Below are 56,585 nucleotides of genomic sequence, written 5' to 3'. Positions count from 1 at the left end.
GCGGGATCATCGCCAGCACGGCGGCCGCCGCGGTCAGCACGATCGGGCGGAAGCGCCGCACCGCCGACTCGACCACCGCGTCCCAGGCCGGCACGCCGCGGGCCCGGTCGGACTCGATCTGGTCGATCAGGATGACCGAGTTGCGCATGATCATGCCCATCAGCGCGATCACGCCCAGCAGCGCGACGAAGCCGAACGGCCGACCCAGCAGCAGCAACGCACCGGCCACGCCGGCAATGCCCATCGGGCCGGTCAGGAAGACCAGCAGCGACCGGGAGAAGCTCTGCAACTGCAGCATCAGCAGCGTGAAGATGATGAACAGCATGATCGGCACGCCGGTGGCGATCGAGCCCTGGCCCTTGCTGCTCTCCTCGGCCGCGCCGGCCAGCTGGATGCCATAGCCGTTGGGCATCTGCGCCTTGAGCTTCATCAGCTCCGGCCAGAGCCGGCCCGACACGGTGGGCCCCTGCACGCCCTCGCTGACGTCGCCCTGCACGGTGATGGCGTACTGGCGGCCTTCGCGCCAGATCACGCCCGGTTCCCAGGCCGGCTGCAGCCGCGCGACCTGGGTCAGCGGCACGGCCCGCCCGCTGGCGGTCGGGACATACGCGGCGTCGAGGTCGGACAGCGCGTCGCGCTCGGCCTGCGGCTGGCGCATCACCACGTCGATCAGCTTGTCGCCTTCGCGGTACTGGCCCACCGTCATGCCGCTCAGCAGCATGCGGGTGGCCTGGGCGATCGACTGGCTGGAAACGCCCAGCGCGCGGGCCTTGTCCTGGTCGATCTCCAGCCGCACGGTCTTGATCGACTCGTTCCAGTTGTCGTTCACGCCGCGCATGTCCGGATCGGCGCGCAGCACGGCCTTGGCCTGGTCGGCCCAGTGGCGGAGCTGGGCGATGTCCGGACCGGTGACCCGGAACTGCACCGGATAAGGCACCGGCGGCCCGTTGGGCAGCAGCTTGACGCGCCCGCGCGCCTCGGGGAACTCGGTGGCCAGGATGGCCGGCAGGCGCTGGCGCAGGGCCTCGCGTTCGGCCAGGTCCTTGGGCAGCACGATGGCCTGGCTCACGTTGGTCTGCGGAAAGACCTGGTCCAGTGGCAGGTAGAAGCGCGGCACGCCGCTGCCGATCCAGGTCGACACGCTGGTGACGCCGGCCTCCTGCACCATGCGGGCCTCGAAGCGGCGCGCCAGCGCGTCGCTCTCCTGGAGGGTCGAGCCCTCGGGCAGCCACAGGTCGACCAGGATCTCCGGCCGGCTCGAATCGGGGAAGAACTGCTGCTGCACCCGTCCCATGCCGGCCAGGCCGGCGACGAAGACCGCGATCGTCAGGCCGATCGTGATCCAGCGGTGCTGCACGCACCAGTTCACCGTGGCACGGAAGCGCGCGTAGAACGGCGTGTCGAACAGCTCGTGCGGCTGGTCCGGGTTCGCATGCGGCTTGACCTTGAGCAGCCGCGCGCCCAGGTAGGGCACGAAGTAGACCGACACCACCCACGAGATCAGCAGCGCCGCCGAGGTGACCGCGAAGATCGCGAAGGTGTATTCGCCCACCGTCGACTGGGCCAGCCCGATCGGCAGGAAGCCGGCGGCCGTGATCAGCGTGCCCGTGAGCATCGGCTTGGCGGTCGCGTCGTAGGCGTAGGTCGCGGCATAGACGCGGTCGTAGCCCTCCTCCAGCTTGCGCACCATCATCTCGACCGCAATGATCGCGTCGTCGACCAGCAGGCCCAAGGCGATGATCAGCGAGCCCAGCGAGATCTTGTGCAGCCCCACGCCCCAGTAGTACATGGTGACGAAGGTGATGGCCAGCACCACCGGAATCGTGATGCCCACGACCATGCCCGGCCAGATGTCGATGCGCAGCGGCCGCGTGTGCAGGCCCAGGCTGATGAAGCTCACCGCCAGCACCACCACGACCGCCTCGATCAGCACCTTCACGAACTCGCCGACCGAACGCTGCACCGCGTCCGGCTGGTTCTGGATCTGCGACAGCTCGATGCCGGCCGGCAGGGCCTGCCGGATCTCGGCCGCCTTGGCCTGGAGCGCCTTGCCCAGCGCGATGATGTCGCCGCCCTTGCCCATCGACACGCCAACCGCGATGACCTCACGGCCCTGGTGGCGCACCTTCACCGCCGGCGGGTCGCTGGTGGCGCGGCGGATGGCCGCGACGTCGCCGAGCTTGAGCGTGCTGGCCACGCCGGTGGCCGGGTTGACCGCCCGGATCGCCAGCCGCGACAGCTCCTCGACCGAGTTGAACTGGCCGCCCACGCGCAGCTGCACGTTCTGGCTGCCGGCATCGAGCACGCCGGCGCCCTCGACCGCGTTCTGCGCGCCGATCTGGGCGATGACCTGGTTCAGGTCCAGGCCGAGCTGGGCCAGCCGGCGCCCCGACAGCTCGACGTAGAGCTTCTCCGGCTGAACGCCGAACAGCTCGACCTTGGCCACCGACGGCACCCGCAGCAGGTCCTCGCGGACGCGGTCGGCGAACTCGCGCATTTCCTCCGGCGAGAAGCCATCGGCCGACAGCGCGAAGATCGTGCCGTAGACATCGCCGAAGTCGTCGTTGAAGACCGGCCCGATCACGCCCGCCGGCAGCGAGGCGCGCATGTCGCCGATGCGCTTGCGGACCTGGTACCAGACCTGCGGCACCTCCGACGGCGCGGAGTTGTCCTTGATCTGCACGATCGTCAGCGACTCGCCCGGCTTGGTGTAGCTGCGGATGATGTCGGGGTAAGGCGCTTCCTGCAGCGACTTCTCGATCTTGTCGGTGACCTGCTCGGCCATCTGCTGGGCGGTCGCGCCGGGCCAGAAGGCCTGCACGACCATGGCGCGGAAGGTGAACGGCGGGTCCTCGTCCTGGCCGAGCAGGAAGTAGGCATTGAAGCCCAGCACCGTCAGCACGATCAGCAGGTAGCGCGTCAGCGCCGGGTGTTCCAGCGCCCAGCGCGAGATGTTGAAGCCGCCGCGGCCCTCGCCGGCATCGGCGGTCGGCGGGGCGAGGTCGGCTCGGTGGCCGGGATGGGGCGTGTGCATGGGGTCGTCGCTCCGGATCGGTGGGTCGGGCTCAGCGGGCGGCGGAGCTGGCCTGGGACACGGGCATCACCCCGCCGGCGGTCGGTGCACCGGGCCGTTTCGGGTCGACGTAGCGCACCACCTTCTGGCCCGGTGTCAGCACATGCAGGCCAGCGGTGACGATCTCCTGGCCAGGCTGCAGGCCCTCGGTCACGACGACCTGGTTGCCGTCCGGCGCACCGGTGACGACCGGCACCGGCTGCACCGACATCGCCGCCGCGTCCAGCACCCAGACCACGCTGCGCCCGCCGGACTCGGCGACCGCGCTGAGCGGCAGGCGACGCACGTCCTGCCGCACCGGCCGGGCCAGGCTGACCGTGGCGGTCTGGCCAAGCCGGACCTCGCCCGCGTCCAGGCCCAGGCTGGCCTTGACCAGGAAGGTCCGGCCGACCGGATCGGCCGCCGCCGCGACCTCGCGCAGCGTCGCCGCCAGCGGCTGACCCTGCGCGCCCCAGAGCGTGACGCGCAGCGCGCTGGCCTTGCCGAGCAGGCTGCGCAAGCCGCCGACCTGGTCCTCGGGCACCTGGAAGACGATGTCGCGCGGCCCGTCCTGCGCCACCCGCACCACCGGCGTGCCGGCGCCCAGCACCGCGCCCGGCTCGGCCTCGACGGCGGTCACCACGCCGGACACATCGGCCAGCAGCTTGCTGTAGCGGGCCTGGTTGCCCTGCACCGAGGCCTGCGCGCGGGCCTGTTCCAGCGTCGCCTGGGCGGCCCGCTGCGCGTTCTGGCGCCGCTCCAGGTCGGCCGCGCTGATGAAGCCCTGCGCATGCAGGTCCTCGAAGCGCTTGAAGTCCGACGCGGCCTGCTCGGCATTGACCTGGGCGGCACGCAGCGCCGCCTGCGCGGCCTCGGCACCGAGGCCCAGGTCGGCCACGTCCAGCTCGGCCAGCAGCTGGCCCTTGCGGACCGCCTGCCCCAGCTCGACCGGCCGGCTGGTCAGCTTGCCGGCGACCCGGAAGCCCAGCCGCGACTCGGTGCGCGCCCGCACCTCGGCGGCGTAGAGCGCCTCGCCCGCCGCCGCGTCCCGCCCGACCACCATCGTGCGCACCGCCCGCAAGGGCTCCGGCGCCGGCTCCGGCTTTGAACAGGCGGCCAGCCAGAGCGCGCCGCCTAGGGCCGCCAGCAGGGGCAGGAATCGGGGAGAAGACTGGACGGGACGTGCGCGCATCGGAACCTCGAACTCGTTACTGACTGACCGGTCAGTAATGTACGAGTCCGCTTCGGTTTGTGTCAAACCACACGACCGTGTCGGGAACCGAGTCGCGGATGGCGCAACAGCCGGCCGCAAGACGCGACGGGGCAGCGAGGCCGCATCGGGATAATCCGCGCCGCCATGAGCCAGCCCACCCCCGTGCCGACCCGCGTCGAGCACTACGAGAACTTCCCCGTCGCCTCGGTGCTCTGCCCGCCGGCGCTGCGTCCGCCGATCGTGGCGATCTACCACGTCGCCCGCACCGCCGATGACCTGGCCGACGAGGGCGACGCGCCCGCCGCACAGCGCCTGGCCGACCTGGCCGCCTTCCGCGCCGAACTGCGCGCCACCTACACCAGCGGCCGAGCACCTGACGGCAGTCGCTGGGCCGGCCTCTGGACCGCGCTGGCCGTGCAGATCCGCCGCCATGCGCTGCCGCAGCCCTTGCTGGAAGCCCTGCTCGATGCCTTCGAGCACGACGTGCGCGAGCCGCGCCACGCCAACCGCGCCTCGTTGCTGGCCTATTGCGCGAACTCCGCCAACCCGATCGGCCGGCTGCTGCTGCACCTGCACGGCGTGCAGGACGAGGCCGCGCTGCGCCAGTCCGACGCGGTCTGCAGTGCGCTGCAACTGATCAACTTCTGGCAGGACCTGCGCACCGACCTGCCGCGTGGCCGGCGCTACCTGCCGCTGGACGAATGCCGCGCCCACGGCTTCGACCCGGACGCCGACCCAGCACGCTGGCGCGACGCCGGGACGCAGGCGCGCTTTGCCGCCCTGCTGTCGGAACTGACCCGCTGGACCCGCGCCCTGATGCGCGACGGCGCGCCGCTGGTGCACCACCTGCCCGGCCGGGTCGGCTGGGAGCTGCGGCTGGTGGTCCAGGGTGGCCTGTGCGTGCTGGACCAGGTCGAGGCCCTCGGGCCACGCGTGCTGTGGACCCGGCCGCGCCTGCGGCCCTGGCATGGGCCGGGCCTGCTGTGGCGCGCTGCCCGCATGTGAGCGCCGACCGCACCCGGCCAGCCGGAAACCCGCACCGCCACGACGACAATCCCGCCCCATGACGCCCGAACAGTACGTGCAGGAGAAGGCCGCCGCGAGCGGCTCGAGCTTCTACTACGCCTTCCTCTTCCTGCCGCCGCCGCGCCGTGCGGCCATCACCGCCTTCTACGCCTTCTGCCGTGAGGTCGACGACGTCGTCGACGAGGTCCACGACCTGGGCGTCGCGGCCCAGAAGCTGGCCTGGTGGCGCCAGGAGGTCGCGCAGTCCTTCGCCGGCCAGCCGCACCACCCGGCGATGAAGGCGCTGATGCCGCACGTGGCTGCGCACGACATCCGCGCCGAGCACCTGCTGGCCGTGATCGAGGGCTGCGAGATGGACCTGCAGCAGTCGCGCTACCTGGACTACGCCGGCCTGCAGCGCTACTGCCACCTGGTGGCTGGCGTGGTCGGCGAGGTCGCCTCGGGCATCTTCGGCCGGACCCGTCCGGAGACCATCGCCTATGCCCACCAGCTCGGGCGGGCCTTCCAGCTCACCAACATCATCCGCGACGTCGGCGACGATGCCCGGCGCGGCCGCATCTACCTGCCGGTGTCCGAACTCCAGCAGTTCGACGTCAAGGCCCACGAGGTGCTCAACCGGGTCTACAGCGACCGCTTCACCGCGCTGATGCGCTTCCAGGCCGAGCGCGCGCAACGCTGCTACGACGAGGCCCTGGCGCTGCTGCCCGAGGTCGACCGGCGCAGCCAGAAGGCCGGCCTGATGATGGCCAACATCTACCGCACGCTGCTCACCGAGATCGAGGCCGGCGGCTACCAGGTGTTGCACCAGCGCATCTCGCTGACGCCGGTGCGCAAGCTCTGGATCGCGATGCGGACCAACTGGCGTGGCCGCTGAGGCCGCTGAGGTCGCGCCTGCGCCGGGCCGCATCGCCGTCGTCGGCGCGGGCTGGGCCGGCCTGGCCGCCGCCGTCGAGGCGACCGGGCGCGGCCACGCCGTCACGCTGATCGAGCTGGCCCCTCAGCCGGGCGGCCGGGCCCGCAGCCTGCCGGCCGAGCCGGGCCAGGCGCCACTGGACAACGGCCAGCACATCCTGATCGGTGCCTATGTCGCCACGCTCGCGCTGATGCGCCGGGTCGGCATCGACCCGGACGCGGTGCTGCTGCGCCTGCCGCTGACGCTGGTCGATGCCGACGGGCGCGGCCTGCGGCTCGGCCGCGGCCCGGTCCTGTGGGCCTTCACCCGGGCGGTCTGGGCCATGCACCACTGGCGCTGGCGCGAGCGCCTGGCGTTGTCGAACGCGGCGCTGGCCTGGCTGCTCAAGGGCTTCCGATGCGATCCGGGCTGGACCGTCGCGCGACTGACGCAAGGCCTGCCCGAACGCGTGCGGCGCGAGTTCGTCGACCCGCTGTGCGTGGCCGCGCTGAACACGCCGGCCGCGTCCGCCAGCGCGACGGTCTTCCTGCGCGTGCTGCACGACGCGCTGTTTGCCGGCCCAGGCGCCAGTGACCTGCTGGTGCCTCGCCGGCCACTGGCCGACCTGCTGCCCGAACCGGCGATCGCCTGGCTGCGCCGGCAAGGCGCGATCGTCCACCTGGGCCGACGGGCTCATCAGTTGAGCCCACGCGCCGACGGCCGGCCCGGCTGGGCGCTCGACGGCGAGCCCTTCGACGCCATCGTGCTGGCCTGCAGCGCCCGCGAGGCCGCACGGCTGACCGCGACGATCGCGCCGGACTGGTCGCAGCGCGCGGCTGCGTTCTCCTACGAACCGATCGTCACCGCCTACGTCCAGGCCGACGGCGCCCGGCTGGCCGCACCGATGGTCGCCTTGCCGGAAAGCCCGTCCGGCGACGCCGCGCCGGCGCAGTTCGCCTTCGACCACGGTGCGCTTGGCGCATCGCCCGGCCGCTTTGCCTATGTCGTCAGCGGCGCCGCGCCCTGGGTCGCCCGCGGCCTGGAAGAAACCGGCGAGGCCGTGCTGGCCCAGGCCCGCGCGACGCTGCGCGGCATCGCGCCCGGGCGGATCCGCCTGATCCGGGTCGTGGCCGACAAACGCGCCACCTTCCTGTGTCTTCCTGGCCTCGAACGCCCGCCGACCCGCATCGCCAACGCCCTCGTCGCCGCCGGGGACCATGTCGACGGCCCCTACCCCGCCACGCTGGAAGGCGCGGTGCGATCGGGCTTGGCGGCGGTCGAGGCGCTTGCCGCCGCGCCCTGAGCGTCGACATCGTCGGCCTGGCGGAAACGACGAAGCCGGCACGAGGCCGGCTTCGAGGCTGAACCTGACAGGGTGCTGCGCACCCGATCGGCACGGTCGATCAGGCGAAGTTGGCTTCGGCGAAGGACCAGTTGACGAGGTTGTTCAGGAAGCTCTCGACGAACTTCGGGCGCGCGTTGCGGTAGTCGATGTAGTAGGCGTGTTCCCACACGTCAATGGTCAGCAGGGCCGTGTCACCGGTCGTCAGCGGGGTGCCGGCGGCGCCCATGTTGACGATGTCGACGCTGCCGTCGGCCTTCTTGACCAGCCAGGTCCAGCCCGAACCGAAGTTGCCCACCGCGCTCTTGGTGAAGGCTTCCTTGAAGGCCGCGTAGCTGCCCCACTTGGCGTTGATCGCCGCCGCCAGCGCGCCGCTCGGCTCGCCGCCGCCGTTGGGCTTGAGGCAGTTCCAGAAGAAGGTGTGGTTCCAGATCTGGGCCGAGTTGTTGTAGATGCCGCCGCTGGACTTGCGCACGATCTCCTCGAGCGACAGGTTCTCGAACTCGGTGCCCGGGATCAGGTTGTTCAGGTTGGTGACGTAGGCCTGATGGTGCTTGCCGTGGTGGTATTCGAAGGTTTCCTTCGACAGGTGGGGCGCGAGCGCGTCGATCGCGAACGGCAGGGCGGGCAGCGTGTGTTGCATGGTCGAGTCCTCTGGAGGTGTGGGGGAAACCGGGTCGCCGGTGCAGGTCGCGGGCCCAGCAAGGGCCGCCGCACCGCAACAAAAATCATTGTAGGCAAGGCCTTCCAGCCCTGTCGTGCCAGGGCCCGGCACGGTGCGGAACTCAGGGCTGCGTATCGGTCAGATCGATGCAGTCGGTCCGGTCGATGCGGTCGACCAGGGCCTGGATGCGGCCGTCGGCGAGCACGGCGTCGATGCGCTGGCCGGTCGCGAGCTGGCCGACGCTGGTGAGGGCCCGGCCCGCGTCGTCGCTCAGCCATGCATAGCCGCGCTGCAGCACGCGCGTCGGGTCCAGCGCGGCATGGCGGGCCGCCAGCAGCGCCAGGCGCTCCTGTCGACGGCGCAGGGCCAGCTGGCCGGCCTCGCGCAGGCGGTGTTGCAGCCGTTCGAGCCGGTGCCCGTGCAGCGTCGCCGCGCGTTGCAGCGACCGCTCATGGCGCTGCGCCAGCAAGGCCAGTCGCTGACGGTGGCGGTGCACGAAGTCGGCCGGACGGGCCAGCCGCAGCGCGAGGTGATCGAGCCGCTGGGCGTCGCGGTCCAGCCGGTGGCCGATGCGCTGGCTCATCCAGCGAGCCAGGCCGGCCAGCTCGGCGAGCGCGTCGTCGCGCAGCGGCGCCGCCAGCTCGGCGGCGGCCGTGGGTGTGGGCGCGCGCAGGTCGGCGACGAAGTCGGCGAGCGTGAAGTCGCTCTCGTGGCCGACGCCGCTGATGACCGGGATCGGCGAGGCGGCGATGGCCCGCACCACCTGCTCGTCGTTGAAGGCCCACAGGTCTTCCAGCGAGCCGCCACCGCGCACCACCAACAGGGTGTCGACCTCGGCGCGCAGACCGGCCACCTGGATCGCCTGCACCAGCTGGGCCGGCGCGTCGGCGCCCTGCACGCTGGCCGGGTAGATGCTCAGCGCGACCTGCGGCGAGCGGCGTCGCAGCGCCGTCACGACGTCGCGCAGCGCGGCAGCGCCCAGCGAGGTCACGACGCCCAGCGCCTGCGGGTAGGCCGCGATCTCGCGCTTGCGCCCGGCGTCGAACAGCCCTTCGGCTTCGAGCTTGGCCTTCAGACGCAGGAACTGCTCCATCAGCGCGCCGGCACCGGCCGGACGCATGGCCTCGACGATCAGCTGCAGCTCGCCGCGCGCCTCGTAGACCGCCAGCTTGCCGCGCAACTCGACCTGCAGGCCGTCGCGCGGGGCGAAGTCCAGCATCGACGCGGCACGGCGAAACATCGCGCAGCGCAGGCCAGCCTGGCCGTCGGTCGACTTGAGGTTGAAGTAGCAGTGGCCGCTGGCCGCACGGCTGAATCCGGCGAGTTCGCCACGCACCGCGACGGCGCCAAACCGCGCCTGCAAGGTGTCGCCGACGGCCTGAACCAGGGCAGCCACATCCCACACCAGGGTCCGGCCCCCGGATTCGGGGGGAAAAGGTCGACTGGACATCGCTTCAACGGGCCCCGTCGCGGTGCACCCGAAGCGGGTCATCCACAGCGCGGACGCACCACGTCGCGCCACGCAAAACCTTGTCACAGCCCTTTAACATCCGTGCAAGTCCTTGATTCATAACGATTTTCTTATGCCTCATCGAGAGGCAATCCAGCCAAGCCCGCGTCGCGACAGCGTTTTAGCGCTTCAGCAGCCAGCTTGCCCACAAAGTTATCCACAGAAATTGGGGATGAACGCCCTGCCGTTTGAAGGTCATCCACAGGCCGCAAGGACGGTGATCCGATCGTCGTGACCCGTGGGTATCGGCGACCTGGCGGAACCGTTTGCGCGTGGGGGAAAGCGGGTTCGGGCGGCCTGTCCGGATGAGCCCTGGGCGGGTTTCCGGGCCGGCGGCTGCCGCCATAATCGCGACCGTTTTGACGCCGCCCGGAGGTGGCGCATGACGCCGATCCACACCGGGGAACCCCTTGATTTCGATGATACAAGCCGCGGGCTGGCCGATCTGGCCGCTGATCCTGTGTTCCATCGCTGCACTGGCGCTCGTCATCGAGCGGCTGTCCAGCCTGCGTCCTTCCAGGGTTGCGCCGGCCACCCTGCTGGACGAGGTGCTGTCCATCACCCGCCAGTCCCTGCCGGGCGACGAGGTGATCCGCAAGCTGGCCGACAACTCGGTGCTGGGTTCGGTGCTGGCCGCCGGCATCCGCGCGGCCTCTCAGGACCATGTCCGTGACGAGGCCCAGCTGCGCCAGAGCTTCGAGTCGGCCGGCCGCGCTGCCGTGCACCGGCTGGAGCGCTACCTCAACGCGCTGGGCACCATCGCCTCGGCCGCGCCGCTGCTGGGTCTGCTGGGCACCGTCGTCGGCATGATCGAGATCTTCGGCGCGCAGTCGCCGGCCAGCGGCGCCAACCCCGAGCAGCTCGCGCACGGCATTTCGGTGGCGCTCTACAACACCGCCTTCGGCCTGATCATCGCGATCCCCTCGCTGATGTTCTACCGCTACTTCCGCGGCCGGGTCGACGAGTTCGTGCTGCAGCTGGAAGTGGCCGCCGAACGCCTGCTGCCCAACCTGCTGAGGCATGCGGCATGAACTTCCGCCCCCGTCGCCCCGAGGAGCCGGAGATCAACCTGATCCCCTTCATCGACGTGCTGCTGGTGGTGCTGATCTTCCTGATGCTGTCGACCACCTACGCGAAGTACACCGAGCTGAAGGTGACATTGCCGGTGGCCGACGCGAACCGGCTGGAGCCGCCGCCGCGCGAGATCATCGTCGCGGTCTCGGCCGAGGGCCGTTACAGCGTCAACCGCCAGCCGGTCGAGGCCGGCAACCTCGAGGGCCTGATCGCCGCGATGACGCAAGCCGCGCAAGGCGACGTCAAGCGCCCGCTGATCGTCTCGGCCGACGCGGCCGCTGCGCACCAGAGCGTCATCCTGGTGATGGACGCCGCCCGGCGGGTCGGGCTGACACAGCTGACCTTCGCGGCCCAGAACGGCCGCGGCAAGCCTTGAGCGACGCCAGGTCCGGCACGACCGGCCTGACCGCCCGCATCGAGCGCAGCTGGCAGGCAGGCGGTCCGCTGCAATGGGCGCTGCGGCCACTCGGGCTGCTGCACCTGGGCCTGGTGACATGGCGCCGCGCGCTCTACCGCGCCGGCCTGCTGTCGAGCGCGACGGCGCCGGTGCCGGTCATCGTGGTCGGCAACCGGCTGGTCGGCGGGGCCGGCAAGACACCGACGACGCTCGCCCTGGTCGACGCGCTGCGACAGGCCGGTCACCGGCCGGGCATCGTGTCACGCGGCCATGGCGCCGAGCGCCGCGATCCACGGGCGGTCCTCGCCACGTCGACCGCCCGGGAGGTCGGCGACGAACCCCTGCTGATGCAGCGCCGCGCCGGCGTGCCGGTCTGGGTCGGCCATGACCGGCTGGCCGTCGCACGGGCACTGTGCGCCGCCCACCCGGAGGTCGACCTGCTGGTCTGCGACGACGGCCTGCAGCACCTGCGCCTGCGCCGCACGCTGGAGGTGGTCGTGTTCGACGAACGTGGCGCCGGCAATGGCTGGCTGCTGCCGGCCGGTCCACTGCGCGAGCCCATCACGACGGCCTCGGACGTGCCGCAGCACGTGCTCTACAACGCCACGCGACCGAGCACGCCGCTGGCCGGAGCCTGCGCCCGACGCAGTCTCGCCGGCCTGGTCGCACTGGACGGCTGGTGGTCCGGACAAGCGGCCCGCGCCGACGCGGTCGACGCGCTGCGGCAGGCCCAGTCGCACGGTAGCCAGGTGCTGCACGCCAGCGCCGGCATCGGCCAGCCGGAGCGCTTCTTCGCCGGCCTGCGCGCACTGGGCCTGCGCATCGAGCCGGTCGCCCTGCCCGACCACGACGACCATGCGACGCTGCCGTGGCCGGCCGACGCCCGCGATGTCATCGTGACCGAGAAGGACGCCGTCAAGCTGACGCCGGAGCGCCTGCGCCGCGAGCGTCCGGGCCTGCAGGTCTGGGTCGCGCCGCTGCGCTTCGAGCTGCCGACCGAGTTCACCGATGCCGTGCTCGCCGACCTTCGGCGGGCGGCCGCCCAACCCACCTCACGCTAGCATCCGCCCCCATGGACACCCGACTGATGGACCTGCTGGTCTGCCCTCTGTGCAAGGGCCCCCTGAGCCACGACCACGCGACCCACGAGCTGGTCTGCGGCGCCGACCGTCTGGCCTTCCCGATCCGCGACGGCATCGCCGTGATGCTGGAGACGGAAGCGCGCAACCTGGATGTTCCGGCAAGCGCGACCACGGCCGCGACCGGCCATGATCCATCTGCTGCCTGAGCCGATGAGCACCGCCTCGATCCCGGACTACACCGTGCTGGTGCCTGCGCGCCTGGCCTCGACACGTCTGCCGCGCAAGCCGCTGGCCGACATCGCCGGCCTGCCGATGGTGGTGCGGGTCGCCCAGCGCTGCCTTCACAGCCGCGCCACCCAGGTCGTCGTTGCCACCGACAGCGACGAGGTCCGGCAGGCCTGCGAGACCCACGGCGTGCGCGTGCTGATGACCCGCGCCGACCACCCGACCGGCAGCGACCGGCTGGCCGAGGCCTGCGAGCAGCTGGGCCTGGACGGTCGCGACATCGTCGTCAACGTGCAAGGCGACGAGCCGCTGATCGACACCGGCCTGATCGACGCCTGCGCGGCCTTGCTGGCCGCGCGCAGCGATTGCGTCATGAGCACCGCTGCGCACGCCATCGACGAGGTCGCGGAGTACGGCAATCCCAACGTCGTGAAGGTCGTGACCGACGCAGCCGGCCGGGCCCTGTATTTCTCGCGCGCGCCGCTGCCCTGGTGGCGCGATGGCTGCGCCGCCGGCACCCTGGCGCTGCCACAGCCGGCTCCGCTGCGCCACATCGGCATCTATGGGTACAGCGCGGGTTTCCTGCGCCGCTTCCCGAGCCTGCCGGTGAGCCCGCTGGAACAGGTCGAGTCGCTCGAACAGCTGCGCGTGCTGTGGCACGGCGAGCGCATCGCGGTACACGTCAGCCCGGAGCGCCCTGGCCCCGGCATCGACACGCCCGAGGACCTGGAGCGTGTGCGCCGCCTGTTCGGGGCCTGAATCTCGACATTCCCGAACTGAATCATTCGGGCCCTTTTGAGGGCAATTCCCTGCATCTGACGGCACCCAAGCGTCAGTTTCGTCACAGGGGGCGCGTGCTATTCTCGAAATCAGAATGCCTGATTTTGTGGCACTGATTTCATTCGACACCGCATCGACATCCGAGGAGATCCATGAGACTGATCCTGTTGGGCGCCCCTGGCGCTGGAAAAGGCACCCAGGCCGCGTTCATCTGCCAGAAGTACGGCATTCCTCAGATCTCCACCGGCGACATGTTGCGCGCGGCCGTCAAGGCCGGCACCGAGATGGGCCTGGCGGCCAAGAAGGTGATGGACGCGGGCGGTCTGGTCAGCGACGACATCATCATTGGCCTGGTCAAGGAACGCATCCTGCAAGCCGATTGCGCCAACGGTTTCCTGTTCGACGGTTTCCCCCGCACGATCCCGCAGGCCGAGGCCATGAAGGCCGCCGGCGTCAAGCTGGACTATGTGCTCGAGATCGACGTGCCCGACAGCGCCATCATCGAGCGCATGAGTGGTCGCCGCGTGCACCCGGCCTCGGGTCGCACCTACCACGTCGTCTACAACCCGCCCAAGGTCGCCGGCCAGGATGACGCCACCGGCGAGGACCTGATCCAGCGCGACGACGACAAGGAAGAGACCGTGCGCAAGCGCCTCGAGGTCTACCAGAGCCAGACCCGTCCGCTGGTCGACTACTACTCGAACTGGGCCGCCGCCGATGCGGCCGGCGCGCCGCAGTACCGCAAGATCAGCGGCATGGGCACGGTCGACGAGATCACCGCCCGCGCGATGGCCGCGCTGGGCTGATCGCCCCGCAGCCGGTTCGCGATCGCCACGAAGCCGCCTCCGGGCGGTTTTTTGATGCCGGCGGATTGACGTTTACGTCAACGTCAGCTGTTGCCAGAATCCGCCCCGAGCCACGCACACATCCACCCATCGAGGAGCACACATGGACATCCAGGACAAGGTCTTCATCGTCACCGGCGCCGCTTCCGGCCTGGGCGAAGGCACCGCCCGCATGCTGGCCAGCCACGGCGGCCGGGTCGTCGTCGCCGACCTGCAGGAAGAGCGCGGGCGCGCCGTCGCCGCGGAGATCGGCGGGGCCTACCTGCGCTGTGACGTCGCCAGCGAGGACGACGGCCGCGCCGTGGTCGCGCAAGCGGTCTCGATGGGCAAGCTGATGGGGCTGGTGAACTGCGCCGGCATCGCGCCGGCTGCCAAGACGGTCGGCAAGGACGGCGCCCACGCGCTGGCGCTGTTCAGCAAGACGATCACCGTCAACCTGATCGGCAGCTTCAACATGATCCGCCTGGCCGCCGAGGCGATGTGCCGCAACGAACCCGAGCCGACCGGCGAGCGCGGCGTGCTGGTCAACACCGCCAGCGTCGCCGCCTATGACGGCCAGATCGGTCAGGCGGCCTATGCCGCCAGCAAGGGCGGCGTGGTCGGCATGACGCTGCCGATCGCCCGCGACCTGGCCCGCAACGGCATCCGCTGCATGACCATCGCCCCAGGCATCTTCGGCACGCCGATGCTGTTCGGCATGCCTCAGGAGGTGCAGGACGCGCTGGCCGCCGGGGTGCCCTTCCCGAGTCGCCTGGGCACGCCGCAGGACTACGCCAAGCTGGTGCACCAGATCGTCACCAACGAGATGCTCAACGGCGAGGTGATCCGGCTGGACGGCGCGATCCGGCTCGCGCCGCGCTGATCCGCCTGGATCCGGGCCGATCCGCGCTGACCCGCCTTGCAGCGCCGGGCTGCGTCGGCAAGACTCCAGGCAATCTTGCCTGGAGCACCGACCATGTCCCACCGTCCCGACGTCAACCGCCTCCGCCCGCTCGCCTGGCCACTGGCCTGCCTGACCGGCGCGCTGCTGCTGGCCAGCTGCGCTTCGGCGCCCGAACTGCGCTACCAGCCGCCGCCCGAACAGCCCGAAGCCGCGTCCGGCCTCAGCGACAAGCCCGGCTGGGCCACCCGCACGACCGCCGTCGCCGCCGCCAACCCGCTGGCCACGGACGCCGGACGGCAGGTGCTGCGCGCCGGTGGCAGCGCGGTCGATGCCGCGATTGCGGTTCAGATGGTGCTGACGCTGGTCGAGCCGCAGTCCAGCGGCATCGGCGGCGGTGCCTTCCTGATGCACTTCGACGGCCGCCAGGTGCGGGCCTACGACGGCCGCGAGACGGCACCGGCCGCCGTCGACGAGAAGCTCTTCCTCAAGCCCGACGGCCAGCCGATGGCCTTCATCGACGCGGTGGTCGGCGGTCGATCGGTCGGCGTGCCCGGCACGCTGCGGCTGCTGGAACGGGCCCACCGCGAGCACGGCAAGCTGCCCTGGGCACAGCTGTTCGCGCCGGCCATCCTGCTGGCCGAACAAGGCTTCAAGGTCAGCCCGCGTCTGGCCACCCTGCTGGCAGGTGAACAGCACCTGCGCAAGGATCCGGCCGCCGCCGCCTTCTACTACCCCGGCGGCGAGCCGCTGAAGGCCGGCCAGACCCTGCGCAACCCAGCCCTGGCTGCCGTGCTGCGCCGCGTCGCGCAGGAAGGGCCGGACGCCTTCTACCAGGGCGCCGTCGCCCGCAGCATCGTCGCCAAGGTGACCGGTCATCCGGGCAACCCCGGCAAGATGACCGAGGCCGACCTGGCGACCTACCGGCCACGCGTGCGCGACGCGCTGTGCAGCGACTGGCAGGCCTGGCGGCTGTGCGGCTTCCCGCCGCCCTCGTCCGGCCACCTCGCGATCCTGCAGACCCTGGGCATCCTCGAGGCCGCCGGTGGCAGCCCGAGCCCGGCGCTGGTCGATGGCCTGCCCGGCGTCGAGACCCTGCACCGCTACACCGAGTCGGCCCGGCTGGCCTTCGCCGATCGGGCCCAGTACGTCGCCGATCCCGACTTCGTCGAGGCGCCGGGTGGCCGCTGGACCAGCCTGATCGATGCGGCCTACCTGCGCGAGCGCGCCGGCCTGATCGGCGAACAATCGATGAAGACCGCCAAGCCCGGCCTGCCGCCCGGCGCCCGCCCGCTGGCCTGGGCGCCGCAGCCCGACCAGCCGGAATACGGCACGTCGCACCTGTCCATCGTCGACGCGCAAGGCCATGCGGTGGCGATGACGACCACCATCGAGGACCAGTTCGGCGCCCGCCAGCTCAGCGACGGCGGCACCGGCCTGCCCGGCGGCTTCCTGCTCAACAACGAGCTGACCGACTTCTCCTTCGCGCCCGCCGACGCCCAGGGCAAGCCGATCGCCAACCGGGTCCAGCCGGGCAAGCGACCGCGTTCGAGCATGAGCCCGACGCTGGTGTTCGACCGCACCAGCGGCGCGCTGCAGATGAGCGCGGGCTCGCCCGGCGGTGCGCTGATCATCCACTACACCGCCAAGACGCTGCTGGCCACCCAGGCCTGGGGCTTGAACGCGCAACAGGCGATCTCGCTGCCGAATTTCGGCACCCTCAATGGCCCGACGCTGCTGGAAGCCAGCCGCTTCCCAGCCGCGACGGTCGAGGCCCTGAAGGCGCGCGGCCACGAGGTCCGCGAGCTGCCGATGACCAGCGGCCTGCAGGCCATCCAGCGCACGCCGGACGGCTGGTTCGGCGGCGCCGATCCGCGCCGCGAAGGGATCGTGCTGGGCGATTGATCACCGCCTGGCTGAACGGCGCGCTTCGATAGACTGCGCGCCGTGATACCCCAAGGCTTCATCCAGGACCTGCTCGCCCGCGCCGACATCGTGGAGGTCGTCGGCCGCCATGTCACGCTCAAGAAGGCGGGCATCAACTTCAAGGGCCTCTGCCCCTTCCACGGCGAGAAGTCGCCGAGCTTCATCGTCAGCCCGAGCCGCCAGACCTACCACTGCTTCGGCTGCGGCGCGCACGGCAATGCGGTCGGGTTCCTGATGGAACACGGCGGACTGGGCTTCGTCGAGTCGGTGCGCGAGCTGGCCGACAACATGGGCCTGCAGGTTCCGGACGACGACACCACCGCCGAGGAACGCGAACGCGCTGCCAAGGCCCGGGAGCAGCGCCTGAGCCTGACCGACGTGCTGGCCAAGGCGATGGGCCACTACCGCGAGCAGCTCAAGCGCAGTGACCGCGCCATCGCCTACCTGAAGAAGCGCGGCCTGACCGGCACCATCGCCGCCCGCTTCGGCCTGGGCTACGCGCCGCCCGGCAGCCACGCGCTGGCCAGCGCCTATGCGCGCTACGACGACCCGCAACTGGTCGAGGCCGGCCTGGTCATCCACAAGCACGAGACCGGCGAGGAGGAACGCCGCTACGACCGCTTCCGCGACCGGATCATGTTCCCGATCCGCAACCCCAAGGGCGAGGTGATCGGCTTCGGCGGGCGCATCCTCGACAGCGGCGAGCCGAAGTACCTGAACTCGCCGGAAACGCCGGTCTTCGTCAAGGGCCGCGAGCTGTACGGCCTCTACGAGGCACGCCAGGCAATCCGCGAACGTGGCCACGTGCTGGTCACCGAGGGCTACATGGACGTGGTCGCGCTGGCCCAGCTCGGCGTGCCCCACGCGGTCGCGACGCTGGGCACGGCCTGCACGCCCGACCACATCGGCAAGCTGATGCGCTTCACCGACGCGGTGGTCTTCAGCTTCGACGGCGATGCCGCCGGTCGCCGCGCCGCCAGCCGTGCGCTGGAAGCCGTGTTGCCGCACGCGACCGACACGCGCAGCTTCCGCTTCCTTTTCTTGCCGCCCGAGCACGACCCGGACTCCTACATCCGCGCCGAGGGTCGGGAGGCCTTCGAGCGCTGCATCGCCGAGGCGATCCCGCTGTCGGCGCAGCTGATGGCGGTCGCCGCGTCCGACTGCGACCTGGCCACGCCCGAGGGCCGCTCGCGCATGCTGGCGCAGGCCCGGCCGCTGTTCGAGCAGCTGCCCGATGGCCTGCTGCAGGCCCAGCTGCTCAACGAGCTCGCGCAGCGCGGCGGGCTGGCGCCGGAGGTGCTGGCCGGCCACTGGCAGCGGGCGGTGCCCGGCGGTCGGCCCGGACCGGGCGGCAGCCCGCCGACGTCCCGTGGCCAGGCACGCCAGGACGCCTCACCGGACGACTGGACCCAGCAGGCCGCCCCGCCCGACTGGGTCGACGACCCCTCCCAGCCACCCGGCCCGCCACGGCGCAGGTCCTGGGGCGACGGCGACGGCGGCAAGCGGCGCTGGAAGGATCGCGACGGCGAGGCCTCGGGCAACTCGGGAGGGCCGAACCGCTACGGCGGCAAGGGCAACTGGCGCGACCGCGGCGGGCGGCCGGGTGAGTCCTCCGGCAACTACCGCCGCGTGCCGCCACGCACCGCCACGCTGCTGGACCGCGCGGCCTGGCTGATGGTGCGCGAGGCCCAGCTGTGGCTGGACCTGCCGCCGGACGAACATGAGCGTCTGGTGCAGCAGCCGGCGCCCTACGGCGAATTCTTCGCGGCGCTGGAGCGCCTGCTGCACGACCAGGGCGTGCTGCCGATGGCGACGCTGCTGGAGGACCTCGGCCGCGTCGATGGTCCGGACGAAGACAGCTCGCGCGCGCTGTTGATCGGCCGGATTCGCGCCTTCCACGAGGTCGGCGACGACGCCAGCGCCCGAGAGGAACTGGTGGCGGTCCTCAAGAGCCTGCACCTTCAGGCGGTCGATGAGGAAATCACGATGCTGCTGGAGTCGGGCGACCTGTCCGAGGCTGCGACCGAGCGCCGCAACGCCCTGATGGCCCAGCGCGCCGCGCTGAAGGCACCGCCACCGCCCGATCCTGCGACGGCCAAGGCCACGTCGCGCGGCTGACCCGACGCATCTCGCGGGGCTCAGTGGATCGCGCAGCCCGCACCGGAACGAGGCATGCGGAGTCCCGACATGGGTGGAAATCCGCATCGCTTTTGACGGAACGTTCGCGTTTCGTCGATAATCGAAAGCTTGTTCCGACTCGGCAAGAGTGACTGCAGCGTCTGCCGGCCCCGGCCACCCGCGAAACGGGCACCCATCAGGCCAACCTTTCCGCCAACGCTGCAACAAAAAAGGTCACGCGAGCTTGCCAGCGCCGCAGCCCGGCCCCCTGCCCTGATCCCAGGTCGCGGAGGGTCGGCTGTTTGCATGGTTGCCATCGACACTGGTCGACATTTTTTTGCATCCCGCAGACAGCCCGCCGCAGCCGCCCGGATCGAGACCGCCTGGCCCCGCAGCCACGGCCGCCCCTAGCCGAGTACCCAGCCGAGGAATCGCATGACCGCGAAAAAGCGCGCCCCCGCCCCCGCCACCGAAGTCGACGAGAGCCTGAACGACACCCCCGCCGCCGAGGCCGCACCGGCCAAGCCGGCGCGCGCCGCCAAGGCCCCGAAGGCGGCGAAGGCCAGTGCCGACGTGGCCGTCGGCGACGACGCCACGCCGGCCGCGACGGGCGCCAAGCGCGGTCGCAAGCCCAAGGCCGCCAGCGCCGAGCCTGCCGCCAAGAAGGCCGAGCCCAAGACCGCCGCCAAGCCGGGCCTGGAAGCCGAGGAAGACTTCACCGACATCGAGGCTGAACTCGAGGTCGAGGCCGAGGTGGAAGTCGAGGCCGAGGTCGAGACCGCCGTGGTCGAGGAGGTCGGCGAAGACAAGCCCAAGGCCAAGCCGCTGCGCATGAAGGTCAGCCGGGCCAAGGAACGCGCGCTGATGCGCGAGTTCGGCCTGGACGAGACCACGCTCACCGAAGAGGAAGTCAACAAGCGCCGCTCGGAGCTGAAGACCCTCATCAAGATGGGCAAGACGCGTGGCTACCTCACGCACCAGGAAATCAACGACCACCTGCCCGAGAAGCTGGTCGAGGCCGAGATCCTCGAGGCCATCGTGTCGATGCTCAACGACATGGGCATCGCGGTCTACGAGCAGGCGCCCGACGCCGCCACGCTGCTGATCTCCGGCAACAACACCAGCACCGCGACCGAGGAAGAAGCCGAGGAAGAGGCCGAGGCGGCGCTGTCGACGGTCGACTCCGAGTTCGGCCGCACGACCGATCCGGTGCGCATGTACATGCGCGAGATGGGCACGGTCGAGTTGCTCACGCGCGAGGGCGAGATCGAGATCGCCAAGCGCATCGAAGGCGGCCTGCAGGCCATGATGCTGGCGATCTCCGCGTCGCCTGCGACCATCGCCGAGATCCTCTCGCTGGCGGCCCGCATCCGGACCGGCGATGACCAGATCTCCAGCGTGGTCGACGGCTTCGTCGCTGCCGACGAGGCCGACGACTACGTCGCCGAGGAAGACTTCGACGAGTTCGACGAAGAGGACGACGACGACGGCAATGGGGGTTCCAAGGCGCTGACCAAGAAGCTCGAGGAACTGAAGAACCAGGCGCTGGTGAAGTTCGACGCGCTGGAGGCCGACTTCGAGAAAATGCGCCGTGCCTACGAGAAGGACGGCTACAAGTCGGCCCCTTACAACAAGGCGCAGGAAGCCATCAGCACGCAGCTGATGACGATCCGCTTCACGGTCAAGACCATCGAGAAGCTGTGCGACCTGCTGCGCTCGCAGGTCGACGACGTGCGCCGCTACGAACGCGAGCTGCGCAAGATCCTGGTGGACCGCTGCGGCATGGCGCAGGAGTACTTCATCAAGGTCTTCCCGCCCAACATGCTCAACCTGGCCTGGGCCGAGGGCGAGGTCGCGGCCGGCAAGAACTACAGCGCGATCCTGGGCCGCAACCTGCCGGCCGTGCAGGAACTGCAGCAGAAGCTGATCGACCTGCAGGCCAAGGCGGTCGTGCCGATCGACGATCTCAAGGAGATCAACAAGCGCATGAACGAGGGCGAGGCCAGCTCGCGCGAGGCCAAGCGCGAGATGATCGAGGCCAACCTGCGCCTGGTCATCTCCATTGCCAAGAAGTACACCAACCGCGGCCTGCAGTTCCTTGACCTGATCCAGGAAGGCAACATCGGCCTGATGAAGGCGGTCGACAAGTTCGAATACCGCCGCGGCTACAAGTTCTCGACCTACGCGACGTGGTGGATCCGCCAGGCCATCACCCGCTCGATCGCCGACCAGGCCCGCACCATCCGCATCCCGGTTCACATGATCGAGACGATCAACAAGATGAACCGCATTTCGCGCCAGCACCTGCAGGAATTCGGCTACGAGCCCGATGCACCGTCGCTGGCCGAGAAGATGGAGATGCCCGAGGACAAGATCCGCAAGATCATGAAGATCGCCAAGGAGCCGATCTCCATGGAGACGCCGATCGGCGACGACGACGACTCGCACCTGGGCGACTTCATCGAGGACACCAACAACACCGCGCCGATCGAGGCTGCGATGCAGGCCGGCCTGCGCGAGGTGGTGCGCGACATCCTCGACAGCCTGACCCCGCGTGAGGCCAAGGTGCTGCGCATGCGCTTCGGCATCGAGATGAGCACGGACCACACGCTGGAGGAAGTCGGCAAGCAGTTCGACGTGACCCGCGAGCGCATCCGCCAGATCGAGGCCAAGGCGATCCGCAAGCTCAAGCACCCGAGCCGCTCGGACAAGCTGCGCACGTACCTCGACAACCTCTGAGTTGTCCAGTTCCGGGCGTTGAGCCCGCGCAACTCCCCCCTGAACAAGGCCCGCAGTCGCGGGCCTTTTTCGTTTCGGGCAAACAGGTCGTGCGATGCGTCACGCCGTCGCAAGCTAAACTTTGAAGCATGTCGCAGACTGTCTCCTGCACCGTTCTCTTCGCCGATCTGCGCGGCAGCACCTCGCTCTATGAGAGCCTCGGCAATGCCGAAGCGGCCTCGGTGGTCACCCACAGCGTGTCTGTGGTCGGGAGGATCATCGAAGGCCAGGGCGGCCGCGTCATCAAGACCCTCGGCGACGGCCTGATGGCCGTCTTCCCCAACCCCCTGCCTGCCGTGCGGTCGGCCGAGGAAGTGCACGAGTCGATCGAGCGCATCACCGGTTCGTCCAAGCCTGCGCGCCGCCCCGCCATGCGGGTGCAGATCGCCATGGTCCATGGGGAGATGATCGAGGTGGCCGGCGATTGCTTCGGCGACGCGGTCAACGTCTCGGCCCGGCTGCTGGATGCGGCCGGCGACAACGAAACCCTGCTTACCACGCAAACGATCGAGCAGTTGCCGGTCGACATGCGCGACCGCTTCCGCCGCCTCGAACGCCTGCACCTGCGCGGCCGGCTCGAGCCGGTCGAGGTCTGGCGCCTGGAGCCTCGCCGGCTGCAGGACGCGGCCTCGACGATGTTCGGCGACTCCGCGCCAGCCAGTGCGCCCGAAGGCATCCGGCTGACCGTCGACGGTGTCTCGCGCATCCACAGCGTGCGCAACCTGCCGGTCATCATCGGCCGCAGCCACGAGGCCAACTACTGCGTCGACGACAGCCGCGTGTCGCGCTCGCATGCCCGCATCGAGTGGCACAGCGGCACCTTCCAGCTGACCGACCTGAGCTCCAACGGCACCTACGTGCGCTTCGGTCGCCAGTCGGAAATCATCACGCTGCGACGCGGTGCCTGCACGCTGCACGGCCGCGGCGTGATCTGCATGGGCGTGAGCCCGAACGTGCTGAACGCGCCGACCATCGGCTTCGAGGTCCTGCGCTTCGACGACACCGATCCGCAGCCGCTCTGATCGGCCGCATCGGACCCACCAGGGCCGGCAAGGTCAACCTGCCAGCAGCCGGTCCGCCAGCACCGCCAGATCCCCGATGACCCAGTGATGCCCCGTGCCTGCGGGCGCATCCGGGTCGACCTGCCACTGGCCGGCGCGTGCCGGCTCGCGCCGCAGCCAGGCGCTGTGAAGGCCGGCGGCACGGGCACCGACGATGTCGGCGGCATGGTCGTCGCCGACGTGCATGACGGCATCGGGTGCGCAGCCCAGTGCCTCGCAGGCGAGCGCGAAAATGCGCGGATCGGGCTTGGCGACGCCGGCCTGGCGGGCGCTGACCGAGCCGCTGAACCAGCGGTCCAGACCGGTCGAACGCACGTCCGCATTGCCGTTGCTCACGGCCAGCAGACGGTAGCGCGAGGCCAGCCGATCGAGCGCATCGCCGACCTCGTCGTAGAGATCGACCTCCTGCCGCGCGGCAAAGAAGACCTCGAAGGCCGGCTCGGCCAGCGCGGTGTCATCGCCCGAGGCGGCCAGCGCCTCGACCAGCGACAGCCGCCGCAGCTGGCTCAGGTCGTGAGCCAGCTGCGGCTGGCGCCGGGCGACGTCCGCACGCAGCGCCCGCATGGCCTCGATGCCGTGGCGCTGCGCGGTGGCGGGTGCATGGGCCAGCAGCCAGTCGTGCAGGCGCAGTTCGGCACGCAGCAGGGTCGGCGCGATCGGCCAGAGGGTGTCGTCGAGATCGAGCGTCAGGGCACGCAGCTTCATGGGTGCATTGTCGTGGCGAGTCGATGACGGCGATGCCGACGGGGTCGACCCACACGTCGTGAACCTGCGCCCACGAAGCCCATGACGCTCGGCGAGAATCCGCGCGCCATGTCCTATGCCACCGAACCCACTTTCCAGCACGGCAGCGCCCCGCGCGTCGGCGTGCTGCTCGTCAACCTCGGCACGCCCGATGCCCCGCAGACGGACGCGGTGCGGCGCTACCTGGCCGAATTCCTGTCCGACCCACGCGTGGTCGAGATCCCGCGGGCGCTCTGGCTGCCCATCCTGCACGGAATCATCCTGCGCGTGCGCCCGGCCAAGTCGGCCGCCAAGTACGCCAGCGTCTGGACGCCCGAAGGCTCGCCGCTGGCGGTCTGGACCCGCAAGCAGGCCACGCTGCTGCAGGGCTACCTCGGCGAGCGCGGCGAACAGGTCGTGGTGTCCTGGGCCATGCGCTACGGCCGGCCCGACATGGCCGGCGCGCTCGACCAGCTCAAGCAGCAGGGCTGCGACCGCATCCTGGTGCTGCCGATGTACCCGCAGTACTCGGGCACGACCACCGCCAGCGTCTGGGACGGCCTGAGCGACTGGTGCGCGACGCAGCGCAACCTGCCCGAGATCCGCTTCGTCAAGCAGCACCACGACGACGCGGCCTACATCGACGCGCTGGCCGCACGCGTGACCGAGTTCTGGCAGCGCGAGGGCCGCGGCGACCACCTGCTGCTGAGCTTCCACGGCGTGCCCGAGCGCACGCTGCACCTGGGCGACCCGTACCACTGCCAGTGCCTGAAGACCGGCCGGCTGCTGCGCGAGCGACTGGGCCTCAACAAGGACCAGATGAGCCTGAGCTTCCAGAGCCGCTTCGGCAAGGCCAAGTGGCTGGAGCCGTACACCGAGGCGACGCTCAAGGCGCTGGCCAAGCGTGGCGTCAAGCACCTGCAGGTCTTCTGCCCCGGCTTCCCGGCCGACTGCCTGGAGACGCTGGAGGAAATCGCCATCGAGGGTCGCCACGACTTCCTGCAGGCCGGCGGCCAGCGCTACGACCACATCCCCTGCCTGAACGACCATCCGGCATGGATCCGAGCGCTGGTCGACATCGTCCAGCGCCACGTGGCCGGCTGGCCGACGCGACGCGAGCAGCAGCCGCGTCCGGCCGAGCTGGAAGGCCAGCGGCTGCAGGCGCTGGCGATGGGCGCGAAGGCCTGACCGAACGGCCGCGCCCCCGGCATCTGCCCCGACAGGAGCGACGATGAAGTCCCACCAGGCCACCGCCCAGCGCGCCGCCGAGGCCGCGCGGACCCAGGACAGCGCCGGCGTGCGGCTCGACAAGTGGCTCTGGGCCGCGCGCTTCTACAAGACCCGCAGCGTGGCGGGCGAGGCGATCGAGAAGGGCCGCGTGATGGTCAACGATCAGCTCGCCAAGGCCAGCCGCACGGTGCGCGTGGGCGACACCCTGGCGGTGCGCCAGGGCGACTGCCCGCTGGCACGCCGCATCGTGGTCAAGGGCCTGTCCGAGACCCGAGGCCCGGCGCCGGTGGCCCAGCAGCTCTACGAGGAAACCGAGGAAAGCCGCGCGGCCATCGCCGCCTGGACAGCCGCCCGCCCCTACCAGGCCGATCCGGCGCAGAGCATCGAGCAGGGCCGGCCGACCAAGTCGGACCGGCGCCAGCTGGTGGCGTGGCAGCGGTGGAGCGTGTCGCTGGACGATGAAAGCGACAAGGGCTGAGCAACGCACCGTTGCCCAGCCCCTTGCTCAACGGCCTGATGAGGCGCGTCTCACGCGCCAGACCGTCAAGGCGACTCGGTCTCCAACTTGACCTTGGTGGTCTTGTCGAAGGACGCCACCGCTGCGGCGGGGTCGGAGGACAGCGGCCCTTCCACCTCCACCAGGATGCCGTCCTTCCATGAGTTCGGATCGGTCCGGTCGATCGAGCGGAAGTAGGTTCGATCCGGCTGATAGCGCACGCGGGCCACCGTGTCGGTGCCACCCAGGGTCGCGACCACGTCGAAGGTGTTCGCCGTCGTGTTGAGGTTCTTGACGTAGCCCTTGCGCTCGACCACCGCACCCACCGTCTCGAGGCTCTTGCAGTCGACCCTGGTGGCCTGCAGACCCGACGCGATCACGCGGCCCTTCACCTCGACGAAGGTGCCATTGGTGGCATTGGCGCAGTCCCCCGAGAGCGTGGTCGTGCCAGCCGTCACCGTCACGGCCGTGTCTCGAACCGAGAAGCCGGTGATGATCGATCCGTTCTTCTGCAGGCGGGCGATCGACCCGGTCAACTCGGCCAGGCTGTCCACGTCGCCGCGTCGGTTGCGCAGTTCGGTCGCGACGAAGACACCGCCGGAGAAGCGGCCCTTGACCCGGACGTAATCGCCGACCGCGGCGACATAGTCGCTGGGCTTCTTCTCGGCATTGGCCACGTTGACACGCAAGCCGTCAATCTGGAGCTCGTTGCCCGACACGCTGCCGATCACGCCGCCTTCGTAGTCGTCGCGATTGACCGCACTGACCAGCGCCCTGACGCGCACCGCCCGTGCCGTCAAGACCTTGCCAGCTGCGTTGTAGCCGTCGCTTCCGGCGAAGACGGTCACCAGCTGGCCGCTGCCGACCGGCGAGCCGGTGTAGTTCACCCTCACGCCACCGATGTTGAAGGACGACGTGCTCGCGTTTTCCGTGATGCCGGTGAGCCGAATGAAGTCGGTCCGCGCAGCAGGTGCCACGCGCTTCTCGATCCGGGTGGCGCTGTAGCGCAACGAGGCGCCCGAGCCGCTGCGCGTGGCATGAACCTCCACGAGGTCGCCCACTGCCGGGGTATCGATCAGCAAGGTCGCCGACTGGACAGTGGATGCCGGCACGATCTGCACCGTCTGACCCAGCACCGTGAACTGCCCTTGGCCGTTGATCCCCCCGGCCTCGACCACACCGATCAGCGTCGGCTCGACCTCGATGCGGGTCGCCTTGCCACCGTTCTCGTCGATCACGCCGGAAGCCTCGATCAGGGTGCGGTGGCCCAGCTTCACCTCGGTCAGGACGGGTGCCTCCGACGCATCGGGGCCTTCCAGCACCTGGACCAGCGCATCGCTGTCATCGAACCTGACACCGTCCACGATCACGCTGCCGAACCCGTACACCGTGCCGCTCGACACGCCGGTTCCGTTGGAGCCGACCCCGTCACCGCCACCACCTCCGCCGCAGGCCGAGACGACCGCCAGCGCGAGCGCCGCAAGGCCCAGCTGCCAGGCACGCAGAGCGCTCGCGCGAGGACTCGAGAGGGGCGCCTGTGCGGCAGCGATGGACAACGGACCGTGACGGTCTGACATGGGAAGCTCCGTGGGACCTGGGCGGACGAGCCGGCTCGAGCGATGCGCTCAGCCCGGCCGGGACGAGCCGTCCGGCTTGCCGGGCGAGCCCTTGGGCGGCACCGGCTCATGGTAGTAATACACGCCGAAGCGCATGCGGTAGGGCGTATCTTCCCGGGCATTGTCGGACCGCACGCACTCGGTCGCGGCGGCCACCATCCCATCGAATGCGGGGGCCCAGAGGTCACGGGCGACGGCCGCGAGCTTCAGGCCCGAGTCCTCGCTCAGGCCGTTGGCGTAGACGCTCTGTTCCAGGAACTTGAAGCCCTGCTGGCCGGCGGCCAGGTTGTGCACGGCTGCGGCGATGTGGTCGGACGCGTTGACCGCCAGCGTCTGCGCGGCACTCTCGTCCTCGGGCCGGCTGACGAAGCGTTCGGTGCTCAGGCAGACCTGCTCGCCCTCCACCGTCACCACGCCCAGGCGCTGCAACTCCTCCAGCAAGGTGCGCGGATGCACGTCACTGGAGGTCTCGCGCGCCAGCGCCTCGAAGCTCGGCACATCGCCGTGACGGGGCAGGCAGGTCACCACCTTGCGGGTCTGCGGGTCGCGGTAGCGGGTGTCGGTCACCCAGCGGGTGAAAAGAACCGATGCGGGTGTCGGCACCAGCGGCGCGGTCGGCAAGGTCTGGCTCGACAGCGCACGGACGTCCTTGCGGTGCACGCCCGACAGCACGCTGAGCGCCGAATCGGTCACCTTGGTGCCCTTGCGCTGCAGTTCGCTGCGAGCCTCCGCCAGGAAGACCTGCTTGAGCATCTGCGTCAGCGCGCCGTAGTGAACGCCGTGGCGCAACAGCCAGCGCACCACGGGGCGGAGCATGACGGCGGCGCCATCCAGGGCCTGCTGGGCCCGGGGGTCGTGGCCGACCAGGTCGCCGGTGTCACTTCCGGGAAGTTCGCTCATAGACTGCTGTTCGGCTCGACGGTTGGAAACGCCTGCAATGGGATAATTTCCCAGTAGTGTAGCGAATTTTTCCCATCTGCGCTCGCGTCGAATGTAACGCCGACCGTTGCATGAATCAGCGATGACGACCCTCTTGAATTCAAGGGCTTCAACGCCAGTTGGCGACGGAACGCCTTCCAGGACGACCTTTCCTTCACCCCACCATGACCCATCCGCACGCAGAAGATCCCAGCGCCCAGGCCGTCGAGTCACAGGGCCAGAGCCACGAGAACATCGACGATCCGCTTGCCCGGATCGCCGAGCTGGAAGCCAAGAACGCCGATCTGGCCGACGCCTACCTGCGCGCCAAGGCCGAGGCCGACAACACCCGCCGCCGCGCCGAGGACGAGATCGCCAAGGCGCGCAAGTTCGCGCTGGAGTCCTTCGCCGACAGCCTGCTGCCGGTCAAGGACAGCCTGGAGGCCGCCATCGCGACCCACCTGAGCGGCCAGGGCACGCCCGAGCAGATGCTCGAAGGCGTGCACGCGACGCTGCGCCAGCTGGGCCAGGCGCTCGAGCGCAACAAGGTGCTGGAGGTCAATCCGCCGGCCGGCACGAAGTTCGACCCGCACCAGCACCAGGCCATCAGCATGGTGCCGGCCGAGCAGGAGGCCAACACCGTCGTGGCCGTCCTGCAGAAGGGCTACACGATCGCCGAGCGCGTGCTGCGTCCGGCGCTGGTGACGGTGGCGGCACCGAAATAAGGCCCGCCGCCGGGCGGTCGCCCCGAAGCTGATGCAGCGCAAGGCCCCGGAGGCCGCGCGACAGGTTCGGCGGCAGACCCCTTGAAAGACCCGGCGCCAGCCACAGATCAACGACAACGCAACGCATTCCCGGAGAACTCACATGGGCAAGATCATCGGCATCGACCTCGGCACCACCAACAGCTGCGTGGCCATCATGGAAGGCAACAGCACCAAGGTGATCGAGAACAGCGAAGGCGCGCGCACGACGCCTTCGATCATCGCGTACCAGGAGGACGGCGAGATCCTCGTCGGTGCTTCGGCCAAGCGCCAGGCGGTGACCAACCCGAAGAACACGGTCTACGCCGCCAAGCGCCTGATCGGCCGCAAGTTCACCGAGAAGGAAGTGCAGAAGGACATCGACCTGATGCCCTACAAGATCTCGGCAGCCGACAACGGCGACGCCTGGATCGAGGTGCGCGGCAAGAAGCTCGCGCCGCCGCAGATCAGCGCCGAGGTCCTGCGCAAGATGAAGAAGACCGCCGAGGACTACCTCGGCGAGGAAGTGACCGAGGCCGTCATCACGGTGCCGGCCTACTTCAACGACAGCCAGCGCCAGGCCACCAAGGACGCCGGCCGCATCGCCGGTCTGGACGTCAAGCGCATCATCAACGAGCCGACCGCCGCGGCCCTTGCCTTCGGCCTGGACAAGCACGGCAAGGGCGACCGCAAGATCGCCGTCTATGACCTGGGCGGCGGCACCTTCGACATCTCGATCATCGAGATCGCGGACGTCGACGGCGAGATGCAGTTCGAGGTGCTGTCGACCAACGGCGACACCTTCCTGGGCGGCGAGGACTTCGACCAGCGCATCATCGACTTCATCATCGGCGAGTTCAAGAAGGAACAGGGCGTCGACCTGACCAAGGACGTGCTGGCCCTGCAGCGCCTGAAGGAAGCCGCCGAGAAGGCCAAGATCGAGCTGTCGTCGTCGGCCTCGACCGACGTCAACCTGCCCTACATCACGGCCGACGCAACCGGCCCGAAGCACCTCAACGTCAAGCTCAACCGGGCCAAGCTGGAGTCGCTGGTCGAGGAGCTGATCGAGCGCACGATCGCGCCCTGCCGCACCGCGATGAAGGATGCCGGCGTCAGCGCCAGCCAGATCGACGACGTCATCCTGGTCGGCGGCATGACCCGCATGCCCAAGGTGCAGGACAAGGTCAAGGAGTTCTTCGGCAAGGAGCCGCGCAAGGACGTCAACCCCGATGAGGCCGTGGCCGTCGGCGCCGCCATCCAGGGCCAGGTCCTGGGCGGCGAGCGCAAGGACGTGCTGCTGCTCGACGTCACCCCGCTGAGCCTGGGCATCGAGACCCTGGGCGGCGTGATGACCAAGATGATCGCCAAGAACACGACCATCCCGACCAAGTTCTCGCAGACCTTCTCGACGGCCGACGACAACCAGCCGGCCGTGACGATCAAGGTCTACCAGGGCGAGCGCGAGATGGCCGCCGGCAACAAGAGCCTGGGCGAGTTCAACCTCGAGGGCATCCCGCCGGCTGCGCGTGGCACGCCGCAGATCGAGGTGACCTTCGACATCGACGCCAACGGCATCCTGCACGTCGGCGCCAAGGACAAGGCGACCGGCAAGGAAAACAAGATCACCATCAAGGCGAACTCGGGCCTGTCCGAGGACGAGATCCAGAAGATGGTGCGCGATGCCGAGGCCAATGCGGCCGAGGACAAGAAGAAGCTCGAGGTCATCCAGGCCCGCAACCAGGGTGACGCGATGGTGCACTCGGTGCGCAAGTCGCTGACCGAGCACGGCGACAAGCTTGAGGCCGGCGAAAAGGACAAGATCGAGCTGGCCATCAAGGAACTGGAAGAGGTCCTGAAGGGCGAGGACAAGGACGCCATCGAGTCGCGCACCAACGCGCTGATGACGGCCAGCCAGAAGCTCGGCGAGAAGGTCTATGCCGACATGCAGGCCCAGCAGGCGGCGGCCGGCGGCGCAGCCGAGGGCCAGGCTCCGGGCGCGGCCAGCGGCTCTGCCAAGGCCGATGACGCCGACGTGGTCGACGCCGAGTTCAAGGAAGTCAAGAAGGGCTGATTCCGGCCCGGCCCGAGACGGCCGCAAGGCCGTCCTGAAGCACCGCCGCGTCAGGGCCGCAGACCGTTCTGCGACCCGGCGCGGCGTTCCCGCATCCACCATCGACGACAAGCTCGGCGCCGGCCCCCGGCCCGTGGCGACCAGCAGGCAGCACGCCCATGGCAAAGCGCGACTACTACGAGGTTCTCGGATTGGCCAAGAACGCCACCGAGGACGAGATCAAGAAGGCCTACCGCAAGCTGGCCATGAAGTTCCACCCCGACCGCAACCAGGGCGACGGGGCCAAGGAAGCCGAGGAGAAGTTCAAGGAGGTCAAGGAGGCCTACGAGATGCTCTCGGACGCGCAGAAGCGCCAGGCCTACGACCAGTTCGGCCATGCCGGCGTCGACCCGAATGCGGGCGGCGCGGGCTTCCGGCCGGGCCAGGAAGGCTATGGCGGCTTCGCCGAGGCCTTCGGGGACATCTTCGGCGACATCTTCGGCCAGCAGGGCGGCGGCGGCCGTCGTGGCGGCCAGCAGGTCTACCGCGGCGCGGACCTGTCCTACGCGATGGAGATCACGCTCGAGGAAGCGGCCCACGGCAAGGAAAGCCAGATCCGCATCCCCACCTGGGAAGAGTGCGACACCTGCCACGGCAGCGGTGCCAAGCCCGGCACCAGCGCCAAGACCTGCACGACCTGCCACGGCTCGGGCACCGTCCACATGCGCCAGGGCTTCTTCAGCATCCAGCAGACCTGCCCGCACTGCCACGGCAGCGGCAAGATCATCCCGGACCCCTGCACCACCTGCAACGGCGCGGGCAAGCTCAAGAAGCAGAAGACGCTGGAGGTGAAGATCCCCGCCGGCATCAACGAGGGCCAGCGCATCGCCCTGCGCGGCCACGGCGAGCCGGGCACGCACGGCGGTCCGGCCGGCGACCTGTACGTCGAGATCCGCATCAAGCAGCACGAGATCTTCGAGCGCGACGGCGACGACCTGCACTGCACCGTGCCGGTGCCGCTGACGACGGTGGCGCTGGGCGGCAGCATCGAGGTGCCGACGCTCAATGGCTCGGCCGAGATCGAGCTGCCCGAGGGGACCCAGCATGGCAAGACCTTCCGCCTGCGCGGCAAGGGCATCAAGGGCATCCGCTCGAGCTACCCGGGCGACCTGTACTGCCACATCTCGGTGGAGACGCCGGTCAAGCTGACCGAGCACCAGCGCAAGCTGCTCAAGGAGCTCGACGACTCCTTCCGCAAGGGCGGCGACAAGCATTCGCCCAACGCCAAGAGCTGGACCGACCGGGTCAAGGACCTGTTCAAGTGAGCCCGCGCCGGGGTCCGCCCCGGCAGCCCACCGTGCAGAAGGCCGCCTCGTGCGGCCTTTTTCATGCCCGGCGCTCAAGTCGGCAATTCCGCGGCCGATCTCGCAAGGGCCTGAACGACGTCCCGACACGGGGACGCCTTGTCCGCCCAACCAGCCGCATCGCCCGACATGACAAGAGCCGATCCCGACCTGCAGACCTGCCGAGCCCTCGTCGTCGACGCCAACGTGACGTCTCGCAGCACGCTGGTGGGCATGCTGCGCGAGATGGGCGTCGGCGTGGTCAACCAGTGCGCCCGCACGGTCGACGCCCGGCGGCTGCTGGAACACCGCATGTACGACGTGGTGATCTGCGAGCAGTACTTCGACCAGCAGGCCATGAACGGGCAGGAGCTGCTCGACGAGCTGCGCCGCTCGCAGCTGCTGCCGTTCTCGACCGTGTTCGTCATGGTCACCGGCGAGGCCACCTACGCCAAGGTCGCCGAGGCGGCCGAATCGGCGCTGGACAGCTACCTGCTCAAGCCGCACAACGCCGAGGCGCTGCGCGAGCGGGTGCGCCAGGCGCGCCACCGCAAGCGCGTGCTCAAGCCCATCTTCGACGCCATCGAGCAGGGCCGGCTGGACGACGCCACCGTGCACTGCATGGCCCGCTTCGACTCGCGCGGCGAGTTCTGGCTCTACGCCGCGCGCATCGGCGCGGAGCTGCTGCTGCGGTTGAACCGGCATGACGACGCGCGCGCGGTCTTCGAGGCCATCCGCGCGACCCGCGCCCTGCCCTGGGCGCGCCTGGGCATCGCCCGCGCCGAGATGGAAGGCGGCACGCCGCACCAGGCCCGCCGCACGCTGGAGAACCTGATCAGCGCCAACACCGGCTTCGCCGATGCCTACGACGTGATGGGCCGGGTGCAGGTCGAACAGGGCGACCTGGGCCAGGCGCTGGCCACCTACCGGCGCGCCTGCGAGATCACGCCGGCCAGCATCACGCGGCTGCAGAAGCTCGGCACGCTGGGATTCTTCGTCGGCGAATGGCCCGAGGCGATGAAGGCGCTGGAGCGCGCGATGGTGACCGGCCTGTCGAGCAAGATGTTCGACGCCGAGTCGCTGCTGCTGCTGGCGCTGATGCGCTTCGACTCGTCCGACCCGAGGGCCTTCCAGCGCGTCGCGGGCAACCTCGATCACCTGGTCGAGAAGAACCCGGACAGCCGCCGGCTCACCCGCATGCGCGACATGCTCAACGTGCTGCGCGCCCTCGGCGAGCGCCGCATCGGCGTGGTGGTCGAGCGCATCCGTGACCTGGCGGGCGAGATCCGCGACGAGGACTTCGACTTCGAGGCCGCCACCAACCTGATCGCGCTGCTCTCGCTGCTGGGCCGCACCGAGGTGCAGCTGCCGCAGGCCGAGGACTGGTTCCGCGACATCGCGCTGCGCTTCTGCGTCTCGAAGGCGGCGGTCGACCTGCTGACGGCGGCCACACGGGGCGACGAGACCACCCAGGGCCTGATCGCCGCGGCCTATCAGGCGATCACGACCGCTGCCGAGCAGGCCATGAACCACAGCATCAAGGGCGCGCCCGATGCCGCCGTGCGCACCCTCATCGGCCAGGGTCGCAAGACGCTCAACGCCAAGCTGCTGGAGCTGGCCGCGAAGGTGCTGCAGCGCTACGAGAGCCGCATCCCGGACCATGCCGAGTTGCGCGCCGAGGTCGAAGGCATGCTGGAGCAGCACTGCGCCAAGGGCACGCGCATCAGCCTGAACGACAACGGCCGCAGCCCGGGCGGCCTGGCCTTGCGGCTGGATCGGGTCGTCAAGGTCGAGTCGTCGGCCGGCCGGACCCGGCTGGATGCGGTCAACGATGCAGGCGACGCCGACGGCCTGGGTGCGCCGCCGACGGCCTCCGCAGCCTGATCGCCGGGCTCAGAACAGTTCATGCTGCGGATCGTCCCGCCCCCCGCCAGCGTGGCCCGTTGCGTCACCTGCCGTGGCTTCGACGCGCTGCGTCAGGGGCCTCGTCACGGGTTTCGGCGGCGGCACGAAGGCGCTGACGTCCAGCACCGGCGTCTGCCGCACCAGGCCGACCCGCGCGGCACCCTTCTCGACCCGCTGGCGCAACAGCGCCGCCCAGGCGCCCTGGCCCTTCATGCGGGTGGCGAAATCGGCCTCGTAGTCGCGCCCGCCCCTCATGTCGCGGATGCGGGCCATGACGCGATCGGCACGGTCCGGGAAATGCGCCTGCAGCCAGTCGCGGAACAGCGGCGCGACCTCCCAGGGCAGCCGCACCACGGTCCAGTGGGCGCTGCGCGCGCCGGCCTCGGCGGCGGCTTCGAGGATGCGTTCGATCTCGGGCTCGTTGACGAAAGGGATCAGCGGCGCGACGTTGACGCCGACCCACACGCCCGCGTCGGCCAGCGCCCGGATGGCGGCCAGCCGCCGCGCCGGGGCCGCCGCGCGCGGCTCCAGCCGGGCCGACAGGCGTGCGTCCAGCGAGGTCACGCTGACGAACACCAGCACCTGCTGGCGCGCCGCCATGCGCGCGAGCAGGTCGAGGTCGCGCACGATGCCGCCGGACTTGGTGACCAGGGTGGCCGGATGCCGGGTCTCGTCGAGCACCTCCAGCAGCGCACGCGTCAGCCGCTGCGAGCGTTCGATGGGCTGGTAGGCGTCGGTGGCCGAGCCGATGTTGATCGGGCTGGGCCGGTAGCCCGGTCGCGCCAGCTCGGCGCGCAATCGCTCGGCCGCGTTGACCTTGGCGACCAGCCGGGTCTCGAAGTCCAGGCCGGGCGACAGGTTCAGGTAGCTGTGCGTCGGCCGGGCATAGCAGTAGATGCAACCGTGCTCGCAGCCGCGGTAGGGGTTGATCGCCAGGTCGAAGGGCACGTCGGGCGAGTCGTTGCGGCTGAGGATGCGGCCGGCCTGCTCGAAGCGCACGCTGGTCGCGGGGCCGCGCTGCGGCCCGTCGCCGGCGTCGGCCGGCGCCGCCTCTGCCTCGCCCGGCCAGCCGTCGTCGGTACGCTCGCGGCGGTCGGTCTCGAAGCGGTGGGCGATGCGCCAGCCGGTGCCACGGCCACGGACCAGCGGCTGGGGAATCGGCAGCGGTGTCGGCTGGCCGATCGCATCAAGCCCATCGGCGCGCCCCTGTTCGTCGGGGGCGGGATCAGGCACACAAACGTCGCGCGTCATCGGACGCTCCAGTCAGATCATGACTGTATGAATATACAGTTCTCAAGCGGGCCTGCGGTGCGCAATATCCCCGGTCGGGCACAGTCGCTGAACCATCGACAGCATCCGGTCCACCACAATCTCCGGACCTACAAGGACATGTCAGCCGGACACGGGCCGCAGCGATGGATTCAGGGATGTTGAAGAGGCCGGTCACATGGCTGGGACTGTTGCTGGTCGCGAGCACCTTGCTGGCGCTCGGCCTGATCTGGCAGACCCGCACCGATGCCGAGGACAGCGTGCACGACCTGCCGCTGCGGGTCGGCTATGCCGTCGAGCCGCCCTATGTCGAACTGGACGCGCAAGGCCGCGTCGGCGGCGAGTCGGCCGAGGTGCTGCGGGCCACGCTGCGCTCGATCGGCGAGCCGGAGCCGGTCTGGGTCCGGGTGCCCTTCGCGCGCCTGATCCACCAGCTCGAATTGGGCCGGATCGACGTCATCGCCGCCGGCCTGTTCATCACCCCCGAACGCAGCCGCCGCGTGGCCTTCAGCCGGCCGACGCTGGCCGTGGGCACGGCGCTGCTGGTCGCGCGCGGCAACCCGCAGCGGGTCCACGCGCTGTCGGACTGGTCCGGCGACAGCGACCTGAAGCTGGCGGTGCTCGAAGGCGCGGCCGAGTCGCGCCAGGCCCGCCGCCACGGCATCGCGGCGCACCGGCTGGTGCGGGTGGCCGAACCGCAGGACGCGCTCGCACTGCTGCGCAACGGCACCGTCGCGGCCTTCGCGCTGTCGGCCCCGTCGCTGCGCCACCTGGCCCGCCAGAACGCCGATGTCGAACTGATCGTGCCGACCGACCTGGGCGACGACGCGGAGCCCGGCCTGAGCGCCTTCGCCTGGCGGCAAGGCGACCCGCGCCTGCCGGCCTTCGATGCCGCGCTGGGCCGCTACCTGGGCAGCCCGTCGCACCTGAAGCTGGTGCAGCGGCTGGGCTACACCCAGGAGGAAGTCGAGGCCGCCGCCCGCCACGTCGACGCGCCCGCCAAGGCCCAGGCCATCGGCCTGCGCGATCTGCGCGCGGCGGGTGATGGCCAGGAACGTGCCGGGAGCCAGCCGTGAGCCAGCCTCCCCGGCCGCGCCGGCGCTGGACCCGTCGACTGTCGACCTGGGTTGCCAGCCTGCCCCTGCTGCCGCTGGTGCTGGCCAGCGTGCTGGTCGGGCTGGGCGGGATTGCCTGGACCCACCACGCCTGGAGCCGCCATTTCGAGCGCATGCACCTGCTGGAGGACGCGCTCGGCGAGACGCTGCGCCACCTCGAACAGGCGCACAGCCAGATGCGCGAGAACTTCGTCGCGCACGGCTCGCCGTCGGCCGGGCCGGCGGTCCTGGCGGCGCCGCCCTTGGCCGCATCGGCAGACGCCGCGCCGGCCCTGGAAGCACACGACATCGTCGACGCCGGTGTCAACCGGCCGGATCGGCAGGAGAGCGCGCGTGGCCTGCCAGTGGCCGAGCTGCAGACCGCACTGGTGATGCTCGACACCTGGCAGCGCGTGGCCGAATCCCTGGCGCTCGACGCACACACCGCCCATGCCGTCGCGGCGGCGGCACGGCGCTTCCGCGATGGCGTGCAGCAGCTGCGCAGCCAGCTCGTGCAGGGTCCGACCGACTGGTTGCCCGGTCTGCAGTTGCTGGCCAACCAGCGCGAGCTGACGGCCATGGCGATGGAGCTGGAGCGGACCGAGCACCTGCTGATGGCGCGCACCGTCGCCGCGCGGCAACGCCAGACCAGCCTCGTGCTGCTGCTGTCCGCGCTGGTGTCGGGGCTGCTGGTCTGGCACCTGGCGCTCCGGCGTGCGGGCAGAGACGACGCGGTCGCGCCGGCGCCCGGTGAGCGCCTCGATCGGCTGTCCCCAACGCCCTCGCCGGACCGGTCCCATCCGGCAGCCGACGGCCCATCGGCCGCGACGTCGCCGAGGTCTGCAGGCGATGCGCCGGCCGATCCCGATGGGGTCCTGGACGGCGAAGATCGTCGCCTGGCCGTCCAGGCCGCCGACCAGCGCGAACAGGACCGCAGCCGCCTGCACCGCTTGAAGAGCCAGGTCGACCAGGCGATCGTCTGGGCCCGCTCGGCCCATGAGCTGTTCGACCGCGTCACCCGCGTGGCCGTCAGCGAAGCCGGGCTGAAGCTGGCCTGGCTGGTCGAGGCCGGCAGCAGCGCCAGCCGGCCGCCCCGGCTGCGCTCGCAGCACGGCGAGGTCGAACTGCTGCCGCTGTGCGAGGCCTCGCTGCCCCCGGCCACGCACAGCCATGCGGCCGCACTGGCCCAGGCGCTGCTGACCGGCCTGTCGCAGTGGCGGCCGGGCAGCGTGCGCACGCCGTCCGGCGAGGCGCTGGACCTGCTGGCGATGCCGGTGCGCAACGCCGATGCGGTGGTCGCGGTGCTGATGCTGGTCGGCCCGAGGCTCGATGGCGACGACCCCGACCAGCTGGAGGTGGTGCGCGAGCTGGGCATGGACCTGTCGCATGCCCTGGTCCGGCTCAGCCGCGACGCGCGCCTGCAGGAATCGCTGGCCCGCGTGCGGCTGCACGCGGCCGCGCTGGAGAGCACGCAGGACGGCGTCATGGTGACCGACCTGCGCCCGCGCATCGTCTCGGTCAACCGCGCCTACACCGAGATCACCGGCTACACCGAGTCGGACGTGGCCGGCCAGTCGCCCAAGCTGCTGACCTCCGGACGGCACGACCCGGCCTTCTTCTCGGCCCTGTGGGAAAGCCTGCTGACGCAGGGCCGCTGGCAGGGCGAGATCCAGAACCGACGCAAGAACGGCGAGCTCTACACCCAGTGGACCTCGATCAGCACGGTGCGCAACGATGCCGGCGAGCCGACCCACTACGTCACCGTCTTCACCGACATCACGGCGCAGAAGCAGGCCGAGGCCCAGCTCCAGCACCTGGCCCACTTCGACCCGCTGACCCAGCTGCCGAACCGCCTGCTGGTGCTCAACCGGCTCGACCACGCCATCGCGGCGGCGGAGCGCTCGCAGCGCCGAGTCGCGGTGCTGTTCATCGACCTGGACAACTTCAAGACCGTCAACGACAGCCTCGGCCATGCCGCCGGCGACCGGCTGCTGGAGGCGGTCGCGCAGCGCCTGGTGACGCGGGCCCGGCGCGAGGACACGCTCGGACGGCTCGGCGGCGACGAGTTCATCCTGATCCTGGAACAGCTGCGCGAGGCGCCCGACGCGGCCCAGGTCGCGCAGGAACTGCTGCAGCTGCTGGAGGCACCCTTCCACATCGCCGGGCAGGACGTCTACGTGCAGTCCAGCATCGGCATCAGCGTCTATCCCGAGGACGCCCGCGAGGCCGGCGAGCTGGTGCGCGACGCCGACGCGGCGATGTACCAGGCCAAGCGTGCCGGCCGCGGGACCTACCGCTACTACACCGAGAACCTCACGGCGGCGGCACAGAACAAGCTCGCGCTCGACACCCGCCTGCGCCGCGCACTCGAACACCGCGAGTTCGAGCTCTGGTACCAGCCGCTCTACCGCATCGCCGATCGCCGCCTGATCGGGCTGGAGGCGCTGGTGCGGCTGAACCAGCCGGGCCTGCCGCCGGTCGGCCCGGCCGAGTTCATCCCCGTGCTCGAAGAAACCGGCCAGATCACCGCGCTGGGCGCCTGGGTCACGCAGGAGGCCTGCCGGCAAGGCCGCGCCTGGCTGGACGAGGGACTGGACTTCGGCCGCATCGCGATCAACCTGTCGCCGCTGGAGGTCCGGCGTGGCCAGACCGACGAACGCATCCGCGCGGCGTTGCAGGCCAGCGGCCTGCCGGCCGATCGGCTCGAGCTGGAGATCACCGAGTCCGGCCTGATGGAACAGGGCGAGCGCGCCGAAGCCTTCCTGCACAAGCTGCGTTCGTTGGGCGTGCAGCTGGCGATCGACGACTTCGGCACCGGCTACTCGTCGCTGGCCTACCTCAAGCGCTTCCCGGTCTCCAAGCTCAAGATCGACCGCGGCTTCGTGCGCGACCTGCCCGGTGACGTCAGCGACGCGCAGCTGGTCCAGACCATGGTCTCGATGGGCCGCAACCTCGGCATCTCCGTCGTGGCCGAGGGCGTCGAGACCGAGGAACAGCTGGACTTCCTGCGCGAGCTGGGCTGCGAGTCGGCCCAGGGCTACTTCTTCAGCAAGCCACGTCCGGCCGCCGAAGCCCGCCAGTGGTTGCCCGCGCTGGCCGGCACGACGGGCCGGAACGCGGCAGAAGGGCCCACGTCCCGGGCCGGCACTGCGGGGGAACCCGCACGTGCGGAAGGCGGCCTTCCTACAATGGAGCGGTGAGCTTCCTCAACGCCGACCTGCACTGCCATTCGACCGTCTCCGACGGCACCCTGAGCCCCGAGGCCCTGGCCGCACGCGCGGCCGCCAACGGGGTCGAACTGTGGGCCCTCACGGACCATGACGAGATCGGTGGCCAGCAGCGCGCCAGGGCCGCCGCCCGCGCCGCCGGGATCGCCTGGCTCAGCGGCGTCGAGGTCTCGGTCAGCTTCTGCGGCGAGACGGTGCACATCGTCGGCCTGGGCTTCGATCCGGAAGATCCCCAGCTGGTCGAAGGCCTGGGCAAGACCCGTGGTGGCCGAGAGGCCCGCGCACGCGACATGGCCGCAGGCCTGGCCGCCGTCGGCATCCCCGGCGCCTTCGAGGGCGCGCTGAAGTTCGTCGGCAACCCGGACCTGATCTCGCGCACCCACTTTGCCCGCTACCTGGTCGAGGCCGGCGTCTGCCAGGACACGCCCGAGGTCTTCCGCCGCTTCCTGACCGACGGCAAGCCCGGCTACGTGCCGCACCGCTGGGCCGCGCTGGGCGAGGCGGTGCGCTGGATCACCGAGGCCGGCGGCATCGCGGTGGTCGCGCACCCGGGCCGCTACCGCTTCAGCCCGACCGAGGAATACGCGCTGTTCACCGAGTTCATCGGCCATGGCGGGCGTGGCGTCGAGGTCGTCACCGGCAGCCACACCACGGCCGAATACCAGAAGTACGCCGACCTGGCGCTCGAACTGGGCCTGGTCGCCTCGCGCGGCAGCGACTTCCACTCGCCCACCGAAAGCCGCATCGACCTGGGCAAGCTGCCCTGGCTGCCCGGCAGCCTGTCGCCGGTCTGGGAAGCGCTGGACGCGCGCATCGCCCGGCCGGAGTCGGTCTGAACGCCGTCACCGGGCCTGGCCAGCGCCCCTGGCTGGGCATCTCGCTGCTGCTGGCCGCCACGTTGTGCTTCGCGGCGATGGACAACGCGGTCCGCCACGCCGGCCGGTTCCTGCCGGTCCTGCTGATCCTGTGGCTGCGCTATGCGACCCAGGCTGGCGTGATGGCGATCTGGCTGCTGCGCCAGGGACCGGACGCGATGCGCACCGCGCATCCACGCTTCCAGGCCGCCCGGGGTGCGCTGCTGCTGGCGACCTCGGCCTTCAGCTTCGTCGCGGTCCAGCACATGCCGGTGGCCGAGTTCACCGCGATCAACATGCTCACGCCGGTGCTGGTCACGCTGCTGGCGGCCTGGCTGCTCAAGGAACGGGTGAGCGTGCTGCGCTGGTCCCTGGTGCTGGGCGCCTTTGCCGGTGCGCTGATCGTCATGCGTCCGGGCAGCAGCCTGTTCGGCTGGGCCGTGCTGCTGCCGCTGGGCGGCGCGGTCACCTATGCCAGCTTCCAGTTGCTGACCAGCAAGCTGGCCGCGCTGGAGAACCCGTACACCACGCACTTCTACACCGGCCTGGTCGGCACCCTGCTGCTGCTGCCGGTGGTGCTGGCCAGCCCGCTGGACGTCGACGGCCTGCTGCTGCACGCCTCCGCGCTGACCTGTGCGCTGATCGCCCTCATCGGCCTGCTTGGCACCGGCGGCCACCTGCTGCTGATCCTGGCGCTGGGCTGCGCGCCGGCCTCGCGGCTGGTGCCCTTCATGTACGTGCAGATCGCCAACGCCGCGCTGTTCGGCTGGCTGCTGTTCGGCGACCTGCCGGATCGCTGGGGCTGGATCGGCATGGGCGTGATCGCCGTCTGCGGCGGCACCACCGCCTGGCTCAACACCCGGCACCGCTCGGGCCCGCCGTCGGCGCTGAACGACGACCCGGTCGACGACTGAAGCGCCGACGCAACGCCGTGCGCTGGCACGGCGCGACAATTGCGGGATGGCCCAGTTCTTCGACGTCCACCCTGACAACCCGCAGCCGCGCCTGCTCAAGCAGGCCGTCGCCATCATCGCCGCCGGCGGCATCGCAGCCATCCCGACGGACTCCAGCTACGCGCTGGTCTGCCACCTCGACGACAAGGCCGCCGCCGACAACCTGCGGCGCATTCGCGGCGTCGACGACAAGCACCACCTGACGCTGCTGTGCCGCGACCTGTCGGAGCTGGCCAGCTACGCCAAGGTCGACAACCGCCAGTTCCGGCTGCTCAAGGCCGCCACGCCGGGCCCTTACACCTTCCTGCTCGAAGCGACCAAGGAGGTGCCGCGACGGGTCTCGCACCCTTCGCGACGCACCATCGGCCTGCGCGTGCCGGACCACCGCGTCACGCATGACCTGCTCGACCTGCTCGGCCAGCCGCTGCTGGGCACCACGCTGATCCCGACCGGCGAGACCGAGCCGCTCAACGACTGCGACGAGATCCGCGAGCGCTACGAGCGCCTGGTGCAGGTCATCGTCGCCGCCGGCCCCTGTCCGGCCGAGCCGACCACGGTGGTCGACCTCTGCGGCGGCGACCCGGTGCTGGTGCGTGCCGGCCGGGGTGACCTGGCCACCGTCGGGCTGGAGGGCTGACGGCATGGCGAAGAAGGGCCATCACGTGAGCGAGACGCCGGCCACGCAGATGCTGCGGCAGGCCGGCGTCGCGTTCACCGAACACCCCTACGACTACGTCGACCGCGGCGGCACCGCCGAGTCGGCCCGCCAGCTCGGCGTGGCCGAGCATGCGGTCGTCAAGACGCTGGTCATGCAGGACCAGGACGCCCGGCCGCTGGTCGTGCTGATGCATGGCGACCGGCAGGTCAGCACCAAGAACCTGGCCCGCCAGATCGGCGCCAAGAAGGTCGAGCCCTGCACGCCCGAGGTGGCCCAGCGCCACAGCGGCTACCAGGTCGGCGGCACCAGCCCCTTCGGCTTGCGCAAGGTGGTGCCGGTCTATGTCGAGGCGGGCATCCTGGCGCTGCCCGTCATCTACATCAACGGCGGTCGGCGCGGCTACCTCGTCGGTCTCGCGCCGCAGGTGCTGGTGACGCTGCTGGCGGCCCGCCCGGTCGAGGCCATCGATCCCGCGTCGGCCACCTGAGCCACATCCGCATCCCCTCACCTGACCCACAAGAACGAGACACCTCGCCCATGACCACTGTCCTGCTCACCCTTGCCGTCACCGTCGCGGCCTACCTGATCGGCTCGCTGTCCTTCGCCGTCATCGTCAGCCGCGTGATGGGCCTGAACGACCCGCGCAGCTACGGCTCGGGCAACCCCGGCGCGACCAACGTGCTGCGCTCGGGCAACAAGAAGGCGGCCGTGCTGACGCTGGTCTTCGACCTGCTCAAGGGCCTGATCCCGGTGCTGCTGGTGCTGGCCTTCGGCGCGCCCTGGAACCTGCGCGACAACACCGCCGCGCTGGTCGGCCTGGCGGCCTTCCTGGGCCACCTGTGGCCGGTGTTCTTCCGCTTCCAGGGCGGCAAGGGCGTGGCGACCGCCGCGGGCGTGCTGCTGGGCCTGCATGCCGGCCTGGGCCTGGCGGTGCTGGCCATCTGGATCGGTGTGGCGTTTGCCACGCGCTACTCGTCGCTGGCGGCGCTGGTGGCTTCCGTGGCCGCGCCGATCGTGCACATTGTGGTCTGGGGTCCGTCGGGCGCCACGCTGGCGATCACGCTGATGAGCGGCCTGCTGGTCTGGCGTCACCGGGCCAACATCGCCAAGCTGATGGCCGGCACCGAAAGCAAGCTGGGCCAGAAGTCGGCCCCCGCCGCCGCGTCCTCACCCCGTGCGCCGGCCGGCGGACACCACAAGGATCGCGGCCACCGCCGCAAGCATTGACACACACATGAAGCTCTCGACCGTCCCGACCTGGCTGCGCCGCCACCCGCTCATCGCCGTCGTGCTCGTTGCCGGCCTGTCCTGGGGCAGCGCACAGGCCGCCCGCAAGGTGCTGGAGATCCAGCGTGCCGACACGCTGCGCAGCCTGGCCGCCGCGCCGGGCACGATCCGCATGCTGTCGAGCAACACCTGCACGGTCTGCGAGGTCGCGCACGCCTGGCTGACGAAGCACGAGATCCCGTTCGAGATGTGCACCATCGAGACCGACACGGCCTGCCGCGCCGAGTTCGAGCAGCGCCGCGCGATCGGCACGCCGACCTTCGTGCTGTCCAACGGCCGCACCGAGCTGGGCTTCCAGGTCAAGAAGCTGATCGCGTCGCTGCAGGCCGAGCCCCTGCGCGCTCCCTGACGACCGGCCACGGTCGGCACCCAGGACAACGGGCCCCGCGGGGGCCCGTTGTCGTTCATGCGCCCGGGGCGCGGCTCACTGGCCGGGATCTCGAAAGGTCCAGCGGATCGCGTCGATCTCGGCCAGGACGGCGGCGTCGAGCGGCACGTCCCAGGCGTCGATGTCCTCATCGAGCTGGGCCACGCTGGTCACGCCGATGATGGTGCTGGCCACGCTCCAGCGCCGGTAGCAGAAGGCCAGCGCGAGCTGCGTCGGCGTGAGGCCGTGCGCCCGTGCCAGCGCGTTGTAGCGGCGCGCTGCATCGAGCGCCTCGACGCGGCCCCAGCGCTGCTTCTTCATGCTGTCGAAGATCGCCAGCCGGCCCGGCCGGTCCGGATCGTCCAGCCCCAGCGCGTCGTACTTGCCGGTCAGCAGGCCAAAGCCCAGCGGCGAATAGGCCAGCAGCGAGACCTGCTCGCGCCACATCACCTCGTCCAGGCCGTTGTCGACCACGCGGTTGACCAGGCAGTACGGGTTCTGAACCGTCGCGACGCGCGGCAGGCCGGCCCGCTCGGCCACCTGGACGAACTCGCTGACGCCCCACGGCGTCTCGTTGCTCAGGCCGATGGCGCGGACCTTGCCGGCCTGCACCAGGCGCTGCATGGCTTCGAGCTGCACCTCCACCGAGGCGCCGGCCTTCTCGCGCGATGGGTCGAAGTAGAGCGCGCCGAACATCGGCACGTTGCGCACCGGCCAGTGGATCTGGTAGAGGTCGATCACGTCGGTGCGCAGGCGGCGCAGGCTGGCCTCGCAGGCCTGCACGATGTCGTCGGCCGTCAGGTCCGCGCTGCCATGGCGGATCCAGTCCATGCCGCGCGACGGGCCGGCCACCTTGGTGGCGATGACCAGCTTCTCGCGCAGCCCCGGACGGGCCGCCAGCCAGTTGCCGATGATGGACTCGGTCGCGCCGTAGGTCTCGCGCCGGGGCGGCACCGCGTACATCTCGGCGGTGTCGAGGAAGTTGATGCCGCGCTCGACCGCGCGGTCCATGATGCGGTGCGCCAGATCCTCGCCGACCTGCTCGCCAAAGGTCATGGTGCCGAGGCAGATCGGGGTGACGCGCAGCTCGCTGCGGCCCAGGGTGACGGGGTTCATGCGGGGTCCTTGATGCGGTGGATCGAAGCTCGGCCGGAAGTGTGCCGCAAGCACCGCGGCGGTGTCGCGACGGGCACGGGCCGCCCGAACGGCTCGCGCAGGGACGCCGGTGCATCGGCGACATCGAGCGCGTGGCCTGAGCGCGGGCCAGCGGCCGCCCCGGACGTGACCGTGTCCGTCGGCCTCCCCGGGTTTCAGGCGCGCGCCTGGCGGTCCAGCCAGTCACAGGCGGCGCTGTCCGGGTCCTCCAGGGCATGCACGACCGAATGGTGGTGCAGGCCGGCCAGCGCCTCGGCCTCGACCCGGTTGCCGGCCGCTTGCCAGCGCGCCGCGTGTTCGGTCGACTGGCGCGCGAACTCCTCGCTTTCCAGGTCGCCCCAGACCAGCTTGAGCGGCGTGGCGCAGGGCCGCACCGTGTGCATCGGCGACTGCCGGGCGATCGTGCGGTCGTCCAGCTGGATCAGCGGCTGCAGGTAGCTCCAGCGCAGCGGCGACAGCTCGTAGAGACCGCTGGCCAGCCAGGCCGCCCGCAGGGGATCGACCGGCAGGCCGTAGTCACCGGCCCAGTCGGTGTGCAGGGCCATCGCGCCGAGCTGGCCTCCGGCCGAGTGGCCGGCGATCACGATGCGCTCGCGGTCGCCGTTGAAGGTCTCGGCATGGCGCCAGACCCAGGCCAGCGCGGCCCGCACCTGGCGCACGATCTCGTCGATCGTGACCCACGGGCACAGCGCGTAGTCCAGCACCACCGCCGCATGGCCGCGCCGGTGCGGGCCCCGCGCGGTGTAGCTGAAGTCGCCGGCCGACAGCGCGCGCCAGTAGCCGCCGTGGATGAAGACGAAGACCGGCGAGCCCGGCTGCCGGGCCGGGAAGACATCCAGCTTCTCGGCCCGCGTCGGTCCGTAGGACACGCCCAGCCGGCCTTCGAGCTGCTGCCGCGCCAGCGCGCTGCGTTCGGCGTGGTGACGCAGCTCGGCGGCTGCGTCGGCGATGCGCAGCGCCGGGTTGTACTGCGCGTCGACCTGGGCCTGGTTCTCGAAACGGCCTTCCAGCAAGGGCATCGCGGCCACCGCTCAGGGCTGGAGCTTCCAGGCGCCGTTCTCGATCTTGACCATCACGCGGGCGCGCTGGTCCAGGCCGAGGTGGTCGCCGGGCGACATGTTGAAGATGCCGTGCGCGCCGGCCAGGTCCTTGACCTGTTCCAGCGCGTCGCGCAGCGCGGCGCGGAACTCGGCCGTGCCTGGCTGGGCCTTCTTCAGCGCGACCGGCACGGCGGCGGCCATCAGCGCGCCGGCGTCCCAGGCATGGGCCCCGAAGGTGCTGACGCTGCCCTTGCCGTTGGCCGCCTCGTAGGCCGCGACATAGGCCTGCGCGCTCTTGCGCACCGGGTGGTTGGCGGGCAGCTGGTCGGCCACCAGCACCGGGCCGCTGGGCAGGATGGTGCCGTCGACGTCCTTGCCGCCGACGCGCAGGAAGTCGTTGTTGGCCACGCCGTGGGTCTGGTACTGCTTGCCGGCGTAGCCGCGCTCCTTGAGCGTCTTGGCCGGCAACGCGGCCGGCGTGCCGGAGCCGGCGATCAGCACCGCGTCCGGGTTGGCGGCCTGCAGCTTCAGGACCTGGGCGGTCACGGAGGTGTCGTTGCGGGCATAGCGCTCGTTGGCGACGATCTGGATGCCCTTGAGCGCGGCGGCCTTGCTGAACTCGTTGAACCAGCCTTCGCCGTAGGCATCGGCAAAGCCGATGAAGCCGACCTTGCGCACGCCGTTGTCGGCCATGTGGGCGGCGATCGCCAGCGACATCATGATGTCGTTCTGCGGCGTCTTGAAGACCCAGCGCTTCTTGTCGTCCATCGGCTCGACGATGCGGGCCGAGGCAGCCATCGAGATCATCGGCACCTTGGCCTCGGCGACGGCGTCGATCATGGCCAGCGAGTTCGGCGTGGTGGTCGAGCCGAGCACGATGTCGACCTTGTCCTCGGTGATCAGGCGACGCGTGTTGGCCACCGCCTTGGTCGTGTCCGAGGCATCGTCCAGCACGATGTACTCGACCGTCTTGCCGCCGATCTTGCTCGGCATCAGCGCGATGGTGTTCTTCTCGGGAATGCCCAGCGAGGCTGCCGGGCCGGTGGCCGAGACCGTCACGCCGACCTTGATCTGGGCCTGGGCGACGGCCGCGTTCAGGCCGAGGAACGCCAGCGCGGCGGCGGCGATCAGGGTGCGTCGGATCATCATCGTCTTGTCTCCTTGGGGTGGTTTGCGCGGTCAGGTTTCGGGGGCGGGAAGGAAGTGGCGACGCCTACGGCTGCAGCGCCTGCAGCGCCGGTGTCTGCAGCGCCTGCAGGCCACCGACGAACAGGTCGGCGACGACCGGGGCCATGTCGTCGTGCGTCAGTGGCCCATCGGGGTGCAGCCAGGTGAACATCCAGTTGATCATGCCGAACAGCAGCATGGTCAGCGGCTTGTGCAGCGCAGCGGTGGCCAGTGCCGGGCGGACCTGGGCGACCGCATCGGCGAAGGCGGCCACGACGCGGCGCTGGCCGTCGAGCACGACCTCGCGCTCGGCCTCGCCGAGGAAGCGCACGTCCTCGGTCAGCACGCGGTGCTCGCCCTGCGCATCGGCATAGGCCCGCACGAAGGCCAGGATCAGCGCGCGCAGGTGGGCCTCGCCGACGAGGCCCTGGGCCTGCACGCTGGCGACCAGCGCCTGCAGCCGGGCGATGTGCTGCTGGCAGATCTGCAGCAGCAGCGCTTCCTTGTCGCGCACGTAGTGGTAGAGCGCCGGCTTGGTCAGGCCGCAGGCGGTGGCGACCTCGTTCATCGAGGTGCCGGGATAGCCGCGCGCGGCGAACAGCTCGGCCGCATGCGCGAGGATGGCCTCGTGCTGGTCGGCATAGGTGGCAGAACGGCCGCGTGGCATCGGGCGGTTTCGTGCGGGGCGTGGGCTGGCGGACTCAGCCGCGTGGTCGCTTGTCGACCACGCGACGGGCCTTGCCGACGAGGGTGCGCTCGATGCTGTCAGGCTCGCCGACCACCACCCGGGCGGTCACGCCGACCAGCGTCTTGATGCGCTGCTGCAGCCAGCTGGCGGCCTCCTGCGAGACCTGCTCCGAGGCGCCGACCAGGCGCTCGCAGCGCACCTCCAGCTCGTCGAGGTGCGCGTCGCGCGTGACGATCAGCTGGTACTGGCCGGCCAGCTGGCCGTGCTGCAGGACGATCTCCTCGATCTGGGTCGGGAAGACGTTGACGCCGCGGATGATCAGCATGTCGTCGCTGCGGCCGACGATCTTGCCGATGCGGCGCATGCTGCGCGAGGTCGGCGGCAGCAGCCGCGTCAGGTCGCGGGTGCGGTAGCGGATCACCGGCAGCGCTTCCTTGGTCAGCGTGGTGAAGACCAGCTCGCCCTCGGAACCCTCGGGCAGGACCTCGCCGGTCTCGGGGTCGATGATCTCGGGGTAGAAGTGGTCTTCCCAGATCACCGGGCCGTCCTTGGACTCGATGCACTCGCTGGCCACGCCCGGGCCCATCACCTCGGACAGGCCGTAGATGTCGACCGCGTCGATGCCGGCGGTGCGCTCGATCTCGCGCCGCATCGCCTCGGTCCAGGGCTCGGCACCGAAGATGCCGACCTTCAGCGAGCTGGCCGCCGGGTCCAGGCCCTGGCGGCGCATCTCCTCGACGATCACTTGCATGTAGCTGGGCGTGACCATGATGATGTCGGGCCTGAAGTCGGTGATCAGCTGGACCTGCTTCTCGGTCTGGCCGCCCGACATCGGGATGACCGTGCAGCCCAGCCGCTCGGCCCCGTAGTGCGCGCCCAGGCCGCCGGTGAAGAGGCCGTAGCCATAGGCCACATGCACGATGTCGCCGGCCCGGCCGCCCGCCGCGCGGATCGAGCGCGCCACCAGGTCGGCCCAGTGGTCGATGTCCTGCTTTGTGTAGCCCACCACGGTCGGCTTTCCGGTCGTGCCCGAGGAGGCATGCACGCGCACCACCTGCTCGCGCGGCACCGCGAACAGGCCGAAGGGATAGTTGTCGCGCAGCGTGGCCTTGCCGGTGAAGGGGAACCTGCTCAGGTCGGCCAGCGTCTTCAGGTCATCGGGGTGGACGCCCCTGGCATCGAAGGCGGCGCGGTAATGCGGCACGTTGGCATAGGCATGGGCGAGCGTCTTCCTGAGGCGCTGCAGCTGCAGGGCCTGCAGCTCGTCGCGGCTGGCGGTCTCGATCGGCTCGAGGTCGCCGGGAGCGGGTTGCTTGACGGGCATGGGTCAGTCTCCTGGAAGGCGGGGAAGCCGGGGAAGCCGGGCGGGCGGCGGCTCAGGTCGCCGCTGCGTCGGCCGCGAGCGGCACCGTCTGGCGGCCCTTCATGGCGTAGGACTTGCCGCGGAAGACCGCGATCAGCGCGCCCTTCTGGTTGCGCACCTCGATGTCGTAGACCCCCGTGCGGCCGGCCCGCTGGATCTCGCGCGCCACCGCGGTCAGGCGGTCGCCCTCGTGCGAAGGCGCGACGATGTCGATCGAGAAGCCCGAGGCCACCGTCGCCTCGTTGGCCGCGTTGCAGGCATAGGCGAAGGCGGTGTCGGCCAGTGTCGCGACCAGGCCGCCGTGGCAGGTCGCAAAGCCATTGAGCATGTCGGCGCGCACCGTCATCTCGACCGTGGCGCTGCCCGGTGCGATCGCGGTGATGGCCAGCCCGAGGGCCTGGGCGGCGCGGTCGTTGGCGTACATGCCCTCGCGCACATGGTCGGCGGTCTGCTGGGGGGTCATCTCAACGCTCCGTGAAGGTCGGCGCGCGCTTGGCGAAGAAGGCGCCCACGCCCTCGGCATAGTCGGCCGCGCGACCCAGGCGACGCTGCAGGCGCGCCTCGTTGGCGAGCGCCGTATCCAGGTCCGCCGCGGCTCCGGCGTCGAGCGCGGCGCGGGTCTCGACCAGCGCCTTGACCGGCATCGCGGCCAGGCGCTGCGCCAGCGCGGCGACGGCAGCGGGGAACTCGGCATCGTCCACGCACTGCCAGATCAGGCCCCAGTCGGCAGCCTGCTGCGCCGTCAGCTTGTCGCCCAGCATGGCCAGACCCAGCGCACGCTGGCGGGTGGTCAGGCGCGGCAGCAGCCAGGTGCCGCCGCAATCGGGCACCAGCGCGATCTTGGCGAAGGCCTGGATGAAGCTGGCCGACCGCGCGGCCACCGTCAGATCGCAGCCAAGCGCGAGGTTGGCGCCGGCCCCGGCGGCCACGCCGTTGACCGCCGCGACGACCGGCACCGGCATGGCGCGGATGCGCAAGGCCAGCGGCCGGTAGGTCGCCTCGATCAGGTCGCCGATGTCGGGCTGCTCGGCCGACGGCGCGAGCTGGCCGTCGACCCTCACCGGCGCGACGGCCGGATCGCCCAGGTCCTGGCCGGCGCAGAAGCCGCGCCCCGAGCCGGTGATGACCAGGCATCGCACGCTGGCATCGGCTGCGGCGGCGTCCAGCGCGGCCAGCAGCTCGCCGTGCATCGCGGTGGTGAAGCTGTTGAGCGCCTGCGGGCGGTTCAGCGCGAGGGTGCGCACGGCACCGTCCTGCGTCACCAGAACCAGGGGAATCGACGCGGTTTGCGACGCGGTTTGCGACGGGGCTTGCGACGGGGCTTGCGACGGGGCTTGCGACGGTGTGGGCGACACGGCAGGGGACTCCGAAACATTGTTGACCGACCGGTAAGTAAATCGTAGCCTTCACCTTGATCCACAACAAGGTGAGCGGCCTCGGGATCAACCCGCAGAACGATGCGGGATGCAGGCCCATGCCGCCGACCACCCTCTGCCGACCCCCACGTTCCGGAGACCTCCCATGCCCTGCTACGCCATCGACGGCATCCGCCCGGTCGTCGACCCGACCGCCCATGTCCACCCGACCGCCGTGCTGATCGGCGACGTGATCGTGGGCCCGGGCGCCTACATCGGCCCGCTGGCCAGCCTGCGCGGCGACTTCGGCCGCATCGTCATCGAACGTGGCGCCAACGTGCAGGACAACTGCGTGATGCACGGCTTCCCCGGCAGCGACACGGTGGTCGAGGAGAACGGTCACATCGGCCATGGCGCCGTGCTGCACGGCTGCGTGGTCCGGCGCGACGCGCTGGTCGGCATGAACGCGGTCGTGATGGACGAGGCCGAGGTTGGCACCCAGACCATCGTCGCCGCCTGCGCCTTCGTCCGTGCCGGCCTGAAGCTGCCACCGCGCTCGCTGGTCGCCGGCCTGCCAGCCAAGGTGGTGCGCGAGCTGACCGAATCCGAGATGGCCTGGAAGCGCGAAGGCACCGCCGTCTACCAGGACCTGACCCGCCGCTGCCATGCCAGCCTGGTCGAGTGCAGCCCGCTCACCGAGGCCGAACCCGACCGCCCGCGCATGCCCGCACCGGACGTGAAGCCGCTGGTGGCGACGAAGCGGGAAGGCGCCTGAGGCTCTCCCGAGCCTCACCGGCTCACAACGGAATCGGCACCAGCCTCATCCGCACGCCCGCGTCGGTCACCCGGAAATCGCCAGGCTGCATGCCCAGCAGCTTGATGCCCTCGCGCAGGCGGTCGTCGAAGCGGTGGACCTCATGGTCCTGCAGCACCTCCTCGACCACGCGGGGGCCGACGCGTTCGACGGCTTCGGCGATGCGGCCGGGCAGGCCGGCGATGCTGAAGGTCTCGCCGCGCACGCCGTCCAGCCGCACGGTGCCGTCGCTGGCCTCGTAGCGCAGGCCGGTCGCGAAGGTCAGGTTGCCGTCGAAGGTGCGGCGGGTGAACAGGGTCTCGTCGACGCCGACGTCGCAGCCGAAGACCAGCTTGTTGTCGGCCGGACGCAGCTTGAGCCGGGGGCGCAGCAGGTGCAGGTCGAAGATCTCGCCGACCCGGCGGGTCAGCGGGAAGCGCGGCGCGACCGCGTTGAGCAGCTCGGTCTGGCTCAAGTTCCACTCGCGCTGCAGGCCCTGCGCGCCCGCGCTGGCACAGCCACCCAGGGCGAACAGCGGCGCGGAACCGGCACAGGCCAGCGCGCGCAGCAACAGGGAACGGCGGGCCGGGTCGGCGGCTCCGCGACAATCGAGGGGGATCGTGATCTTCATGCGGCGATTCTGTCGCCGTCCGACCCCTCCCGGCCGCCCCGAGCGGCCTCCTGGAACCACCTGATACACCTGCATCACGCGCCCCGCGATGCGGGCACAGCCACCCGAAGACGCACAAGATGGACCGTTACGTCATCGCCGGTTTTCCGGTCAAGCACAGCCGCTCGCCGGCGATCCACGGCCGCTTCGCCGCCGAGACCGGCGAGCCGGTCCAGTACGACCGCCTGGAGATCGCGCCCGGCGAGTTCGCCACCCAGGTGCGCGAGTTCGCGGCCGCGGGCGGCAAGGGCTGCAACATCACCGTGCCCTACAAGCTCGAAGCCTGGCAGGCGGCGGCACGGCGCACGCCGCGTGCCGAGCTCGCGCACGCGGTCAACACGCTGCGCTTCGATGCCGAGGGCTGGGCCGGCGACAACACCGACGGCGCCGGGCTGGTCCACGACATCACCGTCAACGCCGGCGTGGCGCTGAAGGGCGCGCGCGTGCTGCTGATCGGTGCCGGCGGCGCCGGACTGGGTGCGCTGGGGCCACTGATCGAGGCCGGCGTGGCCGAGCTGGTGATGGTCAACCGCACCGTCGCCAAGGCCGAGGAAGCGGTGGCCCGCCATGCCTCGCTCGCACAGGCTCATGGCGTGAGCCTGCGCGCCGGTGCGCTGGAGGATGCCGGCAGCGGCCACGACGTGGTCGTCAACGCGACCTCGGCCAGCCTGGCCGGCGCCGGCAGCCCGGTGGCGGCCAGCGCGCTGCGCCCCGGCTGCCTGGTGCTGGACATGATGTACGGCCCGGCCGCCCGACCCTTCCTGGCCTGGGCACGCGAGCACGGCGCCGTCACCCGCGATGGCCTGGGCATGCTGGTCGAGCAGGCCGCCGAAGCCTTCCAGTTCTGGCGCGGCGTGCGCCCGTCGACCGACGGCATCCTGGCCGCCCTGCGGGCCGAGGTCGACGCGAGCTGAGGGCCCATCCGCGCCCCGGCTTGCACGCCGCTGCGCGGAACCTGACAATCGCGACCGCTCCGGGGTGCCAACGGTCGATCACCCGACGACCGCTGGCTGAGATGGCCCGCCAAGCCGCCGCGATCAACGTTGTGACGATCGCGACACGCTGCCGCCAAACCCGCTGAACTTGATCCGGCTCGTACCGGCGAAAGAAGAGCGAAGTGCCTGCGCGGCACCGGTCGTCGCCCGACGGCCGGACCGGGCGACCTTCGGAGCCAGACGCTTTCGAAGGACAACGCCCGATGACCCGACCCGATCCCGACCCCTCGCCCCGCCACATCGGCATCGCCGGTGCGGGCGTGCTCGGCCGCCTGGCGGCCTGGGCGCTGGCCCGGGCAGGCCATGCGGTGACGGTGTTCGACCCGGCGGCCTGCCCCGGCGCGCGCCACGACGGTCGCGGCGCGGCCGGGCAGACGGCGGCCGGCATGCTCAGCCCGCTGGCCGAACTGGACAACGCCGGCCCCGAGGTGGCCGAACTCGGCTGGCGTTCGCTGGACCTCTGGCATGCCGTGGCCGCGCAGCTGGCCGCCGATCCCGCGGCCTGCGCGGCCGCTGCACGGGCCCGTCGGACCGGACTGGCGCTGGGCCAGCCGGAGCCTGCGACCGATCTGCCGGACGCGCCAGCCGATGCCTTCGGCCCGATCGGCCTGCGCCGCGCCGGCAGCCTGCTGCTGGCCCACGGCAGCGACCTGGGTGCGGCCGAACGGGTGCTCAACCGCGTGCGCGCCGGGGCCGGTCAGCGGGCCGGCTGGCCGCAGCCTCAAGCCCTGGCGCGCGAGGCGCTGCGCACGCTCGAACCGGCGATCGACCCGTCGCTGCGGGCCTGGCTGCTGCCCGACGAAGGCCAGCTGGTGCCGGCGATGATGCTGGCGGCGCTGGCCGGTGCCAGCCCTGGCGACGTGACCTGGCGATGGGGCACGAACGTTGCCGCCGTCGAACCCGGTCGGCTGCGGATGGCCGATGGCGACGTGCATCGCTGCGACCTGGCGCTGGACCTGCGCGGCCTGGGCGCACGGCCGGAGAGCGGCGCGATGCATGCCGAACGCCCCTGGACCGCCGACCTGCGCGGCGTGCGCGGCGAGCTGGTCTGGCTGCATGCGCCCGGCCTGAGGCTGGACCGGCCGCTGCGCCTGCTGCACCCGCGCCACCGCGTCTACATCGTGCCGCGACCGGGCGAGCGGGTTGTCATCGGCGCCAGCGAGATCGAGAGCGAGGACCGCTCGCCCGCCAGCCTGCGCAGCGCCGTCGAGCTGATGGCTGCCGCCCACAGCGTGCTGCCGGCGCTGGCCGAGGCCCGCATCGTCCACCTGGAAACCAACCTGCGCCCCGCCCTGCCCGACCACGCGCCGCGCACCGATGCGCTCGACGGCCTGCTGCGCATCAACGGCCTGTTCCGGCATGGCTGGCTGATCGCGCCGGCGCTGCTGCACGACGGCCTGCGGGCCTGTGGCGTGGCTTGCGCGCTGGATGACCTGATCGTGGAGAAGACCGATGAACACGCATGAGTCCGCCACCCTGCTGAACCTGACGCTGGACGGCCAGCCGGTCACCGCCCGTGCCGGCAGCACGCTCGCCGAGCTGCTGGCGCAACACCCGTCGATGGCCGAGCTCGCCCCCGAGCGCTACGCCACCGCCGTCGATGGCGTCTTCGTCGCGCGGGCTCACCGCGTGAGCCACATCCTGCAGGACGGCCAGGCCATCAGCGTGTTCCAGGCCATCGTCGGCGGCTGAACACACACGACCCGAAGGACACCCCCATGATCCACGCCCGTTCCTGGACCGCCTACGGCGTCACGCTCGACAGCCGCCTGCTGCTGGGCACCGCCGGCTACCCGTCGCCGCAGGTGCTGCACGAGGCCATCGCGGCCAGCGGCACGCAGGTCGTCACCGTCGGCCTGAAGCGCACGCTCGCGGCGGCCGGCGACAACGGCCACATCGCGGCGATCCAGCGCGCGCTGGTCGAGCGCGGTGCGCGCCTGCTGCCCAACACCGCCGGCTGCCGCACGGCCAACGAGGCGATCACGCTGGCCCACATGGCGCGCGAGCTGTACGGCACGAACTGGCTGAAGCTGGAGGTGGTCGGCGACGAGCACACGCTGCAGCCCGATCCCTGGGGCACGGTCGAGGCCGCCGCCACGCTGGTCCGCGACGGCTTCGCGGTCTTCCCTTACTGCACCGACGACCTCGTGACCTGCCAGCGCCTGCTCGATGCCGGCTGCGAGGTGCTGATGCCCTGGGGCGCGCCGATCGGCTCCGGCCAGGGCCTGATCAACCCCTGGGCGCTGCGCACGCTGCGCGAACGCCTGCCCGACACGGTGCTGATCGTCGATGCCGGCATCGGCGCGCCCTCGCATGCCGCACAGGCGCTTGAACTCGGCTTCGATGCGGTGCTGCTGAACTCGGCCGTCTCGCAGGCCGGCGACCCGGTGCGCATGGCCGCCGCCTTCGGCCAGGCGGTCTCTGCCGGCCGGATCGCCCGCGAGGCCGGCGTGATGGCCGCGCAGGACATGGCCGTGGCCAGCACGCCGGTCGGCGGCCGGCCCTTCCTGATCGGCTGACGGCGATGGCTCCAGCGATGAACCACCCGACCGCCGCCGCGCCCGTCCGTTGGCCGGCCGCCTGGTGCGAGGACCCGACGCTGCGCGCGCTGGCCGCGGCCTGCGGCATCACGCTGCAGGCCGATGCCGAGATCGCCCAGCCGCACATCGGCACGGTCCGCCTCGAAGCCCCCGTGCTGGCCGACGATGGCCGCTGCCTGCGGCTGGACACGCCGCAGGCCCGCGGCCGGCTCTGGCTGTCGACGCCGGTCCAGCCCGACGCGGTCGGCCAGCGTGTCGTCGCTGCGGCCCATTCGGCCGCACTGGCGCGTGGCTACGTCGAGGCCGATGCCGGCGTGATCGCCGCGATGGCGCTGCAGGCGGTCGCCCGTGGCGCCGATGCCCTGACCTTCATGCAGCAGGCCGACACGCTGCCGATGCTCGATGGCCACGACGATGTCGAGCCACCGGCACCGCACCCGGCACCGCCCTTCGGACCCGGCCTGTACGCGCTGGCCGATGACGCGGCGCGGGTCGATCCCATCCTGGCCAGGGCCAGCGACGACCTCTGCGCGCTGCAGCTGCGCATCAAGCGAGAGGCGCATGCCGGGCTGGACGATGCGGCCTTCGAGGCCCACGTGCGTGCCCAGGCCACGCAGGCCGCCGACGCGCTGCTGGCGCACCGTGCCGCCCGGCATGTCGTGCTGGTCATCAACGACCACTGGCGCGTGGCCGGCCAGCTGATCACCGCCTGGCGGGACGACCCGCGCCGCTCGGCCGTGCGCATCGGCGTCCACCTGGGGCAGGAAGACCTGGCCGCGCTGGGCCGTGTCGGCCGTGCCGAGCTGATGGCGATGCTGCAGGCCGACCCGCAGCGGCCGGTCGCGCTGGGCCTGAGCTCGCACAGCCTGTGGGAACTCGCCCGGGCCCGCGCGATGGGGCCGGCGGTGATTGCCTGCGGCCCCGTCTGGCCGACGTTGACCAAGGCCATGCCGTGGCGGCCACAGGGCCTGGACAACCTGGCCTGGTGGTCGGCCATGGCCGGCGTGCCGGTGGTCGCGATCGGCGGCATCCTGAGCCCCGAGCAGCTGCGCTCGGCCGCCGCAGCAGGCGCGCCAGTGGCCTGCCTGGTGCGGGCCTTGAGCGATGAGGGGCTGGCGCAGTGGTCGGCCTGGCAGGACGCCTGGCGCGACGGCCGGCGCGCGGCGGCCGGCAAGGGCCACGCGGCCATCGGCTGGCCGCATCCGAGCCTGCCTGGGCCGT

At 70.8% G+C, this 56,585-nt stretch carries 50 protein-coding genes and 1 riboswitch (2 of these 51 cut by a window edge); of the genes, 34 read left to right on the top strand and 16 right to left on the bottom strand.

Annotated features, from left to right (window positions below; genetic code table 11):
* Both Q8X39_RS01225 and Q8X39_RS01220 read right to left on the bottom strand, forming a co-directional pair.
* On the bottom strand, positions 1-3,034 hold the 5' portion of the coding sequence (locus tag Q8X39_RS01225; RefSeq protein ID WP_305747808.1) for an efflux RND transporter permease subunit. Its footprint begins 158 nt before the window's first position; the window shows 3,034 of its 3,192 coding nt (coding positions 1-3,034); its start codon is at positions 3,032-3,034; the stop codon falls past the left edge of the window.
* A gap of 31 nt (positions 3,035-3,065) precedes the next feature.
* Positions 3,066-4,244: an efflux RND transporter periplasmic adaptor subunit gene (locus Q8X39_RS01220; RefSeq protein WP_305747807.1), complete on the bottom strand. Its 1,179-nt coding sequence runs from the start codon at positions 4,242-4,244 to the stop codon at positions 3,066-3,068.
* Between the two features lie 165 nt (positions 4,245-4,409).
* On the opposite strand from Q8X39_RS01220, the gene hpnC reads away from it, so the two are divergent.
* The 3 genes from hpnC to hpnE are packed head-to-tail and all read left to right on the top strand — an operon-like array spanning position 4,410 to position 7,486.
* Positions 4,410-5,270 carry a squalene synthase HpnC gene (hpnC, locus tag Q8X39_RS01215; RefSeq protein ID WP_305747806.1) on the top strand — a complete coding sequence of 287 codons (861 nt, stop codon included), beginning with the start codon at positions 4,410-4,412 and terminating at the stop codon, positions 5,268-5,270.
* A gap of 58 nt (positions 5,271-5,328) precedes the next feature.
* Positions 5,329-6,165, top strand: a complete 837-nt coding sequence (gene hpnD, locus Q8X39_RS01210; protein WP_305747805.1) for a presqualene diphosphate synthase HpnD — start codon at positions 5,329-5,331, stop codon at positions 6,163-6,165.
* Complete coding sequence (hpnE, locus tag Q8X39_RS01205) at positions 6,155-7,486, top strand: hydroxysqualene dehydroxylase HpnE (protein WP_305747804.1); 1,332 nt, start codon at positions 6,155-6,157, stop codon at positions 7,484-7,486. The genes hpnD and hpnE overlap by 11 nt, the downstream gene beginning before the upstream one ends.
* A 100-nt stretch (positions 7,487-7,586) precedes the next feature.
* On the opposite strand, the gene Q8X39_RS01200 is transcribed toward hpnE, so the two are convergent.
* Both Q8X39_RS01200 and xseA read right to left on the bottom strand, forming a co-directional pair.
* Positions 7,587-8,168 carry a superoxide dismutase gene (locus Q8X39_RS01200; RefSeq protein ID WP_305747803.1) on the bottom strand — a complete coding sequence of 194 codons (582 nt, stop codon included), beginning with the start codon at positions 8,166-8,168 and terminating at the stop codon, positions 7,587-7,589.
* A gap of 142 nt (positions 8,169-8,310) precedes the next feature.
* On the bottom strand, positions 8,311-9,639 hold the full coding sequence (xseA, locus tag Q8X39_RS01195) for an exodeoxyribonuclease VII large subunit (RefSeq protein WP_305747802.1): 1,329 nt from the start codon (positions 9,637-9,639) through the stop codon (positions 8,311-8,313).
* Between the two features lie 470 nt (positions 9,640-10,109).
* Here xseA and Q8X39_RS01190 point away from each other — a divergent pair, with 470 nt between their 5' ends.
* From Q8X39_RS01190 to Q8X39_RS01140, 11 genes are all read left to right on the top strand, one after another.
* Positions 10,110-10,730: a MotA/TolQ/ExbB proton channel family protein gene (locus tag Q8X39_RS01190; protein WP_305747801.1), complete on the top strand. Its 621-nt coding sequence runs from the start codon at positions 10,110-10,112 to the stop codon at positions 10,728-10,730.
* Positions 10,727-11,149 (top strand): ExbD/TolR family protein, encoded by a 423-nt coding sequence (locus Q8X39_RS01185; RefSeq protein WP_305747800.1) that lies wholly within the window; start codon positions 10,727-10,729, stop codon positions 11,147-11,149. The genes Q8X39_RS01190 and Q8X39_RS01185 overlap by 4 nt, the downstream gene beginning before the upstream one ends.
* On the top strand, positions 11,146-12,231 hold the full coding sequence (lpxK, locus tag Q8X39_RS01180; RefSeq protein WP_305747799.1) for a tetraacyldisaccharide 4'-kinase: 1,086 nt from the start codon (positions 11,146-11,148) through the stop codon (positions 12,229-12,231). Before Q8X39_RS01185 ends, lpxK begins: the two co-directional genes overlap by 4 nt.
* Positions 12,232-12,242: 11 nt before the next feature.
* Positions 12,243-12,458, top strand: coding sequence for a Trm112 family protein (locus tag Q8X39_RS01175; protein ID WP_305747798.1), 216 nt, complete (start codon positions 12,243-12,245; stop codon positions 12,456-12,458).
* A gap of 4 nt (positions 12,459-12,462) precedes the next feature.
* On the top strand, positions 12,463-13,236 hold the full coding sequence (kdsB, locus tag Q8X39_RS01170) for a 3-deoxy-manno-octulosonate cytidylyltransferase (RefSeq protein ID WP_305747797.1): 774 nt from the start codon (positions 12,463-12,465) through the stop codon (positions 13,234-13,236).
* Between the two features lie 173 nt (positions 13,237-13,409).
* On the top strand, positions 13,410-14,063 hold the full coding sequence (gene adk, locus Q8X39_RS01165) for an adenylate kinase (RefSeq protein WP_305747796.1): 654 nt from the start codon (positions 13,410-13,412) through the stop codon (positions 14,061-14,063).
* 142 nt (positions 14,064-14,205) lie between these two features.
* The gene (locus tag Q8X39_RS01160; RefSeq protein WP_305747795.1) at positions 14,206-14,964 is read left to right on the top strand and encodes a 3-hydroxyacyl-CoA dehydrogenase; all 759 of its coding nucleotides are present in this window, start codon (positions 14,206-14,208) and stop codon (positions 14,962-14,964) included.
* 93 nt (positions 14,965-15,057) lie between these two features.
* Positions 15,058-16,887 (top strand): gamma-glutamyltransferase, encoded by a 1,830-nt coding sequence (ggt, locus tag Q8X39_RS01155; RefSeq protein WP_305747794.1) that lies wholly within the window; start codon positions 15,058-15,060, stop codon positions 16,885-16,887.
* 42 nt (positions 16,888-16,929) lie between these two features.
* The gene (dnaG, locus tag Q8X39_RS01150; protein WP_305747793.1) at positions 16,930-19,026 is read left to right on the top strand and encodes a DNA primase; all 2,097 of its coding nucleotides are present in this window, start codon (positions 16,930-16,932) and stop codon (positions 19,024-19,026) included.
* Between the two features lie 435 nt (positions 19,027-19,461).
* Entirely contained in the window at positions 19,462-21,765 is a 2,304-nt protein-coding gene (gene rpoD, locus Q8X39_RS01145; protein WP_305747792.1) for an RNA polymerase sigma factor RpoD, read from the top strand.
* 128 nt (positions 21,766-21,893) lie between these two features.
* On the top strand, positions 21,894-22,826 hold the full coding sequence (locus Q8X39_RS01140; protein ID WP_305747791.1) for an adenylate/guanylate cyclase domain-containing protein: 933 nt from the start codon (positions 21,894-21,896) through the stop codon (positions 22,824-22,826).
* A gap of 33 nt (positions 22,827-22,859) precedes the next feature.
* On the opposite strand, the gene Q8X39_RS01135 is transcribed toward Q8X39_RS01140, so the two are convergent.
* On the bottom strand, positions 22,860-23,570 hold the full coding sequence (locus tag Q8X39_RS01135; RefSeq protein WP_305747790.1) for an HAD family hydrolase: 711 nt from the start codon (positions 23,568-23,570) through the stop codon (positions 22,860-22,862).
* A gap of 108 nt (positions 23,571-23,678) precedes the next feature.
* Here Q8X39_RS01135 and hemH point away from each other — a divergent pair, with 108 nt between their 5' ends.
* Positions 23,679-24,776: a ferrochelatase gene (gene hemH / locus Q8X39_RS01130; RefSeq protein WP_305747789.1), complete on the top strand. Its 1,098-nt coding sequence runs from the start codon at positions 23,679-23,681 to the stop codon at positions 24,774-24,776.
* Positions 24,777-24,819: 43 nt separating this feature from the next.
* Positions 24,820-25,296: an RNA-binding S4 domain-containing protein gene (locus tag Q8X39_RS01125; RefSeq protein WP_305747788.1), complete on the top strand. Its 477-nt coding sequence runs from the start codon at positions 24,820-24,822 to the stop codon at positions 25,294-25,296.
* 65 nt (positions 25,297-25,361) lie between these two features.
* On the opposite strand, the gene Q8X39_RS01120 is transcribed toward Q8X39_RS01125, so the two are convergent.
* Together Q8X39_RS01120 and Q8X39_RS01115 are read right to left on the bottom strand one after the other, a co-directional pair.
* Positions 25,362-26,891: a DUF5666 domain-containing protein gene (locus Q8X39_RS01120; protein ID WP_305747787.1), complete on the bottom strand. Its 1,530-nt coding sequence runs from the start codon at positions 26,889-26,891 to the stop codon at positions 25,362-25,364.
* 48 nt (positions 26,892-26,939) lie between these two features.
* A complete protein-coding gene (locus tag Q8X39_RS01115; protein WP_305747786.1) occupies positions 26,940-27,830 on the bottom strand; it encodes a DUF6502 family protein in 891 nt (296 codons plus the stop codon).
* Positions 27,831-28,033: 203 nt separating this feature from the next.
* Here Q8X39_RS01115 and grpE point away from each other — a divergent pair, with 203 nt between their 5' ends.
* The 4 genes from grpE (at position 28,034) to Q8X39_RS01095 (ending at position 33,868) form a co-directional block, all read left to right on the top strand.
* On the top strand, positions 28,034-28,573 hold the full coding sequence (gene grpE, locus Q8X39_RS01110; protein ID WP_305747785.1) for a nucleotide exchange factor GrpE: 540 nt from the start codon (positions 28,034-28,036) through the stop codon (positions 28,571-28,573).
* 106 nt (positions 28,574-28,679) lie between these two features.
* Positions 28,680-30,662 carry a molecular chaperone DnaK gene (gene dnaK / locus Q8X39_RS01105; protein WP_305748249.1) on the top strand — a complete coding sequence of 661 codons (1,983 nt, stop codon included), beginning with the start codon at positions 28,680-28,682 and terminating at the stop codon, positions 30,660-30,662.
* A gap of 158 nt (positions 30,663-30,820) precedes the next feature.
* Positions 30,821-31,966: a molecular chaperone DnaJ gene (gene dnaJ, locus Q8X39_RS01100; RefSeq protein WP_305747784.1), complete on the top strand. Its 1,146-nt coding sequence runs from the start codon at positions 30,821-30,823 to the stop codon at positions 31,964-31,966.
* 168 nt (positions 31,967-32,134) lie between these two features.
* Complete coding sequence (locus Q8X39_RS01095; RefSeq protein ID WP_305747783.1) at positions 32,135-33,868, top strand: response regulator; 1,734 nt, start codon at positions 32,135-32,137, stop codon at positions 33,866-33,868.
* Between the two features lie 9 nt (positions 33,869-33,877).
* Here Q8X39_RS01095 and Q8X39_RS01090 read toward each other — a convergent pair whose 3' ends face one another.
* The gene (locus tag Q8X39_RS01090; protein WP_305747782.1) at positions 33,878-35,140 is read right to left on the bottom strand and encodes a PA0069 family radical SAM protein; all 1,263 of its coding nucleotides are present in this window, start codon (positions 35,138-35,140) and stop codon (positions 33,878-33,880) included.
* 176 nt (positions 35,141-35,316) lie between these two features.
* Between Q8X39_RS01090 and Q8X39_RS01085 the strand changes: the two genes are divergently transcribed.
* The 8 genes from Q8X39_RS01085 to Q8X39_RS01050 are packed head-to-tail and all read left to right on the top strand — an operon-like array spanning position 35,317 to position 43,580.
* Positions 35,317-36,234: a transporter substrate-binding domain-containing protein gene (locus Q8X39_RS01085; protein ID WP_305747781.1), complete on the top strand. Its 918-nt coding sequence runs from the start codon at positions 35,317-35,319 to the stop codon at positions 36,232-36,234.
* Positions 36,231-39,452, top strand: coding sequence for a putative bifunctional diguanylate cyclase/phosphodiesterase (locus tag Q8X39_RS01080; protein ID WP_305747780.1), 3,222 nt, complete (start codon positions 36,231-36,233; stop codon positions 39,450-39,452). The genes Q8X39_RS01085 and Q8X39_RS01080 overlap by 4 nt, the downstream gene beginning before the upstream one ends.
* Positions 39,449-40,315, top strand: a complete 867-nt coding sequence (locus tag Q8X39_RS01075) for a 3',5'-nucleoside bisphosphate phosphatase (protein ID WP_305747779.1) — start codon at positions 39,449-39,451, stop codon at positions 40,313-40,315. Before Q8X39_RS01080 ends, Q8X39_RS01075 begins: the two co-directional genes overlap by 4 nt.
* The gene (locus Q8X39_RS01070; protein WP_407067953.1) at positions 40,270-41,247 is read left to right on the top strand and encodes a DMT family transporter; all 978 of its coding nucleotides are present in this window, start codon (positions 40,270-40,272) and stop codon (positions 41,245-41,247) included. Before Q8X39_RS01075 ends, Q8X39_RS01070 begins: the two co-directional genes overlap by 46 nt.
* Positions 41,248-41,293: 46 nt before the next feature.
* Positions 41,294-41,923, top strand: a complete 630-nt coding sequence (locus Q8X39_RS01065; RefSeq protein WP_305747778.1) for an L-threonylcarbamoyladenylate synthase — start codon at positions 41,294-41,296, stop codon at positions 41,921-41,923.
* A gap of 4 nt (positions 41,924-41,927) precedes the next feature.
* Complete coding sequence (gene ybaK, locus Q8X39_RS01060; RefSeq protein ID WP_305747777.1) at positions 41,928-42,431, top strand: Cys-tRNA(Pro) deacylase; 504 nt, start codon at positions 41,928-41,930, stop codon at positions 42,429-42,431.
* 50 nt (positions 42,432-42,481) lie between these two features.
* Positions 42,482-43,171: a glycerol-3-phosphate 1-O-acyltransferase PlsY gene (gene plsY / locus Q8X39_RS01055; protein WP_305747776.1), complete on the top strand. Its 690-nt coding sequence runs from the start codon at positions 42,482-42,484 to the stop codon at positions 43,169-43,171.
* Between the two features lie 7 nt (positions 43,172-43,178).
* Entirely contained in the window at positions 43,179-43,580 is a 402-nt protein-coding gene (locus Q8X39_RS01050; RefSeq protein WP_305747775.1) for a glutaredoxin family protein, read from the top strand.
* Between the two features lie 75 nt (positions 43,581-43,655).
* On the opposite strand, the gene Q8X39_RS01045 is transcribed toward Q8X39_RS01050, so the two are convergent.
* From Q8X39_RS01045 to Q8X39_RS01015, 7 genes are all read right to left on the bottom strand, one after another.
* Positions 43,656-44,714 carry an aldo/keto reductase gene (locus Q8X39_RS01045; protein WP_305747774.1) on the bottom strand — a complete coding sequence of 353 codons (1,059 nt, stop codon included), beginning with the start codon at positions 44,712-44,714 and terminating at the stop codon, positions 43,656-43,658.
* A gap of 194 nt (positions 44,715-44,908) precedes the next feature.
* Positions 44,909-45,772 (bottom strand): alpha/beta hydrolase, encoded by an 864-nt coding sequence (locus Q8X39_RS01040; RefSeq protein WP_305747773.1) that lies wholly within the window; start codon positions 45,770-45,772, stop codon positions 44,909-44,911.
* Between the two features lie 12 nt (positions 45,773-45,784).
* The gene (locus Q8X39_RS01035) at positions 45,785-46,942 is read right to left on the bottom strand and encodes an ABC transporter substrate-binding protein (protein WP_305747772.1); all 1,158 of its coding nucleotides are present in this window, start codon (positions 46,940-46,942) and stop codon (positions 45,785-45,787) included.
* Between the two features lie 64 nt (positions 46,943-47,006).
* On the bottom strand, positions 47,007-47,627 hold the full coding sequence (locus Q8X39_RS01030) for a TetR/AcrR family transcriptional regulator (protein WP_305747771.1): 621 nt from the start codon (positions 47,625-47,627) through the stop codon (positions 47,007-47,009).
* 34 nt (positions 47,628-47,661) lie between these two features.
* Positions 47,662-48,972: a phenylacetate--CoA ligase PaaK gene (gene paaK / locus Q8X39_RS01025; RefSeq protein WP_305747770.1), complete on the bottom strand. Its 1,311-nt coding sequence runs from the start codon at positions 48,970-48,972 to the stop codon at positions 47,662-47,664.
* Between the two features lie 52 nt (positions 48,973-49,024).
* The gene (gene paaI / locus Q8X39_RS01020) at positions 49,025-49,474 is read right to left on the bottom strand and encodes a hydroxyphenylacetyl-CoA thioesterase PaaI (RefSeq protein ID WP_305747769.1); all 450 of its coding nucleotides are present in this window, start codon (positions 49,472-49,474) and stop codon (positions 49,025-49,027) included.
* 1 nt (position 49,475) lies between these two features.
* On the bottom strand, positions 49,476-50,255 hold the full coding sequence (locus tag Q8X39_RS01015; protein ID WP_407067943.1) for an enoyl-CoA hydratase-related protein: 780 nt from the start codon (positions 50,253-50,255) through the stop codon (positions 49,476-49,478).
* Positions 50,256-50,532: 277 nt separating this feature from the next.
* On the opposite strand from Q8X39_RS01015, the gene paaY reads away from it, so the two are divergent.
* Entirely contained in the window at positions 50,533-51,141 is a 609-nt protein-coding gene (paaY, locus tag Q8X39_RS01010; RefSeq protein ID WP_305747768.1) for a phenylacetic acid degradation protein PaaY, read from the top strand.
* Positions 51,142-51,163: 22 nt separating this feature from the next.
* On the opposite strand, the gene Q8X39_RS01005 is transcribed toward paaY, so the two are convergent.
* Positions 51,164-51,790, bottom strand: a complete 627-nt coding sequence (locus tag Q8X39_RS01005) for a hypothetical protein (protein WP_305747767.1) — start codon at positions 51,788-51,790, stop codon at positions 51,164-51,166.
* A 119-nt stretch (positions 51,791-51,909) separates the two neighbouring features.
* On the opposite strand from Q8X39_RS01005, the gene aroE reads away from it, so the two are divergent.
* From aroE to Q8X39_RS00980, 5 genes are all read left to right on the top strand, one after another.
* A complete protein-coding gene (gene aroE / locus Q8X39_RS01000) occupies positions 51,910-52,743 on the top strand; it encodes a shikimate dehydrogenase (RefSeq protein ID WP_305747766.1) in 834 nt (277 codons plus the stop codon).
* Positions 52,744-52,793: 50 nt separating this feature from the next.
* Positions 52,794-52,956: riboswitch (TPP riboswitch) on the top strand.
* 71 nt (positions 52,957-53,027) lie between these two features.
* Positions 53,028-54,290 carry an FAD-dependent oxidoreductase gene (locus Q8X39_RS00995; protein WP_305747765.1) on the top strand — a complete coding sequence of 421 codons (1,263 nt, stop codon included), beginning with the start codon at positions 53,028-53,030 and terminating at the stop codon, positions 54,288-54,290.
* The gene (gene thiS, locus Q8X39_RS00990) at positions 54,277-54,516 is read left to right on the top strand and encodes a sulfur carrier protein ThiS (protein WP_305747764.1); all 240 of its coding nucleotides are present in this window, start codon (positions 54,277-54,279) and stop codon (positions 54,514-54,516) included. Before Q8X39_RS00995 ends, thiS begins: the two co-directional genes overlap by 14 nt.
* Positions 54,517-54,542: 26 nt before the next feature.
* Positions 54,543-55,343, top strand: coding sequence for a thiazole synthase (locus tag Q8X39_RS00985; RefSeq protein ID WP_305747763.1), 801 nt, complete (start codon positions 54,543-54,545; stop codon positions 55,341-55,343).
* 17 nt (positions 55,344-55,360) lie between these two features.
* Positions 55,361-56,585: the 5' portion of a thiamine phosphate synthase gene (locus Q8X39_RS00980; protein ID WP_305747762.1), read on the top strand. 458 nt of this gene lie beyond the right edge of the window; only the first 1,225 of its 1,683 coding nucleotides appear in the window; it begins with the start codon at positions 55,361-55,363; its stop codon lies off the right edge, out of view.

The organism is Leptothrix discophora, assembly GCF_030705305.1.
Taxonomy (GTDB): domain Bacteria; phylum Pseudomonadota; class Gammaproteobacteria; order Burkholderiales; family Burkholderiaceae_C; genus Sphaerotilus; species Sphaerotilus discophorus.
The sequence above is the reverse complement of the archived record's forward strand: the minus strand, read 5'-3'. Positions and strand labels throughout refer to the sequence as shown.

Bases quoted from the DNA above. Each gene is read 5' to 3' on its own strand.
- Q8X39_RS01040 (WP_305747773.1), bottom strand. From the start codon at position 45,772: ATGCCCTTGCTGGAAGGCCGTTTCGAGAACCAGGCCCAGGTCGACGCG.
- Q8X39_RS01065 (WP_305747778.1), top strand. From the start codon at position 41,294: ATGGCCCAGTTCTTCGACGTCCACCCTGACAACCCGCAGCCGCGCCTG.
- rpoD (WP_305747792.1), top strand. From the start codon at position 19,462: ATGACCGCGAAAAAGCGCGCCCCCGCCCCCGCCACCGAAGTCGACGAG.
- Q8X39_RS01085 (WP_305747781.1), top strand. From the start codon at position 35,317: ATGTTGAAGAGGCCGGTCACATGGCTGGGACTGTTGCTGGTCGCGAGC.
- aroE (WP_305747766.1), top strand. From the start codon at position 51,910: ATGGACCGTTACGTCATCGCCGGTTTTCCGGTCAAGCACAGCCGCTCG.
- paaY (WP_305747768.1), top strand. From the start codon at position 50,533: ATGCCCTGCTACGCCATCGACGGCATCCGCCCGGTCGTCGACCCGACC.
- Q8X39_RS01185 (WP_305747800.1), top strand. From the start codon at position 10,727: ATGAACTTCCGCCCCCGTCGCCCCGAGGAGCCGGAGATCAACCTGATC.
- dnaJ (WP_305747784.1), top strand. From the start codon at position 30,821: ATGGCAAAGCGCGACTACTACGAGGTTCTCGGATTGGCCAAGAACGCC.
- thiS (WP_305747764.1), top strand. From the start codon at position 54,277: ATGAACACGCATGAGTCCGCCACCCTGCTGAACCTGACGCTGGACGGC.
- Q8X39_RS01160 (WP_305747795.1), top strand. From the start codon at position 14,206: ATGGACATCCAGGACAAGGTCTTCATCGTCACCGGCGCCGCTTCCGGC.
- paaI (WP_305747769.1), bottom strand. From the start codon at position 49,474: ATGACCCCCCAGCAGACCGCCGACCATGTGCGCGAGGGCATGTACGCC.
- Q8X39_RS01095 (WP_305747783.1), top strand. From the start codon at position 32,135: ATGACAAGAGCCGATCCCGACCTGCAGACCTGCCGAGCCCTCGTCGTC.
- Q8X39_RS01135 (WP_305747790.1), bottom strand. From the start codon at position 23,570: ATGAAGCTGCGTGCCCTGACGCTCGATCTCGACGACACCCTCTGGCCG.
- Q8X39_RS01200 (WP_305747803.1), bottom strand. From the start codon at position 8,168: ATGCAACACACGCTGCCCGCCCTGCCGTTCGCGATCGACGCGCTCGCG.
- Q8X39_RS01175 (WP_305747798.1), top strand. From the start codon at position 12,243: ATGGACACCCGACTGATGGACCTGCTGGTCTGCCCTCTGTGCAAGGGC.
- hemH (WP_305747789.1), top strand. From the start codon at position 23,679: ATGTCCTATGCCACCGAACCCACTTTCCAGCACGGCAGCGCCCCGCGC.
- Q8X39_RS00995 (WP_305747765.1), top strand. From the start codon at position 53,028: ATGACCCGACCCGATCCCGACCCCTCGCCCCGCCACATCGGCATCGCC.
- Q8X39_RS01050 (WP_305747775.1), top strand. From the start codon at position 43,179: ATGAAGCTCTCGACCGTCCCGACCTGGCTGCGCCGCCACCCGCTCATC.
- Q8X39_RS01120 (WP_305747787.1), bottom strand. From the start codon at position 26,891: ATGTCAGACCGTCACGGTCCGTTGTCCATCGCTGCCGCACAGGCGCCC.
- adk (WP_305747796.1), top strand. From the start codon at position 13,410: ATGAGACTGATCCTGTTGGGCGCCCCTGGCGCTGGAAAAGGCACCCAG.
- hpnD (WP_305747805.1), top strand. From the start codon at position 5,329: ATGACGCCCGAACAGTACGTGCAGGAGAAGGCCGCCGCGAGCGGCTCG.
- hpnC (WP_305747806.1), top strand. From the start codon at position 4,410: ATGAGCCAGCCCACCCCCGTGCCGACCCGCGTCGAGCACTACGAGAAC.
- Q8X39_RS01125 (WP_305747788.1), top strand. From the start codon at position 24,820: ATGAAGTCCCACCAGGCCACCGCCCAGCGCGCCGCCGAGGCCGCGCGG.
- ggt (WP_305747794.1), top strand. From the start codon at position 15,058: ATGTCCCACCGTCCCGACGTCAACCGCCTCCGCCCGCTCGCCTGGCCA.
- Q8X39_RS00985 (WP_305747763.1), top strand. From the start codon at position 54,543: ATGATCCACGCCCGTTCCTGGACCGCCTACGGCGTCACGCTCGACAGC.
- Q8X39_RS01030 (WP_305747771.1), bottom strand. From the start codon at position 47,627: ATGCCACGCGGCCGTTCTGCCACCTATGCCGACCAGCACGAGGCCATC.
- Q8X39_RS01220 (WP_305747807.1), bottom strand. From the start codon at position 4,244: ATGCGCGCACGTCCCGTCCAGTCTTCTCCCCGATTCCTGCCCCTGCTG.
- ybaK (WP_305747777.1), top strand. From the start codon at position 41,928: ATGGCGAAGAAGGGCCATCACGTGAGCGAGACGCCGGCCACGCAGATG.
- Q8X39_RS01140 (WP_305747791.1), top strand. From the start codon at position 21,894: ATGTCGCAGACTGTCTCCTGCACCGTTCTCTTCGCCGATCTGCGCGGC.
- Q8X39_RS01115 (WP_305747786.1), bottom strand. From the start codon at position 27,830: ATGAGCGAACTTCCCGGAAGTGACACCGGCGACCTGGTCGGCCACGAC.
- plsY (WP_305747776.1), top strand. From the start codon at position 42,482: ATGACCACTGTCCTGCTCACCCTTGCCGTCACCGTCGCGGCCTACCTG.
- xseA (WP_305747802.1), bottom strand. From the start codon at position 9,639: ATGTCCAGTCGACCTTTTCCCCCCGAATCCGGGGGCCGGACCCTGGTG.
- Q8X39_RS01045 (WP_305747774.1), bottom strand. From the start codon at position 44,714: ATGAACCCCGTCACCCTGGGCCGCAGCGAGCTGCGCGTCACCCCGATC.
- Q8X39_RS01090 (WP_305747782.1), bottom strand. From the start codon at position 35,140: ATGACGCGCGACGTTTGTGTGCCTGATCCCGCCCCCGACGAACAGGGG.
- Q8X39_RS01005 (WP_305747767.1), bottom strand. From the start codon at position 51,790: ATGAAGATCACGATCCCCCTCGATTGTCGCGGAGCCGCCGACCCGGCC.
- paaK (WP_305747770.1), bottom strand. From the start codon at position 48,972: ATGCCCGTCAAGCAACCCGCTCCCGGCGACCTCGAGCCGATCGAGACC.
- Q8X39_RS01035 (WP_305747772.1), bottom strand. From the start codon at position 46,942: ATGATGATCCGACGCACCCTGATCGCCGCCGCCGCGCTGGCGTTCCTC.
- kdsB (WP_305747797.1), top strand. From the start codon at position 12,463: ATGAGCACCGCCTCGATCCCGGACTACACCGTGCTGGTGCCTGCGCGC.
- grpE (WP_305747785.1), top strand. From the start codon at position 28,034: ATGACCCATCCGCACGCAGAAGATCCCAGCGCCCAGGCCGTCGAGTCA.